Consider the following 57671-nt stretch of genomic DNA (forward strand, 5'->3'; position numbering starts at 1 on the left):
GCTTCTAAACAAATTGAAAACATCGAATTGATCGAAGCAAAGGTCGGTCTGCATGCCCTTCCTGAAAAACTTCAGGAAATTGCTGAACTCCGGCTTCAGCATCCAGAAGTCAGTTTGAAAGAGTTAGGGGAAATGATTCCCTCAGGTACGATATCCAAATCGGGAATCAATCACCGTATACGCAAAATCAATGAATTTGCGGAAAAACTACGTGAAGAAGCAGTGTAATCCAATGTAAAAACTGATACATGAAGCAGAGGTGCGGATGTATCAGTTTTTTTTATTTAACAAAATATCACTTGCTTTTCTTTTCTTCTTCTGTCAAACTATAAATCCCTATTACTGCCCGTTGTTCGCCATAGATTTGTTTAAAAATCGATTTTAAAGGAGAAACAAGGATGACAGAGTATATTGAATTGATTCATGCACGAGAAAACAACTTGAAAAACATTGATTTGCGTATCCCAAAAAATAAAATTACCATCTTTACTGGCGTATCAGGGTCTGGCAAATCTTCTATTGTTTTTGATACGATTGCACAGGAGGCGGGCAGACAACTGAATGAGACTTTTAATAGTTTTGCACGTAATTTTTTGCCTAAATATAGCAGACCTGATATTGATGAGATCAAGCATTTATCCACGGCTGTTTTGATCAATCAGAAGAAACTGGGAGGAAATGCTCGATCCACTTTAGGTACTGCAACGGATATTCAGGCACTTTTTCGAATTTTATTTTCACGCTTTGCTGAACCGCCATTAGGTTATGCCAACGCGTATTCATTTAATGATCCTCAAGGTATGTGCCCTGTCTGCCAAGGAATTGGAAAAACGATAACATTGAATATCGATGCCGCTGTAGATGCGACACGCTCACTAAATGAAGGAGCAATCTTGCTTCCCAATTTCACGGTAGGGACTTGGTATTGGAAAATGTATGCAGAGACTGGTTTATTCGACCCAAACAAACCAATCTCCGAATACACATCAGAAGAATACGATCGATTATTGTATGGAAAAGCAGAGAGAATCAATATACCAAGTGCGGGAGATATGAATGTGACTTATGAAGGGATTGTCACTCGATTCATGCGAACCAATGTCCATACTGAAAAAGAAACAACGAAAAAAACAGCAAAGGTTCTGGAGACGTATACCAAAATGGACACTTGTCCAGAATGCCAAGGAAAACGTTTCTCACACGAAGTCCTAAACTCTAAAATAAACGGTTATAATATATACGATTTGACCGCAAAAGAATTATCTTCACTATTACAAATACTAGAAACGTTAGATAACAAAGAGCGTCATCCGTTGATTGCCAGTATCCAAAAACGTATCCAAGATTTGATTGATATTGGATTAGGCTATATGACATTGACACGCGAGACTTCAAGTTTATCTGGAGGGGAATCACAGCGAGTAAAAATGGTGAAGCAATTAGCTAGCAGTTTGACTAATATGATGTATATTTTTGACGAGCCAAGTACAGGATTGCATCCTAGAGATGTCCATCTACTTAATGATTTATTAAAAAAAATCCGAGATGAAGGGAATACAGTTCTGGTAGTCGAACATGATCCTGATGTCATCAAGGTGGCCGATCATATCGTGGATGTAGGACCTTATGCTGGAAGTCACGGCGGTGAGATCATGTATACTGGGGATTATGATGGGTTACTGGATTCTGGTACGTTAACGGGAAACTATTTGCGACATCAATTACCAATCAAAAAAGAAGTACGGACATTTTCAGAAACCTTTATTAGCCGCCAGAGCTCTTTGCATAATTTAAAAAATATTCGCTTAGAAATCCCTAAAGGTGTTTTTACCGTTGTTTCTGGGGTAGCTGGTTCTGGCAAGAGTACATTGGTCAATCAAGTATTTTTAAAAGACTTTCCAGAAAGCCTACTTATTGATCAAAATCCAATCCATACGAACAAACGGTCAAATCCAGCCACATTCAGTGGGATCATGAATAACATTCGGAAAGCTTTTGGTAAAGAAAATCAAGTTGATGCTGGATATTTCAGCTACAATTCTAAAGGGGCTTGTCCAGAATGCAAAGGAATGGGTGTAATCGAGCTTAATCTATCCTTTATGGACAAATCAGAGGTAGTTTGTTCAAATTGCCATGGGAAACGTTATGATCCAGCTGTTTTGGATTATCGTTATCGTGGAAAAAATATCGTAGAAGTCATGGATATGACCATAGAAGAAGCACTTGAATTTTTTGATGAGAAAGAGATCCAGCGAAAGCTTGAGAATCTAAAAGAAGTTGGTATTGGTTATCTGACTCTTGGACAGCCGATGGACACCTTATCTGGCGGAGAAGCACAAAGGCTGAAATTAGCTAATGAATTGAAAACAAATGGACAAATATACATTCTAGATGAGCCAACAACAGGACTGCATATGTCAGATGTCGAAAATGTGATTCGAATTATCAATAACTTAGTGGATAAAGGGAACACGGTCATTGTTATTGAACACAATCTAGATGTGATCCGAAGTGCTGATTGGATCATTGATCTTGGACCAGAAGGTGGATCTGGTGGTGGAAATATTCTTTATGAAGGGATTCCAGGAGGATTAAAGAACGCACAAACGATCACTGGAAACTATATCTGATTGAATACTGTTTAGTGGAGAGGTTGTGACAGAAGCTACTTCTGGAACACCGTTTATTCGGAAAAAACATACTAGGAAAGGGCTGTGACAAGACTTTTGTCACAGCCCCCTTGTTGTTTTATTTTGCTTGGATCAATTCTTTTAGTTTTTCTTTTGAAATAGATTCATCAAAGATTTCTTTACCCAAGATGACGGTTGGAACAAATCGAATATGTGCTTGCTCAGCTTCGTTGATGATAGCTTGGCTCAGCTGTTCGTTTTTTTGTTCTGCCAGCCCTAATTTATCTGCTGCAAAATCCGCTACTCCTTGGAGCGAAAGATGTTTCCACTCGTCTTGAGTATCGAATATTTGTTTGATCTCTTTGATTGCTTGTTGTCCATCGCTGATCGTGATATACCGGTGCATCACGTTTCCTCGCTGCAAGCTTTCTTTTTCTTTATCGAATAATTTGATCACTCTCTGTAATTGACCGCTTTGGACGGCTTCTTCCAATAGCTCATGAGATTCTTCAAACCATTGTCGGCAATATGGGCAAGCTAAGTTGATGAATTCGATCATTTTTTTAGGAGCATCTGATGAACCATAAGTAATACCTTTTTCTGTAGTTGTTTTTGTTGCATCAATCACTGATATATCCATGTAAAAACACCTCTTTCGGTTATAGTTTACACATGTCTGACAAAAAAAGGCAACGATTTAGATTGTTTTTCTAAAAAAATGATTGAAATAGACGTATGTGAAATATTTTTCTAAATAAAAGAAAAAATGGAATATTTTACGTTATAATGGAACAGATAATGAGAGAGAATATGAACAAGGATGATGAATCATGCGAAAAATGAAAACAATGGACGGCAATACGGCAGCCGCGTATATTTCTTATGCTTTTACCGAGATTGCTGCAATATATCCGATAACGCCCAGTTCGACCATGGCTGAATTAGTCGATCAATGGTCAGCAGCAGGAAAAGAAAATGTATTTGGTCAACCAGTAAAAGTAGTGGAAATGCAATCCGAAGCAGGAGCAGCTGGCGTGGTTCACGGTTCACTGAAAACTGGTGCGCTGACAACTACATATACCGCCTCACAAGGGTTGCTTTTGATGATACCGAATATGTATAAAATTGCTGGGGAACTACTGCCAAGTGTTTTTCACGTTGCTAGTCGGGCAGTGACGACGAATGCTTTAAATATATTTGGAGATCATGGAGACGTGATGGCTGCAAGACAAACAGGGTTTGCGATGCTAGCTGAAAGCAGTGTGCAAGAAGTGATGGATTTGACACCTGTTGCCCATCTTGCTTCCATTGAAGGCGAATTGCCTTTTTTGAATTTCTTTGATGGGTTCCGTACGAGTCACGAAATTCAAAAAATCGAAGTTTTGGAATATGAAGAATTAGCTCCTTTGGTCAATCAGGAGAAGTTAGCTTCTTTTCGTAAACGTGGGATGAATCCCAATCATCCGACAGTTAGTGGCACGAACCAGAATCCAGATATTCATTTTCAACAACGGGAAACAATCAATCCGTATTATGATAAGTTACCTGCAATCGTACAAAAATATATGAAAGAGATTAATCGATTACGAGGTACTTCTTATGATTTGGTGACTTATTACGGAGCAGCTGATGCAGAAGAGGTCATTGTTTCGATGGGATCAGTTGCACAGACGATTGAGCAAACAGTTGATTATTTGAATGCAAACGGACGGAAAACAGGTTTTTTGAATATCCATCTTTATCGACCTTTTCCAGTGGAAACATTTGTGCAAAAGTTACCTCATACAGTAAAAGCAATCGCTGTTCTTGATCGAAGTAAAGAGCCAGGAGCAGGGGGAGAACCCCTTTTATTAGACGTTCAAAGTGCGTTATATGATTCTGAATTTCGCCCGGCTATTATTGGTGGTCGCTACGGATTAGGTTCGAAAGATGTGACACCCGATCAAATCTCGGCAGTTTTTGATGAATTGCAAAAAGATCCAAGTATACGCAAAAAACGGTTCACCATTGGGATCGTGGATGATGTGTCTTATCAATCTTTGGAAACAAAAGAAAGTCTAGATTTAACAGAACCGCAAACATTCCAGGCAAAGTTTTGGGGATTTGGATCTGACGGAACAGTTGGTGCAAATAAATCAGCCATCAAGATTATCGGGGATCACACAGACAAATATGCTCAAGGCTATTTTTATTATGATTCGAAAAAATCTGGCGGTCTAACTGTCTCTCATCTGCGTTTTGGAGATACGCCGATACGTTCAGCGTATCTTGTCGAGCATGCGGACCTTGTTGCTTGTCACACACCAGCTTACCTGCATAGCTATGACTTAGTCAAAGGATTGAAGCCAGGTGGAATCTTTTTACTGAATACTCTTTGGAGTGACGAACAATTAGAAACGCATCTGCCCATAAAATTAAAACGTTACTTGGCTGAAAATAACATTCGGTTCTATACGATCAATGCCATGAGATTGGCCCAAGAAGTTGGTTTGGGACGACGGATCAATACGGCAATGGAAACAGCATTTTTTAAATTAGCTGACATCATTCCATTTGATGAAGTGATTCCGTTGCTAAAAGAAGAAGCACTAAAAAGCTACGGGCATAAATCAATGGCTATCGTAGAAAAAAACATACAGGCAATCGATCGGACAATCGAACTGCTTCATGAAGTTGTGATTCCAGAAAATTGGAAAACATTGGAGATGCCTGAAAAAATCAATAAAAGGAACAAGGGGTATGTACAAGAAATCCTTGAGCCAGTGAATGCGCAGGAAGGGAATCATCTCTCTGTTGGTACGCTTGTAGCAAATGGAATGACAACTGGCGAAATGCCTTTAGGAACGGCTTCTGTTGAAAAGCGAGGTGTCGCTTTAGAAGTACCTGAGTGGATTAGTGATCGCTGTACGATGTGTAATGAATGTGCCTTTGTGTGTCCACATGCTGCCATCCGTCCATTTTTAGCAGATGAAGAGGAAATGGAAGAAGCACCAGAAGGATTTATCGTGAGAGAAATGAGAGGCGCAGACGGCGTAAAATACCGTATCCAAGTTTCAGTGGAAGACTGTACAGGTTGTGGTCTGTGTGTAGAGGCTTGTCCCGCAAAAGGCAAAGCTTTAGTGATGAAACCTTATGAAGAACAGAAAGAACAAGCTATGAATTGGGCTTTTGCGATGACGCTAAGACAAAAAGAAAATCCAGTGAAAGGGAAAAATACGGTTTTATCGACACAATTCAACCAACCACTTCTTGAATTCTCAGGCGCTTGCTCAGGCTGTGGCGAAACACCTTATGTAAAATTATTGACACAAATGTTCGGCGATCGAATGATGATTGCGAATGCGACAGGCTGTTCTTCTATTTGGGGCGGTGCCTCTCCAGCTTCGCCTTATACGACAAACGAATGTGGTCAAGGGCCTGCATGGTCAAATTCTTTATTGGAAGATAATGCTGAATTTGGTTATGGTATGCTTCTGGCGGCACAGACTCGTCGTGAGGCTTTGGCAAATTCAATCAAAGAAGTATTGCCAAAAGTGTCAGAAGAACTGCGAGAATTGATGGAAGACTGGTTGGAACATCTCTTTGAGAGTGAAGGAACGCAACAAAGAGCAGCAAAACTGCAAGCAGCGATCGAAAATGAACGATCAATTGTCCCTGAACTGGAAGATATATACAAGAGAAGAGATCTATTCGTAAAAAACAGCCAATGGATGATTGGCGGAGATGGATGGGCTTACGACATTGGTTTTGGCGGGATCGATCATGTACTTGCCAGCGGAGCAGACGTAAATATCCTTGTTTTGGATAACGAAGTCTATTCCAATACTGGCGGTCAAACCTCAAAAGCAACACCAGCTTCGGCAATCGCTAAATTTTCAGCTAGTGGAAAATATGCTTCAAAGAAAGACTTAGGGATGATGGCGATGACATATGGGAATGTCTATGTAGCACAAATCGCTTCAGGGGCCAATCAAATGCAGACAATCAAAGCATTTGAAGAAGCAGAAAAGTATCCTGGCCCTTCTTTGATTATTGCCTATACACCTTGTATCACACATGGCTTGCTTGGTGGAATGAAAGAATCGCTTAAAGAAGCAAAAGAAGCTGTTTCTTCTGGTTATTGGTCATTATATCGATATAACCCTACAATGGTCGAAAAAAACAAGAAACCAATGACTTTGGACTACAAAAAACCTGATTTCTCTACTATGCCTGATTTCATGAGGAAACAGGTTCGCTTTTCTTCACTAGAGAACGCAAATCCAAATCTTGCAAAAGCTTTATTTGAAAAGACTGTCCAAGATGCTAAAAAACGTTTTTACAACTATGCTGCACTGTCAGGAGAATTAGAAAAAATCAAGAAAAGACTTGAACCAGAAGAGTCCATTGATGTAGTCGTTAAAACGAGAAAAGAAAAAACGACGGATCTTGAAGCGGAAGAAAGAAGAGCTGCCCGAAGAGCCGCTCGAGCAGAACGACGTAAAAAAATGGAACACGTTACAGAAGAAAAAAGTGAAAAATAACAGAAAAAATGTAATGAATAATTCTCTGAGGTTTAAAAATTTTTATTCTAGAGAAAAATAAAACGCATACTTGTAATTTTCTTGATAATTATGTGTTTTTCTCAAGAAAAAAACGAGCAGATCAGCCTCTAAAATTAAAACATATGATATACTAGAGAGGAAATCTCAAAAGAGAAGAGAGGCTTTTTATGTCATTTCAAATCGGGGAACTTTTTAATTTGGACTATTGGCAGCAAATGTTTTCCGGTGACTTGTTCTCTCTGAATTTTTTGGTGAACATACTTGATATTCTGGTTGTCTGGTATCTTGTATACAAACTGATCCAACTGCTGCGAGGCACAAAAGCGATTCAGCTTCTGAAAGGTGTAGCTATTTTTATTGTTATCCGAATCGTAGCAGAAATCATTGGTCTGCACACCTTGTCTTGGCTGATGAACCAAGTCATCACGTACGGGGTGATAGCTGCTATCGTGATTTTTCAGCCGGAAATCCGGAGAGGACTGGAACATCTTGGACGCAGTTCGCTTTTCAAACAATCAAAAAGCGAACAGCAGGAAGATGAGAAGATGATCTTGTCTTTTGACAAAGCCATCCAATATATGTCCAAGCGAAAAATCGGTGCGCTGATCACTATCGAACGTCATACTGGATTAGATGAGTATATTGAGACAGGGATTGCTTTAGATGCAGATATCACTGGGGAGCTGCTGATCAATATCTTTATTCCTAATACACCGCTGCATGATGGTGCAGTTATTGTAAAAGAAGGAAAGATCGCAGTAGCAAGTGCCTATCTTCCTCTATCAGAAAGTATGTTGATCCCTAAAGAATTCGGGACTCGACACCGGGCAGCTGTCGGTATAAGCGAAGTCAGCGACGCGATCACCATCGTTGTCTCTGAAGAAACCGGGGACGTCAGCATCACGTTAGATAATGAACTGATGGCTGGCTTATCCCAGCAAGAATATTTGGCAATCTTGCGTAGAGAATTAATTGCTGAAGAGAAAACAAAAAATAAGAAAAACGTGATTCAATCTTTCCTAGACGGTATGACTAAGGGAGGGGATCGCAAATGATCTCAAAAGAGAAACGGACAAGCATTCTTTACAGTTTTATTGCATTGCTGTTCAGTATTGCACTGTACTTCAATGCAAATGGACAGTCCGTTCAAAACACGCTTTCTGGAAATGAAGCGTATAATCAAACAGTCACTGGTGTGCCAATCAAAATTTCTTATGATTCGCAACGCTATTATATCCATGGATATGAAAACACAGTGACGGTCAAACTTTCCAGTGCAAACCGAGTCCAGTTGAATGCAGAAGCAAACGAAGATACACGGATGTTTCGCATCACTGCAGATATCACTAAGCTTGGCGAAGGAACACATGAAGTTCCGCTGAAAATTCAGAACTTGAGCAGTGCTGTCACAGCAAAGATGGAACCATCAACTATTACAGTAACGGTTGAGAAAAAGGTGACAAAAGATTTCGATGTGGAAACATTGATTCCTTCAACGATCACACCATCTGGATATGAGCTGGATGATACTTCCGTTAGTCCTAAAAAAGTCTCTATCACTACAGGTGATAAAACGTTGGCCGAAATCAAACGAGTAGTAGCTGATGTAGATGCTTCGATGGTCACGGATGATGGAATCAATAGTGAAGTGCCGATACAAGCGCTGAACGCAGCAGGAGAAATATTAAGTATCATTTCCGATCCAGTGCAAGTAACTGTGAAAGCTGATGCAATCAAACCAAGCAAAACGGTACGACTTTATGGGACGCAACAAGGAACACCAGCTGCTGGGGTTAAAAGCTATGATTTCAGTTTTTCAGACCTGGAAGCAGAAGTAAGCGGATCTAGCGATTTGCTTGCGTCAATCGGCGACAGTATCGTTGTACCAATCAATGTCTCAGGAATCAGTCATCGAACAACTCGTAAAATCGAAATACCAGTAGAAGAAGGACTAAGTATCAAACCTAAATCAGTCAGTGTGGAGATTACACCCGTAATGCAAACGTCAAGCAGCAGCTCCGCTTCGACGAGCAGTCGGACACAAGAAGATACAAATATAAGTACAAGCACCACATCTGCTGATTCAGTAACGGTACCTTCAACAACAACGTCCATCTCTTCTAGTTCGGAATCTGCAACAAGCAGTTCATCCACGAGTACAGAAGAAACGTCGCAAACAAGCGAATCAACACAAATGAGCAGAACAAATTCCTCGGAAAATTAAGTTAAAGGAGTAATTTTACAACTATGGGTAAATATTTTGGAACAGACGGCGTCCGCGGTGAAGCCAACAAGGAACTTACGCCAGAACTTGCATTTAAGCTGGGACGATGCGGAGGTTATGTCCTAAGCCAGCATGAAGAAGAAGGAAAACGCCCACGCGTACTAGTGGGGCGGGATACAAGAATCTCAGGTCAAATGTTAGAAGAAGCGCTGATTTCAGGACTTTTATCGGTGGGTATCGAAGTGTTCCAACTAGGTGTGATTTCTACGCCAGGTGTTGCTTATCTGACACGGTTACAAAAAGCAAGTGCAGGAGTGATGATCTCTGCTTCTCACAATCCAGCGCAGGATAATGGAATCAAATTTTTTGGTGCAGACGGTTTTAAATTAGTAGATGATCAAGAACTAGAAATCGAAGCATTGTTGGATGCAGAAGTAGATGAATTGCCTCGTCCATCAGCTGACGGTTTGGGAACTGTAGAAGAATTTCCAGAAGGTTTATTGAAATATTCTCAATTCCTTGTTCAAACGATCAATGGCGATCTTTCCGGTTTGACGATTTGTGTCGATGCAGCAAACGGAGCAACTTCAACAAGTGTCAATCGTTTGTTCGCTGATCTTGAAACAGATTTCTATACAATGGGCACAAATCCAGATGGTTTAAACATCAATGATGGGGTAGGTTCTACGCATCCAGAACGTTTAGCTGAGATGGTCGTTGAAAAAGGAGCGGACGCTGGTCTAGCTTTCGATGGCGATGGCGATCGCATCATCGCGGTAGATGAACTTGGGAATATCGTCGATGGTGATAAAATCATGTTTATCTGTGCTAAATACTTAGCAGAAAAAAATCGCTTGAAAAAAGACACCATCGTTACAACTGTGATGAGCAACTTAGGCTTCCACAAAGCGGTAGAAGGAATCGGTCTGAAAGATGTCGTTACACAAGTCGGTGATCGTTATGTTGTAGAAGAAATGCGCAAAAACGATTATAATTTTGGTGGCGAGCAGTCTGGACACATGATTTTCTTAGATTTCAACACAACTGGTGATGGGATGCTTTCAGGAATTCAGTTGTTGAATATTATGAAACAGACGGGTAAAAAATTATCTGAGCTTGCAGCAGAGGTAACGATTTATCCGCAAAAATTAGTGAATATCCGTGTAAGTGATAAAAATGGTGCGATGGATGTTCCAGCAATTAAAAAAGTGATCGAAGAAGCAGAAGCTGAAATGGGGTCAGAAGGTAGAATCCTAGTTCGCCCTTCCGGCACAGAACCATTACTTCGTGTGATGGCAGAAGCGCCTACCGATGAGAAAGTCAATTACTATGTCGATAAAATCGCAGCAGTAGTCAAAGAAGAAATCGGTCTAGATTAAGAACCTAAGGTAGAAGAGAAAAAGCAAAGACTAGTGACGGTTATTCGTCGCTGGTCTTTGCTTTTTCTTTTATTTAAAAACATATTGTGTAAGAAATATTATACCAATGTAAGAGATGAAAAAACTCAACATCACTAGTAAAATAGCACGTTTGCGTGCTTTATCTGCTTTTAATCCTATTTTTTTGTGGATATGATCAAGAATAATATAACTAGGAATTTGAGCCAATAGATAGACGTAATAATAGTTTTGCCCGTCCGCAATAAGGAAGTACAAAACAAGAGAAGCAACTATACTATCAAAAAAGAGAATAGACCAGCGTAAGAGCGTTAATTTTGTTACCATCGAAAATCATAGGTAGAACTCCAGCGTGCTTCAGTCAAGGTTATTCTACCAGTCCCTCTATTGCCGTTAGCATCTTCATAACTATCATTTTTGTAAACATCAGGCTTGATAGTGGTAGTATCTAATTCAGAAGCAAGGGAGACGATTGCAGTAGAAGTCAGGACGAGTGAGGAAACAACAATTGTAGTGACAAAAATAATAAGCATTTTTCTTATCATAGGCCAACCTCCATTTTGTTTTTGTTATAATATAAGTATAATAGTTTCTTTGTTACCCTTATATTTTATAATCATCTAATTGTTTTTGGTAGATTTGTTGCATAAGCTCACAAAAATTTTGGAGGGAGAAAAAATTGAGGTTTGGCGAAATGTATCGATTTATAAGGAAAGGGAAAGGAATGACTCAAAAAGAAGTTTGTAATGATTTTTTAGATAGGACAACTCTTTCGCGGATTGAAAAAAATGAGACGGAGCCAAGGTTTGAAAATACTTGTTATTTATTAGAGAGGATAGATGTATCTTTAGATGAATTTAGATATTTGGCAAATATAGAGAATAGAGATAATAGAGATAATCGTACAAGGCTTATTGAGGATTTTTATTCTATTATTTCAAATACAGAAAGTGCACAGATAAGAAAGTTGTATAGACGATGTTTAGAATTTACATCTACTTGTTCAGATAAAAAAATAGAAGAAATCCTGTTGATTTTACGCTTGTATTTATCTGCTGATCCTATAGACTTTGATAAAACAGAATTCAAAGGGTTGGTGACTCCGATTTGGCAGCGGCTTTCAAAAATAGAGGTGTGGACATTAAGAGATATTCAAATATTTGCGATCATTTCATTTCATCTAGAAATCAGCACGTTAGAAATAATGTATCCGATTCTATTAGCTACGCTTGATAGATATAATCGATTGGATGTTGTCGATACAGTAAGGCTGACACTTTTGATGAATATCTCTCAAATATATATACAAAAAAATCTTGTAGAAGATGGCCGATACATGTTGAATCTAGCAAAAGATATGGCGAAACGAGCAAAACGAGCTGATTTTCTAGGCATGATCTTCGTAAGATTGGGGTACTGCCAAAACGATACAAAATTAATGCAAAAAGGGTTTGATTTACTTGAAGTAGTTGAAGAAACGGAATTAAAAGCCAAATTATTAAAGGAACTCCAATATTATAGACAGAGAAAGTGAACGATTTATTTAAACGAGGTTTTAAAAAGTAAACGGGAAATGAAATAAAGTAAAAATACCGAACACTAAAAATCAAATTTTTTGGTGTTCGGTACATACTATGCTTTTATTTTTTTACAAAAGAGTGCAAAAATCAAATGATTTCCCGTACAGAAACGTTACTCAACTGTCACTGATTTCGCCAGATTGCGTGGCTTGTCAACGTCAAACCCTCGTAACAGTGTGGCGTAATAGGCAAGTAATTGAGTCGGCACGACTGTAGCAAGAGTAGACAGATAAGGGTGGACTGCTGGCAGTACTAGTTGGTCATTTTCCTTTTCTAATCCTTCTGAGACGATAACTAATGTTTTAGCACCACGGCTTTCGACTTCTTTCAGATTACCTCGAGTATGCGCGCCAGTCACTTCTTCACTGATGATTCCGATCACGGGTGTTCCTTCTTCAATCAAAGCAATTGTTCCGTGTTTCAATTCACCAGCAGCAAAACCTTCAGCCTGGATATAACTGATTTCTTTCAATTTCAAAGCGGCTTCAAGAGAAACGTTGTAGTCTGCCCCGCGTCCGATATAAAAAGCATTTCTTGTGTCACTGAGGTATTCTGCAGCTAGCTCCTCTAAATAATCTTTCTGGGCAATGACCGATTCCATCGCATTTGCGACTAAACTCAATTCATGAGTGATATCGAACGAAAGAGAAGTTTCTAATTCTTTTTTGTCACCGATAGCTTTGGCTAATAAAGTCAGTACTGCTATTTGTGCAGTATAAGCTTTCGTTGATGCTACTGCAATCTCAGGTCCGGCATGCAACAATAGGGTGAAGGATGCTTCTCGCGAAAGAGTAGAGCCAGCAACATTTGTAATCGTAAGTGAAGGATAGTCAAGACGGTTGATTTTTACCAGCACTTGCCGACTGTCCGCTGTTTCGCCACTTTGACTCAAGAAAATAAAGAATGGTTTTTGTGAAAGAAGAGGTGTGTTATAGCCGAATTCACTGGCTAAATGAACCTCGACAGGAATCTGTGTCAATTCTTCCAAAGTCTGTTTACCAGCTAATCCCGCATGGTAACTAGTTCCGCAAGCAACGATGTAGATTCGATCGCTGTCAGATAATGTATCGATCAGTTTTGGATCAAGAGGGACCCGATTGTCTTCTGTTACGTATTTTTGAGCAATACGGCGCATGATAATAGGCTGTTCGTCGATTTCTTTCAGCATATAAAAAGGATAGGTGCCTTTCTCGATATCTGAAGCATCTACTTGCGCTTCAAATGAAGAACGTTCCATAATGTCGCCCGCAAAATTTTGGATAATAATTTTGTCTGATGTAACGGTAACCATCTCTTCATCTTCGACCTCGACGAATTTCTTCGTATGAGCAAGCATAGCCATTGCATCGCTAGCAATTACATTGAATCCATCACCAAGTCCTACTAACAATGGGCTTTTGTTTTTCGCTACATAAATCACATCAGGTGTTGTACGATCAATCAAAGCGAAAGCATAAGAACCTTTGATGACGCGCAAAGCTTTTAAAAATGCCTCTTTTGCCGTCATATCCTTCGCAAAAGTTTCAATCAGATGAGCGATAATCTCAGTATCTGTCTCACCGATAAAGTGATCATCTGTTAAATAAGCATTTTTAAGTTCTTCGAAGTTTTCGATCACGCCATTATGGACAAGCACGAAACGCCCGCTTTGTGAAGTATGTGGATGGGCATTTTCCTTAGATGGTTGTCCGTGGGTTGCCCAACGTGTATGGCCGATGCCTATATTTCCTGTAGTATCAGAAGTTATTCTATCTTTTAAATTTTGGATTCTGCCTTGTGCTTTGACTAAATGATCTGTCGTGCCATCTGAGACAAAGATGCCAGCTGAATCATAACCGCGGTATTCCAATTTTTCTAGCCCGCCAATCAATCCTGGTGTTACATTTTTTAATCCAATCATTCCAACAATTCCGCACATAAAAAACATCCTACTTTCTATAATGAATTCGTATGAATGCTTCCAGCTGCAGGAAAATCCTTTTGTTTTATCTTTGCAGATACTTTTTGTGGATCTTCTGTAGAGTGCAGTCCCTAGGGTCATCCGCCGAATCTTTCGATAAACCCTCTCCTCGTCATCTGTTTACACAGACCAGGCGCTATCCTAAAAGGTATAACTATCCTCCTTTTTTGTTTTTTATCTGGAAACATTTAAAATCATACCCTTTTGCGAATGTTTTTGTCAACAAAAAAAGAATAAAAATAAATTGGTATATATCGAATTGCCTTTTGGGTGTGCGTTTTGTATCAAAAAATAATCGGTTTTTGTCTATCATCTTTTTCAGGAGTTCGGTACAATGGAAAGTAATAGGATGAAGGAGGAGAAAAATGGATTCAAAAATTGAAATCATGACACTTGGAATGTTAAAAAAACAATTGTCCGAATTTGAAGCATCAGCTGGTGTATCAGATGATACAAAAATATTTTTAGATACTGGTTGGGATAGCATCCAGGAAATCGCACCTGATGCCTTGGAAGTTGTCCAAGCGCGAGAGTTTACGGTAGAAGATGAATGGACAAAAGAATCATTTTCCGGATATGCGCGTGAAGAAAAAGCAGAGCGGTTCGACGCTTCCGAGCAGTCAGAAACTGTAATCGTCATAAAAAACTTGTATTAGAAAGGAGAAAGAATGAATAAAAAACGTTGGGCAGCAGTTCTGATTGCTGCGGGATTATTTGTGGTTTCGTTAGTTTCGGCGAGTTTGACTAACCCTCAGGAAAACAATCAAGTCGAAGGGTTGAACAGTTGGTTATACGGGGATGAAGAGTTAGTACCAAATGTGTTGGAAGAGGGAGACAGTACGCAAAAAATCGTAAAACTGACAGTAGATGGAACGATTGCTGCAGGAGGATCTTCTGGCTTATTTGCTTCTGAAGGTTATAACCATGAAAATTTCATGGAACAACTGAAAGCTGTGGAAGAAGATCCAACAGTTAAAGGAATCTTTTTAGAAGTAAACTCTCCTGGTGGTGGTGTCTATGAAAGTGCGGAAATCGCTAAGAAATTAGATACGATCCGTAAAGAACATGATATCCCGATGTATGTCAGTATGAAAAACATGGCAGCTAGCGGTGGTTACTATATTTCTGCTCAAGCAGATAAAATCTTTGCAACCGAAGAAACAGTGACCGGTTCAATTGGTGTGATCATGTCAGGATTGAATTATTCAGGGCTTTTAGAAAAACTGGGTGTGGAAGACACAACAGTGAAAAGTGGCGCGTTGAAAGATATGGGATCAGGAACACGCCCAGAGACAAAAGAAGAGGAAGCAGTGCTTCAAGCGTATATTGATAGTGCGTATCAACGATTTGTAAGAATCGTTAGCGAGGGACGGAATAAATCTGAAGAAGCAGTCAAAAAAATAGCAGATGGAAGGATTTATGATGGTGTCCAAGCAAAAGAAGTAGGTTTAGTTGATGAATTGGGATTCCCTGAAGACGCCTTACAAGCTATGCGAAAGGAACAAAAGCTTGAAGATGCTGAATTAGTAGAATATTCCTCCCCATCATCTGGATTTGCCAGCACATGGTTAGGAAGCAAACTGGCAGAGTTCCAAGGATTGAAATCTTCTGAAACTAGTCAGATCTTATCAATACTTGAGAATCTCGGAACTGCAGAATCACCAAAAGCAATGTATTATTACGGAGGTGAGTAAGCATGACGGAACTTCCAAACGAAAATAAGGAACAAGGAAGAGAGAGGCAACAGCAGCCTGCTGTGGGACCTGATCCAAGCTTTTCCCAAAAAGTGCTGAGCTCTTTTGAAAGAGAACCGATGACATCAGAAGAAATCAAAAAGAAACAACGGAAATGGAAAAAGTATACTGACACAAAAAATGAACCACCAAAAGCAAATGATTTTCCTCATTATTTCTATGCAGGCTTTTTGATCCGAATGTTTGCCTTCTTGATCGATCTTTTGTGTATCGGAGCTATTACACGTTTAACACTTGGTATTGCCAAAAATCTAGGTTGGCTGAATTTTTCAGATTCGTATTTGAGTCTCTATGGATTCACGGCATTACTCATTTATTTAGCGTATTTTGTTTTATTGACGAAACTCAATCATGGCCAAACGATTGGGAAAATGATCTTCGGTATTCGAGTCATCAGCTTTGATGAAGAAGAACTTAGCTGGTCAACTGTTTTAGTTAGAGAAGGTGCTTGCCGGTTCATTTTAAAGTTTCCTTTGCTGATGTTAGGGTATCTTCCAGCAATCTTTAATCAGAAAAAGCAGCATCTGGGAGATTTTTTCACTAATACAAGTGTCGTTACGATTAATCTGATCAAAGCATTCAACCAAGAAGTTAACAGCTGATGATCCATAAAAAACAGTAGTTTGAAGCATCTTATAAAAGTCAGATCAAAAATCTAGCTTTTAGAGGATGCTTCGATTATTTTTAATTGTCATGCTTTTTTTGTTTTGCTACTATTGAACATGAGCTGAACATAAGCAAGAGGAGGACACTGCGTGAAGCCGATTGATTTTCCAGAAAAATATGAGAATTTAATGCGAGTGGCCCAACAAGCACTAGCAAACCAGCAATATCAGCAGGCAAAAGAACTATTTCAACGTGCTTACGAGTTGAAAGAAAGCTTTGAGGCTAATAGCCTGCTTGTTTTTTGTCTTTATGAGTTAGACGAGAAAAAAGAAGCGTTGAAACAAGCACTCTTACATGAAAAACAGTATCTTCAAAACGAGGAGTTTGCTGAATTTTATTTTGACTTGTTAATCAGTGCACAAGATTTTTTATATGCTAGAAAATTGATAGCAAGTACAGATTTTTATGAATCTTTTGAGCAGCGTATCATTGAAAAAATCCAATTTGCAGAAGAGTTATCCGGCCAAATGGAGAGGCAAAAAGTCAAGGCGCTCCATAAAAAATCGGAGGAACTTCCTTCATTGGAACCAGCACGTCAGCTGTCGTCTATTGAGGAGATCGAACAGCTTCCTTACCATGAGTTTATCCAAACAGCGAGTAAACTGATTGTATTACCAGAGGTCCATATTTTAGCGAGGGCAAAATTGCTGGAGATGCTTAGGCAATTGAATGAATGCAACCCTGTTTTCTATTTGACGATTGAAGAAAAACTAGTCAAAGTTATACCCAAAGATTTGCCTAAGCCACAGCAACAGTCAAGTTATCAACAATTGTGTGTGTTATCAGACCATTATGGGAATGAAGATGCGCTACTTAGTTCGGTGCTGAAAGAAGAATTTACGTTGCAATCTGCAATCGTTTATCCTGTCTATGATACATACATTGAAGACCCGAGGCGTTGGTTTCAACTGACTGTAGAGGCATGTACAGGAAAAACGATGTATGATGGTACGGAAGATGAAAAACAAAATTTTTTTAAAAAACGAGAGAAAATTTTGGAGCAAATGATCTTCTTCCATTAGATTTTATCAGTGAAAAAGATAAAAATGTTATGAAAAACAATGATTCTACCCATTCAATATGTTTACAATTTGAAAGGGTTAGTGTACTATTTAAAGGTATGCATGAAACGTTTTTGATGTATAAAATGAATTTCTAAACTCGGAGGGAATTAAATGACTGCAACATTTGAAAAAAAAGGCACGAATGATGGTGTTTTAAAATTTACGATTGCGCAAGACGAAATCCAAAAAGGATTAACAACTGCGTTTAATAAAGTGAAAAAAAGCTTGAACGTACCTGGATTCCGTAAAGGAAAAGTTTCTCGTCAAGTATTCAACCGTATGTACGGTGAAGAAGCTTTATATGAAGATGCATTGAATGCTGTATTACCAGAAGCTTATGAAGCTGCTGTCAAAGAAGCTGGTATCGATCCTGTTTCTCAACCAAAAATCGATGTTGAAAGCATGGAAAAAGGTCAAGACTGGGTAATCACTGCTGAAGTAACAGTGAAACCAGAAGTAAAATTAGGACAATATAAAGATCTAGTTGTTGAAAAACAAGATCGTGAAGTAACAGATGCTGACGTGGATGCACGTATCAAACGTGAACAAGAAGCACAAGCTGAATTAGTTATCAAAGAAGATGCTGCAGCTGAAAATGGCGATACAGTAGTAATCGACTTCGAAGGCTTTGTAGATGGCGAAGCGTTTGATGGCGGAAAAGGCGAAAATTACTCACTTGAATTAGGTTCAGGTTCATTCATTCCAGGATTTGAAGATCAATTAGTTGGTCATAAATCAGGTGAAAGTCTAGATGTAAATGTAACTTTCCCAGAAGATTATCAAGCAGAAGATCTTGCTGGAAAAGAAGCAGTCTTCAAAGTGACAATCCATGAAGTAAAAGCAAAAGAAGTGCCTGAATTAGATGACGAATTCGCAAAAGATGTGGATGACGAAGTATCAACATTAGACGAATTGAAAGAAAAATATCGCAAAGAATTAGTAGAAACTAAAGAAAAAGCAGCAGACGATGCAAAAGATGAAGCAGCAATCCGTATGGCTGTTGAAAACGCAGAAATCGTTGAATTGCCACACGTGATGGTTCATGATGAAGTACATCGTTCAATGGACGAATTCTTGAACAACATGCAACGTCAAGGTATCTCTCCTGAAATGTACTATCAATTAACTGGTTCTACAGAAGAAGACTTGCATAAACAATTCGAAGGTGAAGCAGAAATGCGCACAAGAACAAATCTTGTGATCGAAGCAATTGCAGCTGCTGAAAATCTTCAAGCAACAGAAGAAGAAATCAATGCAGAAATCCAAGAATTATCAGAAACATACAACATGCCAATCGAACAAATCAAACGCGTGTTGACAGAAGATATGCTGGAACATGATGTGACAATGAAAAAAGCAATCGAATTGATCACGGGTACAGCGACAGAAGCAAAAGAATAGAAATTAAGTAATACAGGTCATGAAATAAGGGACTGTGACATGTTTGTTGTCACAGTCCCTTATTTTTTGTTAAGTGTGAAAATATACAAAGATATAGGTCAATCGATCCTTTGTTAAACACTTTTTCTTTTTACTAAACTATGTTATGATAATAAAAGACTGTAAAGTCTCTGATAGTTTCTTGCATACTTTTTGCAAGTTAAGGGGTGAAGACCATGTATGACAATCCAAGTAGCAATGAGACCGTACGCTGTTCTTTTTGTGGGAAAACCCAAGAAGAAGTGAAAAAAATCGTAGCTGGTCCAGGGGTCTACATCTGTAATGAATGTATCGACCTATGTAAAGAAATCATTGATGAAGAATTTTATGAAGAAGCTGTACGCGAATTCACTGAAGTCCCTAAACCACTAGAAATTCTTGAAGTATTGAATAACTACGTGATTGGACAAGATCGCGCAAAACGCTCGTTAGCTGTTGCTGTATACAATCACTACAAACGTGTCAATCAGCAAGCACAAGAGAACACAGATGATGTTGAACTACAAAAAAGCAATATCTGCTTGATCGGACCTACAGGGTCAGGGAAAACATTTTTGGCACAAACATTAGCAAAAACGTTGAATGTACCTTTTGCAATTGCAGATGCGACAAGTTTGACAGAAGCTGGTTATGTGGGTGAAGATGTAGAAAACATTTTACTTAAATTGCTCCAGTCTGCTGATTACAATGTGGAACGTGCAGAAAAAGGGATCATCTATATTGATGAGATCGATAAAATCGCGCGTAAAAGCGAAAATGTATCCATCACTCGTGATGTTTCCGGTGAGGGTGTCCAACAAGCCTTGCTGAAGATTCTAGAAGGAACTGTTGCAAGTGTTCCGCCTCAGGGAGGACGTAAACATCCACATCAAGAATTTATCCAGATCGATACGACGAATATCTTGTTCATCGTAGGTGGGGCGTTTGATGGTATCGAAACAATCGTGAAAAACCGTATGGGCGAAAAAACGATTGGATTTGGTACACAAAACCAAAAACTTTCTGAAGACGAAAGCGTCATGCAACATATCATCCCTGAAGATTTGCTGAAATTCGGATTGATTCCTGAGTTTATCGGACGATTACCTGTTATGGCAGCTTTAGAGAAATTGACAACAGATGATCTGGTGCGGATCTTGACTGAGCCAAAAAATGCGTTAGTCAAACAATATCAAAAGCTTCTTTCTCTAGATGATACTGAACTTGAATTCGAACCTGAAGCGTTGAGAGCTATTGCGAAAAAAGCAATCGAACGCAACACTGGTGCTCGAGGTCTTCGTTCTATCATCGAAGAAATCATGATGGATGTGATGTTTGATATCCCTTCAAATGAAAACATCGAAAAAGTGATTATTACCAAGGAAGCAGCTGAATTGTCTGGTGAGCCAACAGTGATCTATAAAGATTCAGAGAAAAAAGCGGGTTGATGAGAAGAGGCTGCCGTAAAAGTCATTTTGGCTTTTACGACAGCCGCTTGCTTTATTCATCACCTTTTTAAGGAGAGAGACCATGAAAGTCCATCAAGCTGAAATCATCATAAGTGCAGTGGCACCAAAACAATATCCAGAGACACAATTGCCGGAAATAGCTCTGGCAGGGAGATCAAATGTAGGGAAATCTTCTTTTATCAACACATTGATTGATCGAAAGAATTTAGCGCGTACTTCCGGTAAGCCTGGAAAGACCCAGACCTTGAACTTTTATTTGATTGAGAATGCGTTGCATTTTGTCGATGTTCCAGGATACGGGTATGCAAAAGTATCCAAAACTGAACGAGCAAAATGGGGAAAGATGATCGAGACATATTTAACGACCAGAGAACAACTACGTGCGGTCGTTTCTTTAGTAGATCTACGCCATAAGCCTTCTCAAGAAGATATCCAGATGTATCAATTTTTGAAGTATTATGATATCCCTGTGATCGTTGTTGCTACTAAGGCAGATAAGATTCCTCGCGGTAAATGGAACAAGCATGAAAGCGAGATCAAAAAAGCATTGGATTTTGATCATAATGACACATTTATTCTTTTTTCTTCCGTTACAAAACAAGGAAAAGAAGAAGCATGGGCAGCAATCGAACAAGCAATCGAATCATAAAAAGAATAAAAAAGACTTACCAGTCAAACTCTTCCATAAAAGTTTGGCTGGTAAGTCTTTTTTTACAGAACTTATCTTACTTTTGTTTCTTGTCTTTTTTCTTTTCTTTTTGTGGTTGCGGTTTTAGAAACCGGTCGATTTCTTCTTTTGGCGCAACTGTTTTTTCCGGATCGACAGCAAATGATTCGAAAAGTTTATCTAAATTGTCTGTACGTTCAAATTTCAATCCCATCGCGAACACCTCTTTGTTCCTTTTTTACTTAGTTTACCATGTAATACCTAAAATTGGTTTCCAAGACAAAAAGTTTTAGTTTTTCTTTATCATTCGTTATAATTAAATTATAAAGAGATTTGAAAGAGGTGAGAAAATGATTGGTGAAGATAAATTATTAATGACTATCCAGCTCACAGACTTAGATGATGAAGAAAAAAAACAGGAAATAAGCGATTGGGCTGTTTTGACACGTCTGTTGATCCAGCCAACATTTATCCGCTCTTTCACTCAACAAGCAGACCCGTATAATCTTAGGAAACTTCAAGAAAAAATAATGCTCGCATCGGTAAGAGACGAAAGCTGGTTAGTTGTAGGGAATGACGAGAACGAGTGTAGTTTTCGTTTGGAAGGCAATCAATTGTTGATAAAAAGTGTATTGTCTATCTCTGTTTTCAAAGAAAACCAGTTTTTGATTCGAGATTTCATTCAGAAAAAAATGATTGCCCATGGTGTGTTTGCTTATATGAGAGCGTATAGCGAGTTTATCTATCACAATACAAAAGAGATCACCCAGCGGCTGCTGTTTGAGACGATGGATGAAATCGAGCGTTTACCTAAAATGAAACAGAAAAATGGCGACGTAGTAGTGGATTGCAATCAATTTCCAGGCTACGATCTTTTTTATCAAGGCTTATGTTTTACCTCATGCTGGGAAATGTATTACAGTCACTATTACCATCAGATTATCCCAAAACCGATTTTTCTCGATACACAACAAGTAGAAAAAGTGAAAGAATTAGATAATGAAGTCATATATATCCAGCTTTATCGAGACCCATTCAATTGGCAAAAAACAAACAATCAGCTATTCCAATCCTATTTTAGAGACCAGCTTGGGTTTGACCACCTTGCTTGGGATAACGGCGTGGGATTGTTGAAACCACCATTTGTTGAATACAATTATACTGATCATACGATTCAATCTGTCCAGTATCAAAATGCGCAAATGCAACCTGTTCCCAAAAAAAATGCCTCGTTCTTTGTAACGAAAAGTTATGATATTCAAGGAGGAAATTATAAAGAAAGACGTGTCCGCGGAACACTGAATGCTCAGGCGTATTTTCCTTGGGTTGACGAGAATCGCGCGCGAATGATGTGCTATAAGATCATCGATCCGACTGTTGCTTTGGACAATGGAATCGAAGCGTATTGTTATTACATCAGGGAATATCTAGAAGTAGAGGTAACAGATGAGAAATATCAAGATTATCTTTTATCATTAAGAATCTATGTTCCTTCTGAAGCACTTCCGGATTTACCGTTAAAGGAAATCAAACACAGACTCTCTGATATTGCCTTCAAACGAATAAAGAAAAAACGGCGTAGTGTCCAATTTGATGTCAAGAAAGGCGAGAAGCATCTGCGTGTGCAGTTTTTAGATTATCGCGAATTAGAACAATTGATTACTTTACAAAAAATATGAGGTGAAGAAAATGGATAAACAACTTTATTATCGAATCATGGTTCCAGCATCATTATTATCCGTCTGTCTTTTTTTTGTCCCTAATTTTCCTATTCGATCAGTCATCGGTTTCTTGGTTATGTTTGGTGGGATGGGACTTTATTATTACCTTCTTCATAAGGAAAGAAAACCTGCTACTGTTTATATGAAAAAAACAAGAAGCGAAAATAACAAATGATAAAATAGTTTGATAATAGTCAAGTAAAGTAGGAAACCAGTCAAAAAAAGACTGGTTTTTTATTTTTTTGACTGATTTATAATTTTTGTGAACGTTTTTGACTGATTTGTGTTGCGAGTCTAAAAAAAATATGCTATTATTTGTATTGAGGTGACCGTGAAAATGCTTACAGAGGAACGCAGACAAAAAATCCTAGACTTGCTTGAACAGCAGAAAATCGTGAAATCACAAGATCTTGTAAACCTTTTGAATGCTTCAGAATCAACGATAAGGCGTGATTTGCAAGAGTTGGAGAATGGTGGGTTTCTAGAAAGAGTCCATGGCGGCGCTAAGAAAGAGCAATTATTGAATTTTGAGCAGAATATGAGTGAAAAATCACTCAAAAACGTTCATGAAAAACAGCAGATCGCCAAATTGGCAGCTGAAACCATTAATGACGAAGATGTCATCTATTTAGACGCTGGCTCGACTACTTTAGAAATGATTCCTTTTTTACAAGGAAAACAAATCACAGTGGTGACAAATTCCGTTCAACATGCGGCAAATTTAGTCGATTTGGAGCTTGCTACGATCATTTTAGGTGGAACGATCAAGCTGTCAACCAATGCTGTTTTAGGATCTAATGCGATAGAACAACTAAAACATTTTCATTTCAATAAAGCGTTTATGGGAATGAACGGTGCACATATCGAACAAGGATTCACGACTCCGGATCCAGAAGAAGCAGCAGTTAAACGTTTAGCCATGAAAAATTCAGAAGAGACCTTTGTATTGATTGATCATACTAAATTCAGCCAGTTGTCTTTCACCTCTGTTGCACCTTTGGAAGCAGCCACGATCATAACCGAGCGTTGTCCATTAGAATTCATCAATGAATTCCGTGAAAAGACAACAATTAAGGAGGCAATACAATGATTTACACAGTAACACTTAATCCATCAATTGATTATATTGTACGCGTAGATGGGTTAAAACTAGGTGATTTGAACCGGATGAAAGAAGACTTCAAATTGCCTGGAGGAAAAGGGATCAATGTTTCCCGTATTTTGAAACGGATCGATTCTCAATCTACAGCACTAGGGTTTTTAGGAGGATTCACTGGCGAATTTATTTCGAAGTGGCTTGAAAAAGAACAAATCAAATCTTTGTTCACACACGTGCAAGAAGATACAAGAATCAATATCAAACTAAAATCAGATACTGAAACTGAAATTAACGGTTTAGGTCCAGCTATTTCAGATGAAGAAATCAATGAATTGAAGCAAGCGCTAGGGAAAGTAGAACAAGGAGATATCGTCGTATTGTCAGGAAGCGCGCCAGCCAGCCTACGAAAAGGATTTTATCAAGAACTGATTGATATCATTCGAGAAAAAGGTGCAGATTTCGTAATCGATACAACAGGTGATGATCTAAAGAATGCACTTGTTAAGAAACCGTTGTTGATCAAACCAAACAATCACGAATTAGCTGAGCTTTACAATACAACCTTCCAATCTGTAGAAGAAATCATTCCGTATGGGAAAAAATTACTAGCTGAAGGGGCACAGAATGTGCTGATCTCAATGGCTGGAGATGGCGCTTTGCTCTTTACAGAACAAGGAACTTATAAAACGAATGTATTGGTTCGCCCGTTGAAAAATTCAGTAGGTGCAGGGGATTCAATGATCGCCGGTTTTATTGGTGCTTACAGTCGGACAAAAGATCCGATCGAAGCCTTTAAATGGGGAGTTGCTTGTGGAAGCGCAACGGCTTTTTCTGATGACTTGGCAGATCGCGAACTGATTGATGAGTTATTGCCAGAAGTTGAAATCACAAAAATTGATTAGTTTCAAGGAGGATAATCATGAATATCAAGGATTTAATGGTCAAAGAAGCAATGATCATGGATTTGCAAGCGACTGATAAAAAAGGCGCGATCGATGAAATGGTCCAAAAAATGTTTGATGCCGGCCGGATTTCCGATATCGACACATATAAAGAAGGAATTCTAGCTCGTGAAGCACAAACCTCTACAGGTCTTGGTGACGGAATCGCCATGCCTCACGCGAAAAATAGTGCAGTCAAAGAAGCAACAGTTTTATTTGCAAAAAGCCAAAAAGGAGTAGATTATGAAGCATTAGACGGACAGCCAACTTATCTGTTTTTCATGATCGCAGCTCCAGAGGGCGCGAACGACACACACTTGCAAGCATTAGCAGCACTATCTCGATTGCTGATTGATGCAGATTTTGTAGCGAAATTAAAAGAAGCAAGTACACCAGAAGAAGTCCAAGACTTGTTCCAAACAGCTGAAGAGCAAAAAGAAGCAGAAGAAAAAGCAGAACAAGAAACACAAGCTGCAGAAGCTTCTGCTCATCCAGAAAGAAAATTCGTTGTTGCCGTTACAGCTTGCCCAACAGGAATCGCTCATACTTACATGGCAGAAGATGCTTTGAAGAAAAAAGCGAAAGAAATGGGAGTGGAGATCAAAGTCGAAACGAACGGTTCAGAAGGAATCAAAAACCGATTGACTGCTGAAGACATCGCTCGTGCAGAAGGCGTGATCGTTGCAGCAGACAAAAAAGTAGAGATGAACCGTTTTGACGGAAAAGAATTGATCAATCGTCCAGTCAGTGATGGTATCCGTAAACCAGAAGAGTTGATCAATCTAGCCCTTAGTGGTACTGCACCAGTATTCCATGGTGACGGAAAAGAAAATAGTTCAGAAGAAGGAAACGCGGATGGTACTGTCGGACAAAGAATCTATAAAGATTTGATGAATGGCGTATCACACATGTTACCATTCGTTATTGGTGGAGGAATCGCTATTGCTCTTTCTTTCATGATTGACCAATTTATTGGCGTGCCGCATGACCAGTTATCGAATCTGGGAAACTACAATCAAGCTGCTAGCTGGTTCAACCAAATCGGACAAGCTGCATTTGGGTTCATGTTACCGGTATTAGCTGGATTTATTGCTTCAAGTATCGGCGACCGCCCTGGTTTGATTGTTGGATTTGCTGCTGGTGCATTAGCTAATACAGGTGGCGCAGGATTCTTAGGCGCACTGATTGGTGGATTCTTGGCTGGTTATGTCATCGTATTTTTACGTAAATTATTCAAGAACTTACCAAAATCATTGGATGGAATCAAAACGATCCTCTTTTATCCAGTGTTTGGCTTACTGATTACTGGTTTCCTGATGTTGCTGGTCAATGTCCCTATGAAAGCAATCAATGATGCATTGAACGGTTTCTTGACAAGTATGAGTGGTTCGAATGCTGCTTTACTTGGTGCATTATTAGCTGGAATGATGGCGGCAGATTTAGGCGGTCCAATCAACAAAGCCGCTTATGTATTTGGTACAGCAACTTTAGCTACGACTGTTGCCACTGGCGGAAGTGTTGTGATGGCTTCTGTTATGGCTGGAGGAATGGTCCCTCCATTGGCGATTTTCGTTGCTACACGTTTGTTCAAAAATAAATTCAGCAAAGCAGATCAAGATGCTGGTTTGACGAACATCGTGATGGGACTTTCGTTTGTCACGGAAGGATCGATTCCATTTGCAGCAGCTGACCCGATTCGTGCCATTCCAAGTTTTATTATTGGTTCTGCTTTAACTGGCGGATTAGTCGGTGCTTTCGGAATCAAATTACTGGCTCCTCATGGCGGAATTTTTGTTGTATTCTTACTGAGTCACCCAATCATGTATTTGGTGTTTATTGCTATCGGAGCAGTCGTCTCTGGTGTGATTTATGGTTTATTGAGAAAAGCTCCTGCAGTAGCAGAAGCATAGAAATAAAAAGAAGAGACTGGGGAAATCCAGCCTCTTCTTTTTTTGTAGAGTCAAAGTAGTATAGATGAATAGTTGTTGTGCCATAAAATAGTTCTTCCCGGTACGTTAAAATGATTGCTTCAAATTTGTGATCGAAGATTTAGCCTCGATTTCTTGCTTGATTCTTGGTAAGTTTGCTTCATCAGTCAAGATTACCAAAATATCTCCTACATTCATGATCGTATCGCCGTGAGTCAAGATTTCCTGATTTCCTCTGCGTATAGAGATTAGCAGCATATTTTTAGGCCAATTGAAGTCCCGTACCATTAATCCGTCTAAAGAACTCTCTGCCGTTACTGGAAAATCAAAAGTTGTCCTTGCGCCTTTAAGAGCGGCGGTCTGATTGTTTCCAAGTAAACGTTCCAACAATGATTCGTAGATCGGATTCCCTCCGAGAAGATCATTGACGATATAAGCAACAAGAGCAGCCAACCCTAAAGGCATCAGATGATTGAGAGAGCCAACCATTTCTGTCACTAAAATAATTGCTGTCAGCGGTGCTTTCCCAATTGCTGTGAAATAACCAGCCATGGCAATCACGACGAAATCCTTGATGTAGATTGGATCCATCCCGAAATCAACCATGATGTTTCCATAAAAGCTACCGATTAAAGCCCCCAATGTCAATATCGGAAGGAAAATCCCTCCTGGAAGACCACCACCATAAGAAATCATGGAAAAAACGAATCGAAGAACAAACAAACCGATAATCATAATGATTGGCAATGAAGCATGTCCAAAAGCTAAAACGATTTGATTGCCTCCGCCTAGCGTACTAGGCCATAAATAACCAATCGGCAAAATCAGCAAGAAAGGAACGAATCCATGAAAATAAGCTGGTAAAGGCAATCGGTTGTAAAATTTTGGCAATGCTAGCAGGACCTTTTGATAAATAAAACCTAAGACGCCTAGAAGTACGCCTAATACCACCAAAGAACCATAATATTTCAACGGCAAAGAAGGAAGATCCCCTAGATATAAAACTGGTCTTAAGCCAAAAAAATAAAGAGAGACAAAGTTAGCTGTGATGGCCGAAGCAAAAGATGTCAGCCAAACAAGAGGAGAGAAGGAGTGATGGATTTCTTCTAAAACAAAGAGTAATCCTGCGATAGGAGCATTGAATGCTGCTGCAAGTCCGCTACTTGCTCCGCTAGAAATCAAAATCTTTTCTTCTGAAGATGGACTCCGAAACAATTGTCCAGCTCCTTGTCCGATAGCTGCACCAAGCTGTATAGAAGGGCCTTCTCGACCTAGAAAAAGTCCTGCGCCAACTGAAAGTACACCACCAATGAACTTTTTCCATAAAACAGAGAACCAGTTCATTGATAATTCCCCTCGAAGCTGTCCTTCTACTTGTGGAATCCCGCTTCCTTTGATATCCGGTTCATTTTTGACCAGATAACCCACAAAAAATGCTGCAAGGATGCAGCAAGTAGCCATGCCAACTAAGTAAATCGGCTGTTCCCGACTTATTTCATAGATGCTTCGAACAAAATCGCCTAACTTTTCGATCGATAAACGAAACAGGCTAACCACGATTCCTGTCAGTAGTCCAACGAATATTCCTTTTAGAATAAAATATATCTGAGTTTTATCTAATTTCTTGATTTTTCCTTTTTTTTCCATTCAAACGCCTCGCTTTCTTTTAATTTAGCGCGAAATCAACGAATTGACAAGAAGAAATCCATAAAAAGAAACAAATGATTTTGAATTAGCTAGTTTAATGAAAGCCAAGAAAATGCTATAATTAACAAGATTGATAAAAGAAAGGATGTTGTTAATGTCATCCAAAGCTGAATTATTAAACGGGATGAACCCCCGTCAGAAAGAAGCTGTTCTTCACACTGACGGACCATTATTGCTGATGGCAGGTGCGGGAAGTGGAAAGACGAGAGTGTTGACGCATCGCATTGCCTATTTGATTGAGGAAAAAGAAGTCAATCCTTGGAACATCCTAGCGATTACTTTTACCAATAAAGCTGCAAAAGAAATGAAAGAACGTGTCAATGCGATTCTCGCATCTGGAGGCGAAGATGTCTGGGTATCGACTTTTCACTCAATGTGTGTGCGTATTTTAAGAAGAGATGTTGATTTTATTGGGTATAACCGGAACTTTACGATCATCGACTCTTCTGAACAGCTGACCTTGATGAAACGGATACTGAAGGAACTGAACATTGACCCGAAAAAATATGATCCTCGCAGCATATTAGGAACAATCTCCCAAGCAAAAAATAGCTTGCAGACCCCTCAAGATTTTGCAAAAATGCAAGGCAGTTATTACGAAGAGATTGTGGCAAAATGTTACGCTGCTTATCAAAAAGAGCTTCAATACAATCAATGTATGGACTTTGACGACCTGATCATGAATACGATCCGGTTATTTGAAGAACATCCTGATTCACTCACATATTATCAAAACAAATTCCATTATATTCATGTAGATGAGTATCAAGATACAAACCACGCACAGTATACGTTGGTCAATTTATTGGCAGGTAGATTTAGAAATCTATGCGTAGTGGGAGATGCAGATCAAAGTATCTACGGCTGGCGCGGTGCAGATATGCAGAACATCTTGGATTTCGAAAAAGATTATCCAGATGCTGCAGTGATTTTGCTGGAACAAAACTATCGCTCCACGAAAAACATTCTTAGCGCGGCAAACCAAGTCATTGAAAACAATAGCAATCGAAAACCAAAAAACTTGTGGACAGAAAACAAAGAAGGAAACAAGATCACTTACTATCGTGCAGATAATGAACGAGACGAAACCCGTTTTATCGTAGACCGGATGCAAGAAGAGATTCGAAGCAATCATCGGAATTACGGCGACTTTGCCATTTTGTACCGGACGAACGCACAATCTCGTGTGATGGAAGAAACCTTGTTGAAAGCAAATATTCCTTATAAAATGGTTGGAGGGCACAAATTCTACGATCGGAAAGAAATCAAAGATATTTTAGCGTATTTAAATGTGCTGGCAAATCCTCAAGACTCAATCAGTTTTGAGCGTATCGTTAATTCGCCCAAACGAGGCATCGGACCAGGATCTATCGAAAAACTACGCAGTTTTGCTTCTCTCCATGAATGGCCACTGCTTGAAGCAGCCCAAAATGTGGAACTGGCAAATATCGGTGGAAAAGCAGGCCAGCAATTAGGTTCATTTGGAGAGATGATTCAAGAAGTCACGCAGATGATCCCATACTTGACAGTGACAGAATTGACGAAAGAGGTTTTGGATCGTAGCGGATACCTGGAAGATTTAAAAATCCAAAATACATTAGAAGCACAAGCGCGTATCGAAAACCTGGAGGAATTTTTAACGGTCACACAAGAATTCGATAAGCAGTTCGAACAGCAAAATGAAGAAGATGCTGATGCACCAGAAGAAAAACTAACGGTCTTCTTGAACGATCTGGCACTTGTTTCTGACATTGACAATTTAGAAGAAGACGCTTCGCAAGTGACGTTGATGACGTTGCATGCAGCCAAAGGATTAGAATTCCCAGTTGTATTCCTGATTGGTCTAGAAGAAGGTGTTTTTCCTTTATCTCGAGCATTGATGGAAGAAAGCGAACTGGAAGAAGAACGTCGTCTCGCTTATGTGGGAATCACGCGAGCAGAAGAAGCGTTGTATTTAACCAATGCTTTCTCCAGAACATTATATGGACGGACGCAATATAACCGTCCTTCTCGTTTTGTAGAAGAAATCGATCAAGAATTGCTAGAAATCGAGGGCATGCGTCCTACGCCTAAAAAAACACCTGTATTCGCAAAAAAAACAGCATATAGCTATAAACAGCCAGAGACAGCGGTTGTTTCCTCTAAAAGTGCCACTGGAGGGGAAAAGAACAGCTGGAAACCTGGAGATAAAGTCAAACACAAAAAATGGGGCCTAGGAACAGTCGTCCGAGTAAGTGGGACGTCGAAGGATCTAGAACTAGATGTGGCTTTCCCAAGTCAAGGAGTAAAACGTCTTTTGGCTGCCTTTGCGCCAATTGAAAAAGCTTAGTAGTGGAGGGTAAATGATGGAACATGAAATGACGATTGACGAAGCTGCTAAACGAGCAGAAGAACTTCGTACAAGATTGAACCAATGGTCTCGTGAATACTACGTAGAAGATAAACCAACAGTGGAAGACTATGTTTATGATAAAGAATACGCAGAATTAGTAGCAATCGAAGAACAATATCCTGATTTGATAACGTCTGATTCTCCCACTCAACGAGTAGGCGGAAAAGTATTAGAAGGTTTTGAAAAAGTCACTCATGATATTCCGCTTTACAGTTTGAACGACGTTTTCAGCAAAGAAGAACTGATAGCTTTTGATCAACGTGTACAAAAAGCAGTGGGACGTGTAGTCGACTATTGCTGCGAACTAAAAATAGATGGTCTTTCCGTCTCTTTGCGTTATGAAGATGGGAACTTCGTTAGAGGAGCGACTCGTGGGGATGGGACTGTAGGAGAAAACATCACTGAAAACCTAAAGACTGTCCGATCAGTCCCAATCAAATTAAAAGAACCGATGAACATCGAAGTAAGAGGCGAATGTTTCATGCCAAAACGGTCATTTGTTCAATTGAATCAAGACAGAGAAGCAGAGGGAAAAGATATCTTTGCGAATCCTCGGAATGCCGCAGCCGGTTCCTTGCGTCAGTTAGATTCTAAAATCACAGCGAAAAGAAATCTGGATACTTTTTTATACACAGTAGCTGATTTCGGTCCTATGGAAGCAAAAACACAGTATGATGCACTAGAAGAGCTAGAAAAAATAGGATTCCACACGAATCGGGAAAAACGTCTATGTCATTCGATTGATGAAGTATGGGCATACATTGAGGAATATCATGATAAACGTGTAGATTTGCCCTATGAGATTGATGGGATCGTCATCAAAGTGAATGAGTTCTCGTTGCAAGATCAACTTGGCTTTACTGTCAAAGCACCACGATGGGCAACAGCTTATAAGTTTCCCCCAGAAGAAGTTGAAACACTGATCGAAAACATCGAATGGACAGTCGGACGAACGGGGGTAGTGACACCAACGGCAATCATGACGCCTGTCCGAGTAGCAGGAACGACAGTAAGCCGTGCCAGTCTGCATAATGGGGATTATATCAAGTTGAAGGATATCCGCTTGAAAGATACAGTTCTGATTTATAAAGCGGGAGATATCATTCCAGAAGTTTCGCAAGTCGTGTTGGATAAACGACCTAAAGACAGCGAAGAATACCAATTACCTACACATTGCCCAGTTTGTGGAAGTGAACTTGTCCATTTGGATGAAGAAGTAGCGCTACGGTGCATCAATCCTAAATGCCCTGCTCAAATGAAAGAAGGCTTGAACCACTTTGTCTCAAGAAATGCGATGAATATCGACGGATTGGGCCCACGTGTGCTTGAACAGATGTATGACAAAAAACTAGTCGCAGATGTTGCTGATCTTTATAAATTGACAGAAGAAGAGTTATTGACGTTGGACAAAATAAAAGAAAAATCAGCAAATAATATTTTGACAGCAATTGACAACAGCAAAGATAATTCGGTCGAGCGGTTGATTTTCGGGTTAGGAATCCGACATGTCGGAGCGAAAGCAGCAAAAATTTTAGCAGAACATTTCGGTGATCTAGAGACATTGAGTAGAAGCGACTATGAGTCGATTATTGCGCTTGATACGATCGGTGATATCATTGCCGACAGTGTAGTCACTTATTTTAGTAACGAAGAAGTCCATGAATTGATGAATGAATTAAAACAAGCAGGCGTCAATTTCGAATACAAAGGGCTTCGAAGTACCCAATTGCAAGAAGTCGAGTCGCCTTTTAAAGAAAAAACAGTAGTCCTTACTGGTAAACTAACACGATTGACTCGTGAAGAAGCAAAAGAGACGATCGAAAATCTTGGCGGGAAAGTGACTGGTAGCGTATCGAAAAAAACAGATATCGTGGTAGCAGGAGAAGATGCTGGCAGCAAGCTAACCAAAGCACAAGAATTAGGAATCGAAGTTTGGACAGAAGATCAAATGGCAGAAGCATTGGCTAAAAGCCACTCAGCAAAAGAATAAATATTGAGTTTTTTCAGACAAATTTCAATAAATAATTTCAGACAGAGCACTCTTATGTTAAAATAGAGAGCAAAGTTTTTAACTCGTTTAGAAAGAAGGGGTAGTATGGCGATTAGTGAAGAACAAGTGAAACACGTTGCCAAATTAGCAAAACTTGCGTTCGCAGATGAAGAACTTGCAAGTTTTACCGACCAATTAGGTAAAATCATCGATATGGTGGAAATGCTGGAAGAAGTAGATACGGAAGGTGTTCCATTTACGTCGAATGTTGTCGAAACAGTAAACGTGATGCGACAAGATCGGGCGCAAGCTGGATGGAACCGTGATGAATTATTGAAAAATGTGCCGGAAACAGAAGACGGCTTTATCAAAGTACCCGCAATCATCGATAATGGGGAGGCTGGCGCATAATGACAAAAATACACAATCGTTCTCTAGAAGAACTGCATCGTATGCTTGTATCGAAAGAAATCACTGTACAAGATTTGACAAAAGCAACATTTGAACGAATCAAAGAAACAGAACCTGAGATCGAAGCATTCATCACATTGAATGAAGAAAAAGCATTGGAACAGGCAAAAGCTTTAGATGAAAAAGGTATTGATGAAAGCAACATCCTTGCTGGAATTCCGATTGGGATCAAGGATAATATCGTAACAAAAGATATCTTGACAACCGCTGCATCTAAGATTCTTTACAATTTTGAACCAATTTATGATGCAACGGTCATGGATAAAATCTATCAAGCAGATATGATCCCTGTTGGAAAACTAAACATGGATGAATTTGCTATGGGCGGAAGTACAGAAACTTCTTATTTCAAGAAAACAAAAAATGCTTGGGACCAAACAAAAGTACCTGGTGGCTCTTCCGGTGGTTCTGCAGCAGCAGTAGCAGCTGGACAAATCCCAGTTTCCTTAGGTAGTGATACGGGGGGAAGTATCCGCCAGCCAGCAGCTTTCAACGGCATTGTAGGAATGAAACCTACTTATGGCCGTGTCTCACGTTTTGGCTTGATTGCCTTTGCTTCATCTCTTGACCAAATCGGACCAATGACCCGTACGGTGAAAGATAACGCATTAGCATTGACAGCTATCAGTGGTTATGACGAAAAAGACGGTACTTCTTCAGGCGTTTCAGTTCCTGACTTTGCAGAGGGACTGACCGGTGACATCAAAGGAATGAAGATTGCTTTACCTAAAGAATACTTAGGCGAAGGTGTGGCCTCTGGCGTAAAAGAAGCTGTATTGAAAGCAGCAGAAACATTCCGTTCATTAGGTGCTGTTGTGGAAGAAGTCAGCTTACCTCATTCAAAATACGGTGTGGCTGTTTATTATATCATTGCCTCATCAGAAGCAAGTTCCAACTTGCAGCGTTTCGATGGTATCCGCTATGGTTATCGCTCTGAAAACGTGAAATCATTGGATGATGTATATGTCAACTCACGTTCAGAAGGATTCGGTGAAGAAGTAAAACGCCGTATCATGTTAGGTACATTCTCATTAAGTGCGGGCTATTATGACGCTTACTTCAAAAAAGCAGGACAAGTCCGTACATTGATCAAACGAGATTTTGAAAAAGTCTTTGCAGATTATGACTTGATCATCGGACCATCTTCACCAACAGTGGCATTCGGAATCGGTGAGAACATCAACGATCCAATCACGATGTACATGAGTGACATCTTAACGATCCCTGTCAACTTGGCTGGACTTCCAGGTATGTCTGTACCGGCAGGATTGTCAGAAGGATTACCAGTTGGATTGCAGATCATCGGTAATTATTTTGATGAAAAAACGATGTATCAAGCGGCATATGCGTTTGAACAAGCAACAGAATTCCACACACAACAACCAGCTATTTTAGGAGGGAAAGACGAATGAATTTTGAAACAGTCATTGGACTAGAAGTCCACGTCGAGTTGAAAACCAACTCAAAAATTTTCTCTCCAGCGCCAGCTCATTTTGGTGCAGAACCAAACAGCAATACAAACGTGATCGACTGGGGTTATCCAGGCGTGCTACCAGTAATGAATAAAGCTGCGCTGGAATTCGGGATGAAAGCCGCTTTGGCATTAAACTGCGAAATCTCTAAAGATACTCATTTTGACCGGAAAAATTACTTTTACCCAGATAATCCGAAAGCATATCAAATTTCCCAATTTGATCAACCAATCGGTCATGACGGATGGATCGAAATCGAAGTAGAAGGCAAGAAGAAAAAAATCCGGATCGAACGGGTCCATTTAGAAGAAGATGCTGGGAAAAACATGCATGGTATCGGCGGCTATTCTTACGTTGATTTGAACCGACAAGGCACGCCTTTGATCGAAATCGTTTCTGAAGCTGATATGCGTTCACCAGAAGAAGCATACGCTTATCTAGAAGCATTGCGTTCAATCATCCAATTTACAGAAGTCAGCGATGTGAAAATGGAAGAAGGTTCTATGCGTTGTGATGCGAATATTTCTCTCCGCCCTTATGGAGAAGAAGAATTCGGTACGAAAGCAGAATTGAAAAACTTGAACTCTTTATCTTTCGTGAAAAAAGGTTTAGCTTTTGAAGAAAAACGTCAAGCAAAAGTTCTTCTTTCAGGAGGAGAAATCCAACAAGAAACACGCCGTTTTGACGAAACAACGAATAAAACAGTTTTGATGCGTGTGAAAGAGGGTTCTAGTGATTATCGTTATTTCCCAGAGCCTGATATTCCGAAATTCGTGATCGATGACGAATGGATTCAAAAAGTAAAAGCTAGTTTACCTGAGATGCCAGCTTCTCGTCGCGAACGCTATATCCGTGAATTTGGTCTTCCAGAGTATGACGCAATGGTATTGACACTTACAAAAGAAATGTCTGATTTCTTTGAAGCTGTTTTGGAAAATGGTGCAGATGCCAAGCAAGCATCTAACTGGTTGATGGGTGAAGTTTCTGCTTACTTAAACAGTGAGAAACTGGAATTAGCTGAGACAAAATTGACACCTGAGAACTTAGCAGGAATGATTCGTTTGATCGCCGATGGAACGATCAGCTCAAAAATCGCCAAAAAAGTCTTCCGTGAATTGATCACGAATGGCGGAGAAGCGCAAGAAGTTGTTGAGAAAAATGGTTGGGTACAATTATCTGATCCTAGCAAACTTCTTCCAATCATTAATGAAATCTTGGATAACAATCAACAATCTGTCGATGATTACAAAAATGGAAAAGATCGTGCGGTTGGCTTCCTAGTCGGTCAAATCATGAAAGCAACTAAAGGGCAAGCAAATCCTGGTGTCGTGAACAAGCTGCTTAAAGATGAATTAGCGAAACGCTAGAGGCTGAAAATGAAAAAAGCACGCGTAATTTATAACCCTACCTCGGGAAAAGAATTATTGAAAAAAAATTTGGCGGATATCCTGCAGGCATTAGAAGAAGCAGGATTTGAAGCTAGCGCCTATGCCACTACACCAGAACCTGATTCAGCCAAGAATGAAGCACGCAGAGTTGCAGAACTAGGTTTTGATCTAGTAGTGGCAGCTGGGGGCGACGGAACGATCAACGAAGTGGTCAATGGGATCGCTCCGCTTGAACACCGTCCTAAAATGGCCATTATCCCAGCCGGTACGACGAACGACTATGCTCGAGCATTAAAAATTCCTAGAGATAATATTAAAGCAGCAGCAGAAGTAATAAAAAAACACCAAACAGTAAAAATGGACATCGGTCTTTCTGATAGCAGTTACTTCATCAATATCGCTGCAGGCGGCTATTTGACAGAATTGACTTATGAAGTTCCATCAGAACTAAAGAGTATTTTTGGTTATCTTGCCTACCTTGCGAAAGGAGCAGAGATGCTACCTCGAGTAAAGCCAATCAAAATGCGCTTGAAGTATGATGAAGGGGAATATATCGGAAATGCTTCGATGTTTTTCCTAGGGCTGACGAACTCTGTTGGAGGATTCGAACAGATCGCGCCAGATGCCAAATTGGATGATGGCAAGTTTTCTTTGATCATTGTAAAGACAGCAAATATCTTTGAGATCTTGCATATTGCGGCACTCATGCTGAATGGCGGTCGACATGTCGATGATCCAAGAGTAATCTATACCAAAACAAGCAGTTTGTTCGTCGAAACAGAAGATGATATCAATCGACCAGTAATGATCAACTTAGATGGTGAATATGGCGGGGAAGCACCGATGCATTTCCAAAATCTTCATCAGCACATTGAGTTCTTTGCCAATACCGATCAGATTCCTGATGAAGCAATCACAGGCACAGATGAAGAAGAATTAGAGGTTGTCAGCAAAGAATTCGTAAAAGAAGTCGAACGTTTAACGGATGAAGATATCGACGGTGACGGAAAAATAGCAGACGAAACACCTAATCAAAAGAATTAATCAAAAGCCGGTGCTGAACGTAGTAAGGTCAGTGCCGGTTTTAGTTGTGTAATTAACTGATTTATAGTAGAGTTCAGTAGGATTGAAAAATAGGCTTAAAGGAGCAAAATATGACAGAACAGCAAATAGTAAAGAAAAACGAACGATATACAGTCGAAATCGTCGACTTGAGTTATGAAGGAATGGGGGTAGCAAAAATCGATGGTTATCCATTATTTATCGAAAATGCACTTCCTGGAGAAGAAGTAGAAATACTAGTAGTGAAAGCGGGCAATAAGTTTGGATATGGGAAAGTCGAAACATTTATTACACAATCTCCTGATCGCCAGCCTGTAGAAAACAATGCACTACTTCGCACAGGTATCGCACCTTTAGCCCATTTGAAGTATGAACAACAGCTTGTTTTCAAACAAAAACAAGTAGAGCATGTAATGGCGAAGATTGCTAAGATGTCAGAAATTCCTGTACTTCCAACTGTCGGAATGGCAGAACCATTCGGCTACCGTAATAAAGCACAGATCCCTGTTCGCCGTATCGATGGACAGTTAGCCACCGGTTTTTACAAAAAGAATAGCCATGATCTAGTCCCTATCGAAGATTTTTATATCCAAGATCCTGTCATCGATCAAGCAATCAAAGTAGTCAGAGATATCTTGCAACGGTTCCAAGTACGAGGATATAATGAAGAAAAAAATGAAGGACAGCTTCGTCACATCATTATACGTCGTGGTCATTATTCCCATGAAATGATGGTCGTTTTAGTTACTCGTAAAGAAAAATTCTTTAAATCCAAGGAAATTGCTGAAGCCATTCATGAAGAATTGCCAGAAGTGGTTTCGGTCATCCAAAATATCAATGAAGAAAAAACAAATGTGATTTTAGGAGACAAAGAAAAAGTTTTATATGGCAGAGACTATATCGAAGATCAGCTATTAGGAAAAACCTATAGAATCTCAGCAAAGTCATTTTATCAAGTAAATACTCAACAAGCAGAGTATCTGTACCAAACAGCCATCAAGTTTGCTGAGTTAGATAAAAAAGACATTGTGATCGACGCTTATTCAGGAATAGGTACGATTGGCTTGTCTTTAGCAGACAGAGTGGATAAGGTGTATGGGATGGAAGTTATTCCAGAAGCAATTGAAGATGCACAGTTCAATGCTTTAAATAATAAAATCGAAAATGTTCATTATGAAGTCGGAAAAGCAGAGAAAGTCATGAAAAAATGGCAAGAAAAAGGGATCAAACCATCTGTGATCGTAGTTGACCCTCCACGAAAAGGATTAGATCATCATTTTATTGAATCAGCAATCGAAATGTCACCAGAACGAATCGTCTATATCTCATGTAATCCGGCAACTTTTGCAAGAGATGCTAAGTTATTTGCAGAAGCAGGTTATGCCGTGAAGAAAGTTCAGCCTGTAGATCTTTTCCCGCAAACCCATCATATCGAATTAGTCGCTTCATTCGTTAAAGGAGAATAAAAATGGACCAAAAAGAAAAAATGAAAGAATTGATCAAAAAGAAACAAGGTGGAGGCCGATCCAAACAAATGGAAACACCTAAGAATGATCGTAAAAACATGAGAAAAGGCCCTAAGATCTTTAATAATTAATATGGTTAAATAAGGATGTGGAACGATGATCTTGATGATCGTTCCACATCCTTTCACTATTTAAATCCTCCTATACTTCGTTTCATGTTCTTGACAATAATATAACCTAAAAAAGACAAAGAAAGAGTGAACAAAATGCCGCTATACTCCACGTTTTTTGGTAATTCAAACGGCTGTTCATGAAAAAGTCGTTGAAAATGAGGGGTGAAAAAAGTCATGATGACAAAAGAAACAAGAAACGTAGCTGTATTTAGAAAAGCTACGTTAAAAAAACTCATGAAAGCCATCAGAATTGCTTCCGCCTTTTATACGTGTTTAGAGCGTGAGACAAAAGTGTTCTTTACTTTTGTCCCACGCTCTTTTGGCTATGCTACCTGAAATTGACTATTATAAAGGCTAGCATAAAGCGTTGGTGCTTGGAGTAATTCAGAATGTGTTCCTTTTTCGACGATATCGCCGTTTTTCATTACAAGGATCATATCTGCATTTTCAATCGTTGACAAACGGTGGGCAATGACAAAACTTGTCCTGTCTTTTGTCACAGCCTCCATTGCTTGCTGGATCAATGCTTCTGTTCGTGTATCTACACTAGAAGTTGCTTCATCTAAAATAACGACAGGGGGATTTGCCAAAATGACCCGTGCAATTGTTAATAATTGTTGCTGCCCTTGAGATAACGTACCATTTTCGCTAGAGATGATTGTATCATATCCCTCTGGCAGTGTTCGAATAAAGTAATCACATTGCGCGATTTCAGCCGCTTCGATAATTTGTTCTCTCGTGGCATCCATTTTCCCATAGGCAATATTATCGGCCACTGTTCCTTCAAACAGCCAGGTATTTTGTAAGACCATCCCAAAAGAACGGCGTAGTTCTCCACGCGAAAGCTTAGTAATATCGCAGCCGTCAAATTCGATCTTTCCTTTATTCAGTTCATAAAAACGCATCAGCAGATTAACTAAAGTCGTTTTTCCTGCACCAGTTGGGCCAACAATCGCCACAGTTTGTTTTGGTTTTACTGAAAAATCAACTTGATTCATCAATATTTTATCTGATGTGTAACCAAATTGTACATTTTTGAAAGCTATTTTTCCTTTCGGTTCTTCCAAAAGTTTTGCTTCTGGTAGGTCCGGAATTTCATCTGTTTCATCTAATATTTCAAAGATCCTTTCGATTGCAGCCATCGCGGATTGGATCGAGTTGATCACATAAGAAGCAGTGGAAATTGGTTCAGAGATCTGATTGATGTACTGAAGGTAAGCTTGTAAGAAGCCAATCGTCACACCGCCAGAAAGAACGAGTATAGCACCGAATACCGCACTTATGATGAAGGCAAGTTGATTGATGAAACGGATTGCCGGATAGATGGCAAAGTTCATAAATTGAGCACGTTTAAAAGCATTGTATTGTTTTTTGTTTACTTCATGTATAGAAGCCTCTGCACGAGCTTGCTGATTGAATGTTTTGACTACTAGATTACCAGCTAAGATTTCTTCCATCCAATTATTCAAGACACCTAGTTCATATTGGTTTTGTTCAGAAATCTGTTTGTTTTTATTCGCAATTTTAGTTGTAACAATTGAACTTCCGACGATCAGCAATAAGACGAGCAAAGTAAGTTTGCTTTCGATATAAAACAGCATTAGACCAGCAGCAACTATTGTTACCACAGAAGTGAAAAATTGATTGATACCTGTCAATAACACTTGAGAAAGCTGATTGAGTCCGGTAGTCGTCCGACTGATGATGTCGCCGACTTGATGATTATCAAAAAACGACATCGGCAATGTTTTGAATTTTTTTGTGATTTCTTTTCGTACCCTCAATGTGATCTTTTCGCTTAATGCTGCCATTGTACGTTCTTGGATAAATGAAGCAACACTGCTTAGGACTGAACAGCCGATCAGCAATAAGACAGGGAACAGCAATGCCTGTTTGATATCACTGAAAGTAAGCTGTCCAATACCTGTTTTTCTTATTTGCGACAACAAATCATCAATCCCAATTCCCATGATCAGGGGCATGGCTACAACTAATAGGTTGCCCAATAAACTGCATAGAAACAATCCGTAAAAATATTTATGTTCAGGTTTGATCATTTTCCAAAAACGTATCAAAGCGTGTGTGTTCAACGTTTTTTTCTTTTCCATCGAATCCCTTCTTTCTATATTCCTTGTGATTTGGCAAACTCTTGATATGTTTGACAATTAGACAATAGTTCTTCATGAGTACCTTGTCCTACGATTTTTCCTTCATCTAAAACAATGATGTTATCTGCTTGTTGGATCGTACTGAGCCGTTGAGCAACAATCACGAGAGTTTTCTCCGACATGTGTTTATGGAGTGCTGCCCTTAATGCTGCGTCTGTCTTATAATCTAAAGCGGAAAAACTATCATCGAATACATAGATTTCTGCTGGTTTGATCAATGCTCGAGCAATGCATATCCGCTGTTTCTGTCCGCCAGAGTAATTAGAACCACCTTGAGCAACAAAGCTATCTAATCCATCAGGAAGAGTGTCCACTAGTTCTTCTAATTGGGCGACCTTGATCGCTTTAGCCAATTCTTCTGGTGAAGCATGTTCATTTCCCATCTGCAAGTTGCTTAAGATCGTACCGCTGAATAAGAAGGCTTTTTGAGGGACATAACTGATGTGGGAGCGGATCTGTTCCTGCGTCATTTGAGTAAGAGGAATACCACCAAGGGTCACTTTTCCTACCGTAGGATCACTTAGTCTCAAGAGAAGTTTTGCTAAACTACTTTTTCCAGATCCGGTCCCACCAACGATCGCCGTTGTTTTTCCTTTAGGTATTGTAAAATCAATATCTTCTAGAACTGGATCAGAAGTTTCAGTATATTTGAATGTGACATGTTTAAAAGCAGCTGCATTTGTCTGATCAAAGGATGGTTTAGCAACTGTTTGGATCGTCTCTTCTTTAATTTCGATCTCTGCTTCGAGTATTTCTTCTATCCGTCGTAAAGAGGCGAATGATTTAGGGATAATGACCAGTACCATGGCTGCAATCATCAAATAAGCAAGTGTCAGCATAGAGTATTCCACTACCGCGGTCACGACCCCGATCTGTAACGTCCCGTCTGCCACAAGATTTCCGCCAAACCACAAAATAGAAGCATAAACGATTCCCATGAGTAAAAAAGCAATTGGAGTGACCCAAGCAAAGATTCGGTTCACTTTGATCATTTGACTAGCATAATCTGCAAAGGTCTGATTCGTTCGCTTTTCTTCATATGATTGATTATCAAAGGCACGGATCATATTGATCCCCGTAAAGAATTCTCTCAATGTGATGGTGATCCGATCCATTTTTGGTTGGATACTCAAAGATAAAGGCGTTCCTCGTTTCATCAGTCGGTAAACGATCCATACGTAAAAAACAACAGAGAATAATGTAACCCATGTAAGCAATAGAGAATAACGAAACATCATGAGGATGGTGAAAAAGCAAATAACTGGTGCTGGTAAAATCATTTGGCAAAATAAAACAATCATTTGCTGGACATTATCGACATCATTCGTCATTCTTGTCAAAAGAGATCCAGAACTGAAACGGCTGATATCCTTCATTGACAGTTGTTGGAATTTACGGAAATATTTCTCCCGTGTCTGGAAACCAAACCGAGCGGATGCCAATGCTGAAAAGTAACTAGAGGCAACTGCAGCAATCGTTCCTAGAAATGCTACAAGTAGCATTTCAACGCCGATTTTCTTGATAACAGAGGCTTCGCCACTTGCTATACCTGTGTCGATCAGTTTGGCTACTAATTTTGGTACACCTAATGTACCGGCGATTTGTAAACAGATCATCACAAAGGTAAGGAGAGCGAGTCCTTTGTTTTGCTGTAAGAATTTTTTTAAGATAGTCATATTATTCCTCCTTTTTCCTGATACTTTTCGATTCTATACCTTCAAGTAGCTTGAAGGTCAATAGAAAAAAGAATAAACTAGAAAAGAGGTGAGAAAAAATGAAAAAAATGTACACGATCGGCCAAGTATCGGAACTGTTCGATTTGCCAAAATCAACGATTCGCTATTGGGATGAACAGGGTCTGATCCGGTCAAGCAGACAGGAAGAGAATGATTACCGCTTGTTTGATATCGACGATATTTTTATGCTTTATGATATCGTTTTTTATAGAAAATTAGATATACCGATCAAGCAGATGAAGAATTTATATGGTAAAACGTTGACGGAGTTATATGAGACACTTGATGAAACAGAAAAAAGAATCCATAAAGAACTATTGATAATGAAACAAAAACAGAAAGAGATAAGGGCGCGAAAAAAACAGTTGAAATTGATGATCGATACAAACGAGGAAGAATTTCCTATAGAAGAGATCCCTTTTGACTGTATGATCTCAACGGAATTTGAAGATATTGTGGAAATAAAACAATTTCTACCAAACTATTCGAGTTTTGGAATGATGAGTATGCCAGCTTCCAGTTCGCAAACGATGTACGGCTTTTTTATCGACCCCAGTGACATACATTTATTTTCCCAAGATGTGATTTGGAAGAAAAAAGATACGACTATTTATCGCCGGTTTTTATTGAAATCTGAGATGAACCATGCGGAACGTAATAATATCTTAGAAGTCAGAGAAACAATGCATGAAAAAGGGTGGGAAACAGGAGAAGTGATCGGACAATATCTATTGACCAATACGGACGAAAACAATATCAGAATTGAATATTATCATGCATGGATGGAAATGAAAAAATAGGAAAGAAATATTTAGGATAAGTGGATTGAATGGATGAAAATGAAATGAGAGAGAAATCGCTCGATTTTTTTTATTGAAAAAAGATTGACAAAATGAAACGAAAGTGGGATATTAATTAGCAAATAATGAAGCGTTGAAGAGAAGAGTAGCTGATCGGAAATAAGTACAGAGACCTTGGTAGGTGAGAGCAAGGATTGTTTGGTCAGTGAAGATGAGCTCTGAGTTTTTTGGATTGTTCACGCAATCTAAACGGTAAAGCGACCGATAACTCGCCGGGTATACAATCTGTACCGATGAGGCATTATTTGTGAGAATAATGCAAATAAGGGTGGTAACACGAAGTATTCGTCCCTTTTGTCGTTCAACGGCAAAAGAGGCGGGTACTTTTTTCTTTTTTTGAAAAGCTTCTTACGCTTTGTTAAAACATGATTATTGGAGGAGATTTTTTATGACAATTCGAACAACATCACCATTTCGCTATGACATCGTTGGGAGCTTTTTACGTCCTGAAAAATTGAAAGAGGCAAGGACTCGTTTTACTGATGGGGAAATCACACAAGAAGAACTTCGAAAAGTAGAAGATGAAACAATCATCGAATTGATAAAAAAACAAGAAGGAGCTGGTTTGAAAGCTGTTACTGATGGAGAGTTCCGTCGCAGCTGGTGGCACTTGGACTTCTTTTATGGGTTGAATGGCGTGGAATTTTATGTGCCTGAACATGGCTATTTCTTTCATGGAGAAGAGACACGTCCTGGTACAGTGATTGTGACGGGGAAAATTTCTGGTACGAACCACCCTTTCGTCGAACATTTTAAATTCACTCAGGCACATACAAGTCAAGGCATCGAAGTGAAACAGACAATTCCTGCTCCAGCTCAAATTTTAGTGGAACTACTTCGTCCGGATATATTACCCCATGTTCGAAAAGTCTATGAAGACAATCAAACATTGATCAAAGATATCATCGCAGCTTATCGTCAAGTGATCGACGACTTATATGAAGCAGGTGCGCGGACGATCCAGCTAGATGATTGTACATGGGGAGTATTAGTTGCACCACTTCCTAAAGGGTTTGCGATGGATGAGGGAAAAGATGAAAAAGAAGTTCGTCGGGAACTAGCAAATCTTTATTTAACGATCAACAATGCAGTCTTAGCTGACCAGCCGGATGATTTAACACTCAATACACATGTCTGTCGCGGGAATTATCATTCTACTTGGGCAGCATCGGGGGGCTATGACGACGTAGCAGATCCATTATTTACTCAAGAAAATGTCCGTGCCTATTATTTAGAATACGATAGTGAACGTGCTGGGAGTTTTGCACCTTTAGCGAAAGTTTCCGAAGATAAATTAGTTGTATTAGGCTTGATCACAACGAAAAGTGGTGAACTGGAAGAGCGCCAGCAAGTGATTGACCGGATCTACGAAGCGACACGATATCTGCCTTTGGATCGTTTGTGCTTAAGTCCTCAATGCGGATTTGCTTCAACAGAAGAAGGAAATATTTTGTCTGAAGAAGAACAATGGGAAAAGATTGCTTTTGTCAAAAGCATTGCAGAAGAAGTTTGGGGGAACAATTAAATCATGCAGGAGAGCTTGCTAGGAAAGAACACTATGGTATAATCAGAATGCTTAATATTAATTTCTGAGGGAGACTTATGAAAAAGAAAATTCTTAAATTTATCGGGTGGTTCTTCGGAATCATTCTTGGGATCGCGTTTGCAATCTTTCTTGCCTTCCAGCTTTCCCCCAGACCCGGAGCATTCTTGATCAACCATATGTTTTCAAATACTGTTCAAATCACCGATCAGAAAACGTTCAATCAAGCAGAAAAAAACGTGGCGAAAAAAACAGATTTGACGTACGAGTCCAACTATAAAGAGAATACGTATGATATCTACTATCCAAAAAACAGCAAGGGACCTGTTCCTGTTCTGTTTTGGGTACATGGTGGAGGGTTCGTCGGCGGAGATAAATCAGGTGTCAAGGAATTTGCGACAAAATTAGTATCAGATGCCAACATCGCAGTGGTTGCGATGAATTATGAATTAGCGCCTGATTCAGAATACCCTAATCAAGTTCTTCAAGTGAATGAGCTGGTCAAAGATTTATTAGCTGAAGGCGACGACAAACTGCTAGACATGGAACAACTATTTTTTGGCGGCGATAGTGCAGGTGCACAAATCGCTTTGCAATATGCAGCTCTACAAACAAATGAAGCGTATGCCAAACAGATGAAAATCAAACAGGTACTTCCAAAAGATAGTTTGAAAGGAACCATTTCTTATTGTGGACCCGTTGATTTAAAGCTAACAGCACAGCAACATTCGGATGATCGATTTATGAAGTTCTTCGTCAAAACCGTTGCATGGTCGTTGATTGGAACAAAAGATTGGAAAACGAGCGAGCAACTGAAAGAAGCTAGTGTGGCTGACCATGTTTCTAAGGAATTTCCGCCAACGTATATAACTGACGGAAATGCTTACTCCTTCCAAGAGCAAGGTCAAGCATTAGAAAATCGGTTGACAGAATTAAAGGTACCCGTGCAATCCTTGTTTTATACAGATACAAAAAAAGAGATTACCCATGAATACCAATTTGATTACACGCTAAAAGAATCGCAAAATTGTTACCAGCAGACATTGGATTTTGTGAATAAGTATAAGTAAGAGGTTGTGAAAAAGCCGTTTAGTTTTGAGTATGAAGAAACGAAGCGGCTTTTTACAACCTCTCTTTTAATACCTTTTTGTTCTTGGGATAAAACTTTCCCGAACAATCAATCGTGCAGGATAAGTCAAAATGATTGGTTCGTCCCGTATTCCGTCAATTCGCTCCAATGCCATTCGAACAGCTGCTTGCCCAATTGATTTCGCATTGATTTGGACACTGGTCAAGCCAGGGGAGAGGTTTGCGATTGTCTCGATATTATCAAAGCTTGCTACAACAATCTCTTCTCCAATTTGGATATTTTTTTGTTTCAATGCCCGATAGACACCGATTGCCATTGGATCGCTCCCGACAAGAATGGCAGTAGGAAGAGGGGATTCATTTTCTAATAGATCAGTCGCAAGTCCCTCACCTTGTTTTTCTGTCCAGCCACCTAGACGATAAGACATATATTTTTCTAAGTGATGATCGATCATAAAATGCTGATAGGCACGCATTCTCTTTTCGTTTATAGAAATCTGCTTCCCACCCAGTTCATCCATATCGACTTTATACCCCCCGATATAGGCTATTCTTTTATGGCCATTTTCTAAGAACAATTCCAGTACGGTTTTAGTCATCCGTTCAAGATCTGCATAAACCATATCGACCTCTTGCTGGATGTCAGGGTTATCCACGACGACTATTTGCATGTTTTGTTTTAATAAGGCGGTAATCGATTCTTTCGTAACGGTCCCAACAACGATCACCGCACCTAACTGATCTAGATCTTCCCATTGTTTAGGATTATCAGATAGATTATAGATTCGATTCATCCCTAAATGCAGACGTCGAGCTTCTTCTTCCATCCCTACTCGCAAATGTTTGTAATAGATATCCTGTTCTTCGCTCGCTTTGCCGATCGTAGAGATCACACCAATCGAAGGCATTCTCTTTTTGATATATTTTCGAGTACTGATATCATAATCCAACGCAGCTGCTGCCTCTACTATTCGTTGCCGAGTAGCCTGAGCCACATGGATCGTCTGATCGTTATTCAACACGCGGGAAACTGTAGCAGGAGAGACATTTGCCTTTCGTGCGACATCTCTAATTCCAACCATTTTTACACACTCCTCAAAAAAACAAAAAATTTCTATTGACAAAATTGTTTAGTAAACAGTATACAGGAATTATAAAAAAAGTAAACGGTTTCCGTTTTGGTGGGAGTGAAATGATGGATATTACGCATAAAAAAACAGAAAAAAATTTCATCTTATTTGATGAAAAGAGCCGAGTATTCCATTTACGAAATACATTTCTTTCTTATCTGATAAAGATAGAAGAGAGCAATGTATTGGCGCATATTTATTTTGGCAAACCAGTCAAGCAGTACAAAGACAATAAAAATTATCCCCGAAGAGATCGTGGATTTTCAGGAAATATTCCCTTAAATCCTGACCGGTCTCTGTCGAAAGATACACTACCACAAGAATACTCTTCTCATGGCAGCATGGACTTTCGAACGCCCGCATCGATCATTCAGCGCAAGAATGGGTCAGACTTACTGGATCTGAGATATGATAGTCATTATATTACAGATGGGAAGCCAGACATCGAAGGCTTGCCTCAAACTTATGTGCTAGACAAGTCAGAGGCACAAACGTTGGTGATTTCACTTAAGGATAGAGAAACAGCGATTTATTTCGATTTGTTCTATACCATATTTAGTGATAGAGCAGTGATCACACGATCTGTAAAGATAAGAAATGAAACTAGAGAAACAATCAAACTAGAAAAAGCAGCTAGTTTCCAGTTAGATTTTGCCCATACTAGGCGATTTGATGAAGTCATTGCTTTGCCAGGAGCACATGTCAATGAAAGACAGATCTCACGGCAATCTCTTTTATCTGGAACAAAAGTATTTGAAAGCCGTCGAGGAACGAGCAGTCACCATATGAATAACTTTATTGCTTTAGTTCATCATCATACGACAGAAAATACTGGAGAAGCGATTGGACTTCAATTTGTTTATTCCGGCAACCATTCTTTCGAACTTGAAAAAGATCAGATCAATCAATTGAGAGTCGTCGGTGGGATCAACAGCCATTGTTTTTCGTGGGAATTGAATGCAAATCAGTCTTTTCAAACACCTGAAATGATCCTTTCTTACTCAAGTCAGGGATTGAACAAAATGAGTCAGATCCACCATGAGTTGCTACGTGAAAGAATCGCAAGAGGTCGTCATCAATTTGCTGAACGGCCGATTCTTGTCAATAACTGGGAAGCCACTTACTTTGACTTCAATAGTGAAAAAATCAAGGCGATCATTGATGAAGCAAAGGAGCTAGGCATCGAAATGTTCGTATTAGATGATGGCTGGTTTGGAAAAAGAGATGCGGACAATTCTTCATTAGGAGACTGGTTCGAGTATAAAGGCAAGTTAACAAATGGATTACGTGAAATAGCAGATTATGCTCATAGCAAAGGATTGAAATTTGGTTTATGGTTTGAACCAGAAATGATCTCCATTGATTCTGAACTGTATCGAACACATCCTGATTTTCTTATGCAGGTGCCAGGTAGAATGCCTTCTGCTTCCAGATCACAACATGTACTGGATTTTACAAGGTTAGATGTTCGGCAGACGATTGAGAAACAAATGAGAAAGATTTTAGACACGATTCCTCTTGACTACATCAAATGGGATATGAATCGTTCGCTTTCAGATATCTATTCGATTACCCTTGACCCACTTAGACAAGGAGAAGTAGCGCATCGTTATATGCTTGGGCTTTATGAACTACTCGAACATTTGACAGCTGATTATCCGGAAATCTTATGGGAAGGCTGTTCTGGTGGAGGTGGGCGGTTTGATGCTGGTTTTATTTATTATATGCCGCAGTCATGGACAAGTGATAACACGGATGCAGTGGAGCGTATGAAAATCCAATATGGAACAAGTCTTGCTTATCCGATTTCGTCCATCACGGCTCATGTATCAGCTGTACCAAATCATCAGACTGGCAGATCTACTTCGTTGAAAACAAGAGGAGAAACAGCTATGAGCGCTGTTTTTGGTTATGAACTGGATTTGACAAAGCTGTCTCCTGAAGAAAAAAAGCAAGTCAAAGAACAAATTATATCCTATCAAACGATTCGTCCCGTGATCCAGTACGGCCATTATTATCGTTTGGCGAGTCCTTTTGAAGAAAATATTGTCGCATGGATGTTTGTGTCTCCTAAACAAGATGAAGCTATTGTGTTTTTAGGGAGGATACTAGCTTCAGCTCAACCAGCGTTCCATGAAGTATATCTGTTGGGGTTAGATGATGAGGCACTTTATCAGGAACAGACCTCGAAGCGGCTATTTTCGGGGGCCGAATTGATGACAGTCGGACTTTACTTCCCTGATTTTCAAGGTGATTTCCAAACAGAGCTGCTTCATTTCAAAAAGTTATGAGAGAGAAGGAAAAAAGTATGAAAGCAAATATAAAATGGTTAGATGATCCACAAGTTTTTAGAGTGAACCAATCAAATGCGCATAGTGATCATGTTTGCTATGCAACAAGGGAAGAAGTAGAAACCACATCATCCCTTAAACAGTCTTTAAATGGAACATGGTGTTTTTGTTATTCGCCAAATCCTTCGGTACGTCCAAAAACATTTTATAAAAAAGATTTTGATGCCTGTTCTTTTGATGAAATCACTGTTCCTAGTCATATTGAATTAGCAAATTATGACAAGATCCATTACATCAATACGATGTATCCGTGGGAGGGACATGTATTTCGCCGTCCCCCTTTCACGACAAGCCCTGAGAAAGAGGCGGAAGGGATATTTTCAGCTGCTAAAGACAATCCGGTGGGGTCCTATTTGACGACTTTTCGATTAGAAGAAGGTCTAAAGGGAAAACAAATCTCGATACATTTTGCTGGTGTAGAACAAGCAATGTTCCTTTGGTTGAATGGTCATTTTATCGGCTATGCCGAAGATTCGTTCACTCCGTCTGAATTTGATTTAACACCTTATTTGGAAGAAGAAAATATTCTAGCTGTGGAGGTTTACAAAAGAAGTACAGCTGCATTCTTGGAAGATCAGGACTTTTTCCGATTTTTTGGGATCTTCAGAGAGGTCTTCTTAGTTGCTCGAGGACAAAACCATTTAGAAGATCTTTGGATCAAACCTCGCTTAGATGACAAATGTCAAAATGGTAAACTTGAAGTAGATTTGTCTTTTGAGCAAGTAGCCAAAAACAGTCAGCTGAATGTAGCGATACTAGATCCTGAGGGGAAGGAAATCTATCAACAGCAATATCCGTTAAAAGAACAAATGACGATTCGGATCGATGGATTTGAAAACGTGGCATTGTGGGGGCATTTTCAGCCCAATTTATATAAGCTTGAATTGGAGACGATAGACGAAGAAAAAAGAGTAACGGAGTATATTAACTATTCCTTCGGTTTTCGTAAAATCGAAATCAAAGATAAAATCATATACTTCAATGGAAAACGGATGATCATCAACGGGGTAAATCGACATGAGTGGCATCCAAGAAAAGGACGCGCCATCACTATAGAAGATATGGAAAAAGATTTGGCTATCATAAAAAATGCAAAGATCAACGGCGTACGGACATCTCATTACCCCAACCAGATCACTTGGTATTATTTATGCGACCAAGCAGGTATCCACGTGATGGCGGAAACGAACCTCGAATCCCATGGCTCATGGCAAAAAATGGGTGCATTTGAGCCTTCTTACAATGTGCCAGGTGCAGTACCTCAGTGGCAATCTGCTGTTCTTGATCGGGCAAAAACGAATTTCGAAACATTAAAGAACCATCCAAGCATTCTTTTTTGGTCTCTTGGAAATGAATCCTATGCGGAAGAAAACATTCGACAAATGAACGATTACTTCAAAAAAGTAGACCCGGATCGACTTGTTCATTATGAAGGGAATTTTCCAAATCCAGCATTCGAAGATTCGATTTCAGATGTAAAAAGCTGCATGTATGCGCCACCAGAAGAGATTGTTGACTACCTTGAAAATAAAGCGGAAAAACCGTTCATCTTATGTGAATACATGCATGACATGGGGAATTCGTTAGGTGGAATGGATTCTTACATGACGTTGCTTGATCGTTATGAAATGTACCAAGGAGGCTATATATGGGATTTTAAAGATCAGGCGATCCAAGTGACTGATCCAATCACTGGTAGAGAAGTGATGCGCTATGGCGGTGACTTTGACGATAAACCAAGTGACTATGAATTCTCAGGGAATGGAATCGTTTTTGCAGATGGACAAGAAAAACCCGCCATGCAGGAGGTAAGATATTATTATGAAAAATACAGTAAATAAAAGTCATATGGAGACAGAAAAAGTTGCAATCGTCTTCGGCGACTGTACATTAGGTGTCAAATCGGGGAATACGCATTATATTTTTTCTTATACAAGAGGCGGACTAGAATCGCTCAATAAAAACGGAAAAGAATGGCTATACCGGGAAACACTTCCAGTTTTTTGGCGGGCAACGACCGATAATGACAGAGGTAGCGGATTTGGATTTAAATCTGGTATGTGGTTAGGAGCCGGATTGTATCCAAAAGTCAAAGAAATAGAAGTACTGGTGGACAATAAAAAGATCGATTTGCCGATTGCCCCAGTAAATAATCAATATTCAAGTAATGAATACGCTGGAACAGTTGAAATCATTTTTACACTGGAAATCAACACAGTACCAAAAACACAAGTGACAATTTCCTACCAAATCGCTGGAGAGGGTAAAATGCTTGTTAAAATGCATTATGTTGGACAAAAAGGGTTGCCGGAATTACCAGCATTGGGTATAAGGTTCATTATGCCAACAAAAGCAAAATTCTTTGAGTATGAGGGTTTATCAGGGGAAACATATCCGGATCGGCTGGCTGGTGGTATCGAAGGTATTTATAAAGTGGAAGGACTCCCTATCCCTCCATATCTTGTTCCCCAAGAATGCGGTATGCATATGGAAACGAAATGGCTAGAACTGACAAGAAATCAAACATTGGATAATACGGACAAAGATCAAGAAGACTTTTCGTTACGATTTGAACAGCAGGATACGCCATTTGCTTTTTCCGCTTTACCATTCAAAGCAGAAGAACTGGAACAGGCGACACATATAGAAGAACTACCGCCAGAAAGACGAACGGTTCTTACGATTTTTGCAAAAGTAAGAGGAGTCGGGGGTATCAATAGCTGGGGAGCGGATGTTGAGTCACCTTATCGCATCAGCGGCGAAGAGGACCATGAAATCAGCTTTATTATCCAGTAGCGATCTTTAGATTATTATTTGAAAAACAGAGTTTACAAGACAAAGCTGCTTTATTCTATACGTCATGAACAAGATACGTCATGAACAAGCGAGCAAAAAAGTTCTCAGAATCTTTTGTTCATGACTATTTTCTTCAATGAAACCAATTGTTGTTTTTCTGAAAAATAAAGTTAACTATCAGAAAATTAAAAAAAGTTTCACAAAAATGATTGACAGTCGATTTTTTTATGTCTATACTAGGTACAATTCTTACATCAGTTTGGAGCGATTTTTTATGAAATCTAGAAAACTTACAAAACTGAATACGTATTACTTTAGCTATTTTAGATAGGTTTGTATTCATGACTTCGTGGGTACAAACAAACCAAGTTTGTATCTATGATGGCTAAAGATTTTTAAACACGACTTACAGCCACGTAGAGAAATTCATCTATAGTGGCTATTTTATATTTTTGCAGCGCTTTTTAAGGCTCGTTGAAGATGTTCACTGTAGAGGCAATTTCCTACAGGGACATCTTTTTTTGTTGATTATCCGGTTCATAAGTAGGAAAGAAGGAGCGAAAATGAGAACAATAGGACACGGTCGTTTAGTAGGAATTTATGTAAAACCAACTTGAAAAAGTAGAGAAAATCAGCCAAGATAGATAAGTAAACAAAAGAAAGCGGGAAAAACAATGATAGTAATTATGAAAAAAGAAGCAACGGAAGAACAAGTAAAAAAAGTCGTCGATCATATCGAAAAAGAAGGATTCAAAGTCTCAATCGATCAAGGAACAGAACGAGTAGTGATTGGACTAAAAGGTGATACGCGAAGTTTACAAGAAGGAGCATTTACACGCTACGAAGGAGTAGAAAATGCTGTGCGTATTTTGAACACATACAAATTGACTTCTCGAGAATTCCATCCTGGCAATACAGTCGTGGATGTAGACGGAGTAAAAATCGGTGACGGCAGTTTTGTGACGATGGCTGGTCCTTGTTCTATCGAAGGATTAGACCAAATCAGAGAATGTGCGCGGATGGCTAAAGCCGGGGGCGCAAAAATTCTGCGAGGTGGTGCCTTCAAACCACGTACTTCTCCATATGCTTTCCAAGGTTTAGAAGAAGAAGGATTGAAATACATCCGTCAAGCGGCTGATGAATTTGGAATGAAAGTGATTACTGAAGTGATGGATGAAGGACATATCGACATGGTGGCTGAGTACAGCGATATCCTACAGATTGGCGCACGTAATATGCAAAATTTCAAACTGCTATCTGCTGTCGGCAAAACAGGTAAACCTGTTGGATTGAAACGTGGGATTTCTGGTACGATCAATGAATGGCTTAATGCTGCAGAATACATTGCAGTCGAAGACAAATCTCCTGTCATTTTTATCGAACGTGGGATTCGGACTTACGAGACAGCTACACGTAATACGTTTGATTTAAGTGCTGTCCCATTGATGAAAAAATTAACTCATTTCCCTGTGATCGTTGATCCAAGTCATGGTACAGGTATTTGGGATCTTGTACCACCAATGGCCCGTGCGGGTGTGGCAAGCGGAGCAGATGGCATGATCGTAGAGATTCATCCTGATCCTGCAAATGCTTGGTCAGACGGTCCCCAATCGTTGAATGAAAAGACTTACTCACGCATGATGAAAGAAGTGGCGATCATGAAAGAAGCAATGGAAAAGATCCAAACACTCGATTAATGCCAGCTTTTTAAAAGAAAGAAGTGAAACGAATGCTTACTATACATGTTGATAACCAGAAATACGATATTCATATTGAAGAAGGTGCACTAGAACAGGCTGGATCATGGCTTCAAACGATTTGGAAGCCTCAAAAAGTAGCTGTAATCACTGATACCAACGTTGCTCCACTGTATGCGGAAAAAATCATGTTCCAATTGAGACAAGCTGATTTTGAACCAGTCCTTTCAATCGTACCGGCGGGTGAGACCAGTAAATCTTTGGAACAAGCAGCTGAGTTATACGATTTTTTGGCAGATAATGATTTTACCCGCAGCGATGGAATACTTGCACTTGGTGGAGGAATGGTGGGTGATCTAGCCGCATTCGTGGCCTCAACGTTCATGCGTGGGATCCATTTCGTTCAACTTCCGACTACGCTACTTGCACAAGTAGATTCTAGTATCGGTGGGAAGACAGCAGTCAATACAAACAAAGCGAAGAACCTTGTCGGAACATTTAGCCAGCCAGCTGGCGTATTGATTGATCCTGAGGTTCTAAAGACTTTGCCGGTACGTCGTTTACGAGAAGGGATCGCTGAAATCATCAAATCAGCAGCTATAGCAGATGCAATGCTTTGGCAACAGCTGAATGAGCTGAAAGACGAAAAAGATCTTTTAGAGCATGCTGTTCCAATCATCACTGCTACGTTGAAAATCAAGCGAAAAGTAGTGGAAGAAGATGTCTTTGACCAAGGAAATCGACTTATTTTAAATTTTGGTCACACAATTGGCCATGCAATTGAAAATACAGCAGGATATGGGGTAGTCAGTCATGGAGAAGGAGTAGCTATTGGAATGGTAGCCATCACTTCTCATGCAGAAAAAATCGGCTTGTCTCCAACTGGATCGACAGCTGCATTAGAAAGGATACTCCAAAAATTCCACCTGCCGATTACTTACGATCTAAGTCATTCAGAGGAATTATTCCACGCGATAACCCATGATAAGAAAGCAAGAGGAAGCCAATTGAATATCATCTTGCTAGAAAAGATTGGGCAAGCAAAAATCGTACCTGTTCCTACAGAGACATTCAAAGATTACTTAGGAGGACTGTAAGATGCGTTATATGACTGCGGGAGAATCCCATGGACCAGAATTAACAGCGATTATTGAAGGACTACCAGCAGGGTTACCTCTATCAGAAGAAGAAATCAATTACGAACTCGCTCGCAGACAAACTGGTTACGGCAGAGGAGGAAGGATGAAGATCGAAAAAGACCGTGTTCGGATCACGTCTGGCATCCGTCACGGCAAAACAATTGGTTCACCTGTCACTTTAGTGGTAGAAAATAAAGATTGGAAAAATTGGACAACTGTCATGTCTGTAGCAGAAGTACCTGAAAAGGACCGATCACTGCGGCGAGTTGCACGTCCGCGTCCAGGACACGCGGATTTGGTAGGCGGTATGAAATACCATCATCGAGATCTTCGGAATGTGCTTGAACGGTCCTCTGCAAGAGAGACGACCATGCGTGTAGCAATCGGCGCAATTGCCAAGAAAATTCTGGAAGAACTTGACATCATCGTAGCCGGACACGTGATTTGTCTTGGTGGAATCCAAGCAGAAATACCTGGAAATATCTCCATTCAAGAAATCAAAGAAATTTCTGAAGCATCAGAAGTACGGGTTGTTGATTCAGCAGTCGAGCAAAGAATAAAAGAACTGATCGATCAGACAAAGAAAAATGGAGACACGATCGGAGGAATTGTAGAAGTGCTCGTTGGAGGCGTTCCAGCTGGATTAGGAAGCTATGTACAATGGGACACGAAGCTAGATGCCAAAATCGCGCAAGCTGTGGTTAGTATCAATGCCTTTAAAGGAGTAGAATTTGGGGTCGGATTCACTGCTGCATCATTACCAGGATCAGAAGTGATGGATGAGATCTTATGGGAAGAAGAACGAGGCTACTTCCGACGTAGCAATAATCTAGGCGGCTTCGAAGGCGGAATGACCAATGGCGAACCACTTATTATCCGCGGGGTCATGAAACCCATCCCTACATTGTACAAGCCACTTCAAAGTGTTGATATCGATACAAAAGAACCTTACAAAGCAAGTGTAGAACGTTCGGATAGTACAGCAGTTCCTGCAGCTAGTGTCGTTGCGGAAAATGTTGTAGCCACTGTGGTAGCGACAGAGCTATTGTCAAAATTCCCAAGTGATTCGCTTGTTGAGTTGAAAGCTGCAGTGAAGGAGTACCGTGACTACTTGAAACATTACTAAAAAGGGGGCAAATAAGATGGCACAACATGTTTTTATCGTGGGGCTTGGACTGATTGGTGCTTCTATGGCACTTTGTATTCGTCAGACCAATCCAGAACTGATAGTAGTTGGTTGGGATAGTCAGTCAAAAACCCGTGAGCAAGCAGTAGAACAGCAGATCGTTGATTACGTTGCAAATGATTTTGAAACAGGTGCAGAACAAGCAGACGTTATCTTATTAGCCGTTCCCGTCCGTACAACCTTAGCTTATCTTGATGTCCTTGAAAGAATCAACTTGTCTGATCACGTCATCATTACGGATGTCAGCAGTACGAAGCAGCAAGTCGTGACATCCGCTGAGCAGAAAAATCTTCGGTTTGTCGGTGGACATCCAATGGCTGGTTCTCACAAATCAGGTATACAGGCAGCAGATGCTAAACTATTTGAAAATGCCTATTACATCTTTACACCTTTGGAAAAGACGAAAAAAGATGTTGAAAAACTGCAAGAACTATTTTGCGGAACCAAAGCAAAATATGTGACTCTTACAGCAGGAGAACATGACCGTATAACAGGAATGCTAAGTCATTTTCCACATATTCTGGCAGCTGGTTTAGTCAATCAGGCAGAACAATTCAATCAAGAATATCCGCGAGCCAAACAACTAGCAGCAGGAGGCTTTCGAGATATCACTAGGATCGCTTCCTCGGATCCTGTCATGTGGACAGATATTTTGTTGAGCAATAAGCAGATATTATTGGAACGATTGGCAGATTGGCAGCAAGAAATGACACAAATAGCAGAATGGATCATGACTGAGAACCAATCGGAAATCTTTTCTTTTTTCAATCGGGCAAAAGAAAGTCGAGACCA

46 protein-coding genes and 1 other annotated feature (2 of these 47 cut by a window edge) are annotated in these 57671 nt (G+C 39.7%); of the genes, 38 read left to right on the forward strand and 8 right to left on the reverse strand.

Annotation, left to right across the window (positions count from 1 at the left end; all coding sequences use genetic code 11):
* Positions 1–228, forward strand: partial view of a DNA-binding protein WhiA gene (whiA, locus tag OZZ83_RS00280; RefSeq protein WP_002292098.1) — the final stretch only. 708 nt of this gene lie to the left of the window's left edge; the window shows 228 of its 936 coding nt (coding positions 709–936); its start codon lies beyond the left edge, outside the window; it ends in the stop codon at positions 226–228.
* A gap of 170 nt (positions 229–398) precedes the next feature.
* Positions 399–2630 carry an ATP-binding cassette domain-containing protein gene (locus OZZ83_RS00285; protein ID WP_213365739.1) on the forward strand — a complete coding sequence of 744 codons (2232 nt, stop codon included), beginning with the start codon at positions 399–401 and terminating at the stop codon, positions 2628–2630.
* A gap of 118 nt (positions 2631–2748) precedes the next feature.
* On the opposite strand, the gene OZZ83_RS00290 is transcribed toward OZZ83_RS00285, so the two are convergent.
* Positions 2749–3270: a DsbA family protein gene (locus OZZ83_RS00290; protein WP_002292093.1), complete on the reverse strand. Its 522-nt coding sequence runs from the start codon at positions 3268–3270 to the stop codon at positions 2749–2751.
* Positions 3271–3460: 190 nt separating this feature from the next.
* Here OZZ83_RS00290 and nifJ point away from each other — a divergent pair, with 190 nt between their 5' ends.
* The 4 genes from nifJ to glmM all read left to right on the forward strand — a co-directional run bounded on the left by nifJ (position 3461) and on the right by glmM (position 10777).
* Entirely contained in the window at positions 3461–7153 is a 3693-nt protein-coding gene (gene nifJ / locus OZZ83_RS00295; protein WP_002334747.1) for a pyruvate:ferredoxin (flavodoxin) oxidoreductase, read from the forward strand.
* Between the two features lie 188 nt (positions 7154–7341).
* Positions 7342–8229: a diadenylate cyclase CdaA gene (cdaA, locus tag OZZ83_RS00300; protein ID WP_002287821.1), complete on the forward strand. Its 888-nt coding sequence runs from the start codon at positions 7342–7344 to the stop codon at positions 8227–8229.
* Positions 8226–9398, forward strand: coding sequence for a CdaR family protein (locus OZZ83_RS00305; RefSeq protein ID WP_002309005.1), 1173 nt, complete (start codon positions 8226–8228; stop codon positions 9396–9398). Before cdaA ends, OZZ83_RS00305 begins: the two co-directional genes overlap by 4 nt.
* A gap of 23 nt (positions 9399–9421) precedes the next feature.
* Positions 9422–10777, forward strand: a complete 1356-nt coding sequence (gene glmM / locus OZZ83_RS00310) for a phosphoglucosamine mutase (protein ID WP_002292085.1) — start codon at positions 9422–9424, stop codon at positions 10775–10777.
* A 338-nt stretch (positions 10778–11115) separates the two neighbouring features.
* On the opposite strand, the gene OZZ83_RS00315 is transcribed toward glmM, so the two are convergent.
* Positions 11116–11340 carry a hypothetical protein gene (locus OZZ83_RS00315; protein ID WP_002306487.1) on the reverse strand — a complete coding sequence of 75 codons (225 nt, stop codon included), beginning with the start codon at positions 11338–11340 and terminating at the stop codon, positions 11116–11118.
* A 134-nt stretch (positions 11341–11474) separates the two neighbouring features.
* Between OZZ83_RS00315 and OZZ83_RS00320 the strand changes: the two genes are divergently transcribed.
* Positions 11475–12329: a helix-turn-helix domain-containing protein gene (locus tag OZZ83_RS00320; protein ID WP_002309010.1), complete on the forward strand. Its 855-nt coding sequence runs from the start codon at positions 11475–11477 to the stop codon at positions 12327–12329.
* 158 nt (positions 12330–12487) lie between these two features.
* On the opposite strand, the gene glmS is transcribed toward OZZ83_RS00320, so the two are convergent.
* Positions 12488–14293, reverse strand: coding sequence for a glutamine--fructose-6-phosphate transaminase (isomerizing) (gene glmS, locus OZZ83_RS00325; RefSeq protein WP_325065993.1), 1806 nt, complete (start codon positions 14291–14293; stop codon positions 12488–12490).
* Between the two features lie 407 nt (positions 14294–14700).
* Here glmS and OZZ83_RS00330 point away from each other — a divergent pair, with 407 nt between their 5' ends.
* The 7 genes from OZZ83_RS00330 (at position 14701) to yihA (ending at position 21356) form a co-directional block, all read left to right on the forward strand.
* Positions 14701–14991 carry a hypothetical protein gene (locus OZZ83_RS00330; RefSeq protein WP_002297551.1) on the forward strand — a complete coding sequence of 97 codons (291 nt, stop codon included), beginning with the start codon at positions 14701–14703 and terminating at the stop codon, positions 14989–14991.
* A 12-nt stretch (positions 14992–15003) separates the two neighbouring features.
* Positions 15004–16029, forward strand: a complete 1026-nt coding sequence (sppA, locus tag OZZ83_RS00335; protein WP_002309012.1) for a signal peptide peptidase SppA — start codon at positions 15004–15006, stop codon at positions 16027–16029.
* 2 nt (positions 16030–16031) lie between these two features.
* Positions 16032–16691: an RDD family protein gene (locus OZZ83_RS00340; protein WP_002292072.1), complete on the forward strand. Its 660-nt coding sequence runs from the start codon at positions 16032–16034 to the stop codon at positions 16689–16691.
* 153 nt (positions 16692–16844) lie between these two features.
* The gene (locus tag OZZ83_RS00345) at positions 16845–17777 is read left to right on the forward strand and encodes a hypothetical protein (RefSeq protein ID WP_002309014.1); all 933 of its coding nucleotides are present in this window, start codon (positions 16845–16847) and stop codon (positions 17775–17777) included.
* Positions 17778–17930: 153 nt separating this feature from the next.
* A complete protein-coding gene (gene tig / locus OZZ83_RS00350) occupies positions 17931–19220 on the forward strand; it encodes a trigger factor (RefSeq protein WP_002292069.1) in 1290 nt (429 codons plus the stop codon).
* A gap of 215 nt (positions 19221–19435) precedes the next feature.
* A complete protein-coding gene (clpX, locus tag OZZ83_RS00355) occupies positions 19436–20686 on the forward strand; it encodes an ATP-dependent Clp protease ATP-binding subunit ClpX (RefSeq protein WP_002292068.1) in 1251 nt (416 codons plus the stop codon).
* 82 nt (positions 20687–20768) lie between these two features.
* Positions 20769–21356 carry a ribosome biogenesis GTP-binding protein YihA/YsxC gene (gene yihA / locus OZZ83_RS00360; protein WP_002292067.1) on the forward strand — a complete coding sequence of 196 codons (588 nt, stop codon included), beginning with the start codon at positions 20769–20771 and terminating at the stop codon, positions 21354–21356.
* 76 nt (positions 21357–21432) lie between these two features.
* Here the strand turns inward: yihA and OZZ83_RS00365 are convergent, their stop codons facing one another.
* The gene (locus OZZ83_RS00365; protein WP_002292066.1) at positions 21433–21588 is read right to left on the reverse strand and encodes an SPJ_0845 family protein; all 156 of its coding nucleotides are present in this window, start codon (positions 21586–21588) and stop codon (positions 21433–21435) included.
* Between the two features lie 136 nt (positions 21589–21724).
* Here OZZ83_RS00365 and OZZ83_RS00370 point away from each other — a divergent pair, with 136 nt between their 5' ends.
* The 5 genes from OZZ83_RS00370 to OZZ83_RS00390 all read left to right on the forward strand — a co-directional run bounded on the left by OZZ83_RS00370 (position 21725) and on the right by OZZ83_RS00390 (position 27045).
* Entirely contained in the window at positions 21725–23053 is a 1329-nt protein-coding gene (locus OZZ83_RS00370; RefSeq protein WP_278023313.1) for a hypothetical protein, read from the forward strand.
* Positions 23054–23063: 10 nt separating this feature from the next.
* The gene (locus tag OZZ83_RS00375) at positions 23064–23270 is read left to right on the forward strand and encodes a hypothetical protein (protein ID WP_002334744.1); all 207 of its coding nucleotides are present in this window, start codon (positions 23064–23066) and stop codon (positions 23268–23270) included.
* Between the two features lie 162 nt (positions 23271–23432).
* Positions 23433–24185 carry a DeoR/GlpR family DNA-binding transcription regulator gene (locus OZZ83_RS00380; RefSeq protein ID WP_002297539.1) on the forward strand — a complete coding sequence of 251 codons (753 nt, stop codon included), beginning with the start codon at positions 23433–23435 and terminating at the stop codon, positions 24183–24185.
* The gene (gene pfkB / locus OZZ83_RS00385) at positions 24182–25096 is read left to right on the forward strand and encodes a 1-phosphofructokinase (protein ID WP_002292062.1); all 915 of its coding nucleotides are present in this window, start codon (positions 24182–24184) and stop codon (positions 25094–25096) included. Before OZZ83_RS00380 ends, pfkB begins: the two co-directional genes overlap by 4 nt.
* A 17-nt stretch (positions 25097–25113) precedes the next feature.
* A complete protein-coding gene (locus OZZ83_RS00390) occupies positions 25114–27045 on the forward strand; it encodes a PTS fructose transporter subunit IIABC (protein WP_278023312.1) in 1932 nt (643 codons plus the stop codon).
* A gap of 105 nt (positions 27046–27150) precedes the next feature.
* On the opposite strand, the gene OZZ83_RS00395 is transcribed toward OZZ83_RS00390, so the two are convergent.
* A complete protein-coding gene (locus OZZ83_RS00395; RefSeq protein WP_002292056.1) occupies positions 27151–28710 on the reverse strand; it encodes a ClC family H(+)/Cl(-) exchange transporter in 1560 nt (519 codons plus the stop codon).
* A 154-nt stretch (positions 28711–28864) separates the two neighbouring features.
* On the opposite strand from OZZ83_RS00395, the gene pcrA reads away from it, so the two are divergent.
* The 9 genes from pcrA to OZZ83_RS00440 all read left to right on the forward strand — a co-directional run bounded on the left by pcrA (position 28865) and on the right by OZZ83_RS00440 (position 39520).
* On the forward strand, positions 28865–31099 hold the full coding sequence (pcrA, locus tag OZZ83_RS00400) for a DNA helicase PcrA (RefSeq protein ID WP_002334742.1): 2235 nt from the start codon (positions 28865–28867) through the stop codon (positions 31097–31099).
* Positions 31100–31115: 16 nt separating this feature from the next.
* Positions 31116–33152 (forward strand): NAD-dependent DNA ligase LigA, encoded by a 2037-nt coding sequence (gene ligA / locus OZZ83_RS00405; RefSeq protein WP_002306506.1) that lies wholly within the window; start codon positions 31116–31118, stop codon positions 33150–33152.
* A gap of 105 nt (positions 33153–33257) precedes the next feature.
* Positions 33258–33563: an Asp-tRNA(Asn)/Glu-tRNA(Gln) amidotransferase subunit GatC gene (gatC, locus tag OZZ83_RS00410; protein ID WP_002288477.1), complete on the forward strand. Its 306-nt coding sequence runs from the start codon at positions 33258–33260 to the stop codon at positions 33561–33563.
* Positions 33563–35035 (forward strand): Asp-tRNA(Asn)/Glu-tRNA(Gln) amidotransferase subunit GatA, encoded by a 1473-nt coding sequence (gene gatA, locus OZZ83_RS00415; protein WP_002292053.1) that lies wholly within the window; start codon positions 33563–33565, stop codon positions 35033–35035. The genes gatC and gatA overlap by 1 nt, the downstream gene beginning before the upstream one ends.
* Positions 35032–36462 carry an Asp-tRNA(Asn)/Glu-tRNA(Gln) amidotransferase subunit GatB gene (gene gatB, locus OZZ83_RS00420; protein WP_278023311.1) on the forward strand — a complete coding sequence of 477 codons (1431 nt, stop codon included), beginning with the start codon at positions 35032–35034 and terminating at the stop codon, positions 36460–36462. Before gatA ends, gatB begins: the two co-directional genes overlap by 4 nt.
* Positions 36463–36471: 9 nt before the next feature.
* Positions 36472–37527: a diacylglycerol kinase gene (locus tag OZZ83_RS00425; protein WP_002292050.1), complete on the forward strand. Its 1056-nt coding sequence runs from the start codon at positions 36472–36474 to the stop codon at positions 37525–37527.
* A 110-nt stretch (positions 37528–37637) separates the two neighbouring features.
* Positions 37638–39011 carry a 23S rRNA (uracil(1939)-C(5))-methyltransferase RlmD gene (gene rlmD, locus OZZ83_RS00430; RefSeq protein WP_123856658.1) on the forward strand — a complete coding sequence of 458 codons (1374 nt, stop codon included), beginning with the start codon at positions 37638–37640 and terminating at the stop codon, positions 39009–39011.
* Between the two features lie 2 nt (positions 39012–39013).
* Positions 39014–39142, forward strand: coding sequence for a hypothetical protein (locus OZZ83_RS00435; RefSeq protein ID WP_002292046.1), 129 nt, complete (start codon positions 39014–39016; stop codon positions 39140–39142).
* Positions 39143–39358: 216 nt separating this feature from the next.
* Complete coding sequence (locus OZZ83_RS00440) at positions 39359–39520, forward strand: hypothetical protein (RefSeq protein WP_185075950.1); 162 nt, start codon at positions 39359–39361, stop codon at positions 39518–39520.
* On the opposite strand, the gene OZZ83_RS00445 is transcribed toward OZZ83_RS00440, so the two are convergent.
* Positions 39508–41292, reverse strand: a complete 1785-nt coding sequence (locus tag OZZ83_RS00445; protein ID WP_325065994.1) for an ABC transporter ATP-binding protein — start codon at positions 41290–41292, stop codon at positions 39508–39510. The two genes, OZZ83_RS00440 and OZZ83_RS00445, sit on opposite strands and share 13 nt — an antisense overlap.
* A gap of 14 nt (positions 41293–41306) precedes the next feature.
* A complete protein-coding gene (locus tag OZZ83_RS00450) occupies positions 41307–43028 on the reverse strand; it encodes an ABC transporter ATP-binding protein (RefSeq protein ID WP_002309027.1) in 1722 nt (573 codons plus the stop codon).
* A gap of 98 nt (positions 43029–43126) precedes the next feature.
* Here OZZ83_RS00450 and OZZ83_RS00455 point away from each other — a divergent pair, with 98 nt between their 5' ends.
* The 3 genes from OZZ83_RS00455 to OZZ83_RS00465 all read left to right on the forward strand — a co-directional run bounded on the left by OZZ83_RS00455 (position 43127) and on the right by OZZ83_RS00465 (position 46561).
* Positions 43127–43888: a MerR family transcriptional regulator gene (locus tag OZZ83_RS00455; protein ID WP_002309028.1), complete on the forward strand. Its 762-nt coding sequence runs from the start codon at positions 43127–43129 to the stop codon at positions 43886–43888.
* A gap of 124 nt (positions 43889–44012) precedes the next feature.
* Positions 44013–44244: a binding site (T-box leader), on the forward strand.
* Positions 44245–44336: 92 nt separating this feature from the next.
* Positions 44337–45473: a 5-methyltetrahydropteroyltriglutamate--homocysteine S-methyltransferase gene (locus tag OZZ83_RS00460; protein ID WP_002292037.1), complete on the forward strand. Its 1137-nt coding sequence runs from the start codon at positions 44337–44339 to the stop codon at positions 45471–45473.
* Between the two features lie 77 nt (positions 45474–45550).
* Positions 45551–46561, forward strand: a complete 1011-nt coding sequence (locus OZZ83_RS00465; RefSeq protein ID WP_002345957.1) for an alpha/beta hydrolase — start codon at positions 45551–45553, stop codon at positions 46559–46561.
* Between the two features lie 66 nt (positions 46562–46627).
* Here the strand turns inward: OZZ83_RS00465 and OZZ83_RS00470 are convergent, their stop codons facing one another.
* Positions 46628–47662 carry a LacI family DNA-binding transcriptional regulator gene (locus tag OZZ83_RS00470; RefSeq protein ID WP_002306521.1) on the reverse strand — a complete coding sequence of 345 codons (1035 nt, stop codon included), beginning with the start codon at positions 47660–47662 and terminating at the stop codon, positions 46628–46630.
* Between the two features lie 113 nt (positions 47663–47775).
* Here OZZ83_RS00470 and OZZ83_RS00475 point away from each other — a divergent pair, with 113 nt between their 5' ends.
* The 7 genes from OZZ83_RS00475 to OZZ83_RS00505 form a co-directional block, all read left to right on the forward strand.
* A complete protein-coding gene (locus OZZ83_RS00475) occupies positions 47776–50001 on the forward strand; it encodes an alpha-galactosidase (protein WP_002292032.1) in 2226 nt (741 codons plus the stop codon).
* Between the two features lie 17 nt (positions 50002–50018).
* A complete protein-coding gene (locus OZZ83_RS00480) occupies positions 50019–51902 on the forward strand; it encodes a glycoside hydrolase family 2 (RefSeq protein WP_002313692.1) in 1884 nt (627 codons plus the stop codon).
* Positions 51883–52857, forward strand: coding sequence for a beta-galactosidase small subunit (locus tag OZZ83_RS00485; RefSeq protein ID WP_002306525.1), 975 nt, complete (start codon positions 51883–51885; stop codon positions 52855–52857). The genes OZZ83_RS00480 and OZZ83_RS00485 overlap by 20 nt, the downstream gene beginning before the upstream one ends.
* 674 nt (positions 52858–53531) lie before the next feature.
* Complete coding sequence (aroF, locus tag OZZ83_RS00490) at positions 53532–54554, forward strand: 3-deoxy-7-phosphoheptulonate synthase (RefSeq protein ID WP_002292027.1); 1023 nt, start codon at positions 53532–53534, stop codon at positions 54552–54554.
* A 32-nt stretch (positions 54555–54586) separates the two neighbouring features.
* Positions 54587–55651, forward strand: a complete 1065-nt coding sequence (gene aroB / locus OZZ83_RS00495; protein ID WP_025477235.1) for a 3-dehydroquinate synthase — start codon at positions 54587–54589, stop codon at positions 55649–55651.
* 1 nt (position 55652) lies between these two features.
* Complete coding sequence (gene aroC, locus OZZ83_RS00500) at positions 55653–56819, forward strand: chorismate synthase (RefSeq protein ID WP_002345156.1); 1167 nt, start codon at positions 55653–55655, stop codon at positions 56817–56819.
* 16 nt (positions 56820–56835) lie between these two features.
* Positions 56836–57671 carry the 5' portion of a prephenate dehydrogenase gene (locus OZZ83_RS00505; protein ID WP_278023309.1) on the forward strand. 256 nt of this gene lie beyond the right edge of the window, so only the first 836 of its 1092 coding nucleotides appear in the window; the start codon lies at positions 56836–56838; the stop codon falls past the right edge of the window.

It is taken from the genome of Enterococcus sp. E5-162, assembly GCF_035725965.1.
In the GTDB taxonomy this organism is placed as follows: domain Bacteria; phylum Bacillota; class Bacilli; order Lactobacillales; family Enterococcaceae; genus Enterococcus_B; species Enterococcus_B lactis.

What these genes read in the sequence shown, in the direction of transcription:
- OZZ83_RS00285 (WP_213365739.1), top strand. Translation starts at nt 399, where the DNA reads ATGACAGAGTATATTGAATTGATTCATGCACGAGAAAACAACTTGAAA.
- OZZ83_RS00290 (WP_002292093.1), bottom strand. Translation starts at nt 3,270, where the DNA reads ATGGATATATCAGTGATTGATGCAACAAAAACAACTACAGAAAAAGGT.
- nifJ (WP_002334747.1), top strand. Translation starts at nt 3,461, where the DNA reads ATGCGAAAAATGAAAACAATGGACGGCAATACGGCAGCCGCGTATATT.
- cdaA (WP_002287821.1), top strand. Translation starts at nt 7,342, where the DNA reads ATGTCATTTCAAATCGGGGAACTTTTTAATTTGGACTATTGGCAGCAA.
- OZZ83_RS00305 (WP_002309005.1), top strand. Translation starts at nt 8,226, where the DNA reads ATGATCTCAAAAGAGAAACGGACAAGCATTCTTTACAGTTTTATTGCA.
- glmM (WP_002292085.1), top strand. Translation starts at nt 9,422, where the DNA reads ATGGGTAAATATTTTGGAACAGACGGCGTCCGCGGTGAAGCCAACAAG.
- OZZ83_RS00315 (WP_002306487.1), bottom strand. Translation starts at nt 11,340, where the DNA reads ATGATAAGAAAAATGCTTATTATTTTTGTCACTACAATTGTTGTTTCC.
- glmS (WP_325065993.1), bottom strand. Translation starts at nt 14,293, where the DNA reads ATGTGCGGAATTGTTGGAATGATTGGATTAAAAAATGTAACACCAGGA.
- OZZ83_RS00330 (WP_002297551.1), top strand. Translation starts at nt 14,701, where the DNA reads ATGGATTCAAAAATTGAAATCATGACACTTGGAATGTTAAAAAAACAA.
- sppA (WP_002309012.1), top strand. Translation starts at nt 15,004, where the DNA reads ATGAATAAAAAACGTTGGGCAGCAGTTCTGATTGCTGCGGGATTATTT.
- OZZ83_RS00340 (WP_002292072.1), top strand. Translation starts at nt 16,032, where the DNA reads ATGACGGAACTTCCAAACGAAAATAAGGAACAAGGAAGAGAGAGGCAA.
- tig (WP_002292069.1), top strand. Translation starts at nt 17,931, where the DNA reads ATGACTGCAACATTTGAAAAAAAAGGCACGAATGATGGTGTTTTAAAA.
- clpX (WP_002292068.1), top strand. Translation starts at nt 19,436, where the DNA reads ATGTATGACAATCCAAGTAGCAATGAGACCGTACGCTGTTCTTTTTGT.
- yihA (WP_002292067.1), top strand. Translation starts at nt 20,769, where the DNA reads ATGAAAGTCCATCAAGCTGAAATCATCATAAGTGCAGTGGCACCAAAA.
- OZZ83_RS00365 (WP_002292066.1), bottom strand. Translation starts at nt 21,588, where the DNA reads ATGGGATTGAAATTTGAACGTACAGACAATTTAGATAAACTTTTCGAA.
- OZZ83_RS00370 (WP_278023313.1), top strand. Translation starts at nt 21,725, where the DNA reads ATGATTGGTGAAGATAAATTATTAATGACTATCCAGCTCACAGACTTA.
- OZZ83_RS00375 (WP_002334744.1), top strand. Translation starts at nt 23,064, where the DNA reads ATGGATAAACAACTTTATTATCGAATCATGGTTCCAGCATCATTATTA.
- OZZ83_RS00380 (WP_002297539.1), top strand. Translation starts at nt 23,433, where the DNA reads ATGCTTACAGAGGAACGCAGACAAAAAATCCTAGACTTGCTTGAACAG.
- pfkB (WP_002292062.1), top strand. Translation starts at nt 24,182, where the DNA reads ATGATTTACACAGTAACACTTAATCCATCAATTGATTATATTGTACGC.
- OZZ83_RS00390 (WP_278023312.1), top strand. Translation starts at nt 25,114, where the DNA reads ATGAATATCAAGGATTTAATGGTCAAAGAAGCAATGATCATGGATTTG.
- OZZ83_RS00395 (WP_002292056.1), bottom strand. Translation starts at nt 28,710, where the DNA reads ATGGAAAAAAAAGGAAAAATCAAGAAATTAGATAAAACTCAGATATAT.
- pcrA (WP_002334742.1), top strand. Translation starts at nt 28,865, where the DNA reads ATGTCATCCAAAGCTGAATTATTAAACGGGATGAACCCCCGTCAGAAA.
- ligA (WP_002306506.1), top strand. Translation starts at nt 31,116, where the DNA reads ATGGAACATGAAATGACGATTGACGAAGCTGCTAAACGAGCAGAAGAA.
- gatC (WP_002288477.1), top strand. Translation starts at nt 33,258, where the DNA reads ATGGCGATTAGTGAAGAACAAGTGAAACACGTTGCCAAATTAGCAAAA.
- gatA (WP_002292053.1), top strand. Translation starts at nt 33,563, where the DNA reads ATGACAAAAATACACAATCGTTCTCTAGAAGAACTGCATCGTATGCTT.
- gatB (WP_278023311.1), top strand. Translation starts at nt 35,032, where the DNA reads ATGAATTTTGAAACAGTCATTGGACTAGAAGTCCACGTCGAGTTGAAA.
- OZZ83_RS00425 (WP_002292050.1), top strand. Translation starts at nt 36,472, where the DNA reads ATGAAAAAAGCACGCGTAATTTATAACCCTACCTCGGGAAAAGAATTA.
- rlmD (WP_123856658.1), top strand. Translation starts at nt 37,638, where the DNA reads ATGACAGAACAGCAAATAGTAAAGAAAAACGAACGATATACAGTCGAA.
- OZZ83_RS00435 (WP_002292046.1), top strand. Translation starts at nt 39,014, where the DNA reads ATGGACCAAAAAGAAAAAATGAAAGAATTGATCAAAAAGAAACAAGGT.
- OZZ83_RS00440 (WP_185075950.1), top strand. Translation starts at nt 39,359, where the DNA reads ATGATGACAAAAGAAACAAGAAACGTAGCTGTATTTAGAAAAGCTACG.
- OZZ83_RS00445 (WP_325065994.1), bottom strand. Translation starts at nt 41,292, where the DNA reads ATGGAAAAGAAAAAAACGTTGAACACACACGCTTTGATACGTTTTTGG.
- OZZ83_RS00450 (WP_002309027.1), bottom strand. Translation starts at nt 43,028, where the DNA reads ATGACTATCTTAAAAAAATTCTTACAGCAAAACAAAGGACTCGCTCTC.
- OZZ83_RS00455 (WP_002309028.1), top strand. Translation starts at nt 43,127, where the DNA reads ATGAAAAAAATGTACACGATCGGCCAAGTATCGGAACTGTTCGATTTG.
- OZZ83_RS00460 (WP_002292037.1), top strand. Translation starts at nt 44,337, where the DNA reads ATGACAATTCGAACAACATCACCATTTCGCTATGACATCGTTGGGAGC.
- OZZ83_RS00465 (WP_002345957.1), top strand. Translation starts at nt 45,551, where the DNA reads ATGAAAAAGAAAATTCTTAAATTTATCGGGTGGTTCTTCGGAATCATT.
- OZZ83_RS00470 (WP_002306521.1), bottom strand. Translation starts at nt 47,662, where the DNA reads ATGGTTGGAATTAGAGATGTCGCACGAAAGGCAAATGTCTCTCCTGCT.
- OZZ83_RS00475 (WP_002292032.1), top strand. Translation starts at nt 47,776, where the DNA reads ATGGATATTACGCATAAAAAAACAGAAAAAAATTTCATCTTATTTGAT.
- OZZ83_RS00480 (WP_002313692.1), top strand. Translation starts at nt 50,019, where the DNA reads ATGAAAGCAAATATAAAATGGTTAGATGATCCACAAGTTTTTAGAGTG.
- OZZ83_RS00485 (WP_002306525.1), top strand. Translation starts at nt 51,883, where the DNA reads ATGAAAAATACAGTAAATAAAAGTCATATGGAGACAGAAAAAGTTGCA.
- aroF (WP_002292027.1), top strand. Translation starts at nt 53,532, where the DNA reads ATGATAGTAATTATGAAAAAAGAAGCAACGGAAGAACAAGTAAAAAAA.
- aroB (WP_025477235.1), top strand. Translation starts at nt 54,587, where the DNA reads ATGCTTACTATACATGTTGATAACCAGAAATACGATATTCATATTGAA.
- aroC (WP_002345156.1), top strand. Translation starts at nt 55,653, where the DNA reads ATGCGTTATATGACTGCGGGAGAATCCCATGGACCAGAATTAACAGCG.